Origin of the sequence: Pseudomonas kitaguniensis (genome assembly GCF_009296165.1) — a bacterium.
GTDB lineage: Bacteria > Pseudomonadota > Gammaproteobacteria > Pseudomonadales > Pseudomonadaceae > Aquipseudomonas > Aquipseudomonas kitaguniensis.
The window spans coordinates 1-47,937 of record NZ_VUAZ01000116.1 but is presented as its reverse complement, the minus strand read 5'-3'; the positions used below and the strand labels follow the sequence as shown (position 1 = coordinate 47,937).

General features: G+C 56.0%; 53 protein-coding genes, 4 tRNA genes, 1 rRNA gene and 1 pseudogene. 54 read left to right on the top strand and 5 right to left on the bottom strand.

The annotated features are described in order from the left end of the window. The first annotated feature begins 149 nt into the window (after positions 1 to 149). The 50 genes from rrf to bfr all read left to right on the top strand — a co-directional run bounded on the left by rrf (position 150) and on the right by bfr (position 35,858). Positions 150 to 265: ribosomal RNA gene (gene rrf / locus F0169_RS19220) — 5S ribosomal RNA — on the top strand. A gap of 167 nt (positions 266 to 432) precedes the next feature. Beyond that, a complete protein-coding gene (birA, locus tag F0169_RS19215) occupies positions 433 to 1,392 on the top strand; it encodes a bifunctional biotin--[acetyl-CoA-carboxylase] ligase/biotin operon repressor BirA (protein WP_152747348.1) in 960 nt (319 codons plus the stop codon). After that, complete coding sequence (locus F0169_RS19210; protein WP_152747347.1) at positions 1,382 to 2,131, top strand: pantothenate kinase; 750 nt, start codon at positions 1,382 to 1,384, stop codon at positions 2,129 to 2,131. Before birA ends, F0169_RS19210 begins: the two co-directional genes overlap by 11 nt. 7 nt (positions 2,132 to 2,138) lie before the next feature. Beyond that, positions 2,139 to 2,585 carry a hypothetical protein gene (locus F0169_RS19205; protein WP_058414066.1) on the top strand — a complete coding sequence of 149 codons (447 nt, stop codon included), beginning with the start codon at positions 2,139 to 2,141 and terminating at the stop codon, positions 2,583 to 2,585. A 143-nt stretch (positions 2,586 to 2,728) separates the two neighbouring features. Next, a tRNA-Tyr gene (locus tag F0169_RS19200) sits at positions 2,729 to 2,813 on the top strand. 24 nt (positions 2,814 to 2,837) lie between these two features. After that, positions 2,838 to 2,911, top strand: a tRNA-Gly gene (locus tag F0169_RS19195). A gap of 26 nt (positions 2,912 to 2,937) precedes the next feature. Continuing rightward, positions 2,938 to 3,013: transfer RNA gene (locus tag F0169_RS19190), tRNA-Thr, on the top strand. Positions 3,014 to 3,174: 161 nt separating this feature from the next. Beyond that, positions 3,175 to 3,250: transfer RNA gene (locus F0169_RS19185), tRNA-Trp, on the top strand. 45 nt (positions 3,251 to 3,295) lie between these two features. Beyond that, a complete protein-coding gene (gene secE, locus F0169_RS19180) occupies positions 3,296 to 3,664 on the top strand; it encodes a preprotein translocase subunit SecE (protein WP_058414067.1) in 369 nt (122 codons plus the stop codon). A 9-nt stretch (positions 3,665 to 3,673) separates the two neighbouring features. Continuing rightward, positions 3,674 to 4,207 carry a transcription termination/antitermination protein NusG gene (nusG, locus tag F0169_RS19175; protein ID WP_003176436.1) on the top strand — a complete coding sequence of 178 codons (534 nt, stop codon included), beginning with the start codon at positions 3,674 to 3,676 and terminating at the stop codon, positions 4,205 to 4,207. Positions 4,208 to 4,324: 117 nt separating this feature from the next. Then, positions 4,325 to 4,756, top strand: a complete 432-nt coding sequence (rplK, locus tag F0169_RS19170) for a 50S ribosomal protein L11 (protein ID WP_003176435.1) — start codon at positions 4,325 to 4,327, stop codon at positions 4,754 to 4,756. Further along, positions 4,756 to 5,451: a 50S ribosomal protein L1 gene (rplA, locus tag F0169_RS19165; protein WP_003232403.1), complete on the top strand. Its 696-nt coding sequence runs from the start codon at positions 4,756 to 4,758 to the stop codon at positions 5,449 to 5,451. Before rplK ends, rplA begins: the two co-directional genes overlap by 1 nt. 199 nt (positions 5,452 to 5,650) lie before the next feature. Continuing rightward, on the top strand, positions 5,651 to 6,151 hold the full coding sequence (rplJ, locus tag F0169_RS19160; protein WP_048724894.1) for a 50S ribosomal protein L10: 501 nt from the start codon (positions 5,651 to 5,653) through the stop codon (positions 6,149 to 6,151). Between the two features lie 78 nt (positions 6,152 to 6,229). Further along, complete coding sequence (rplL, locus tag F0169_RS19155) at positions 6,230 to 6,595, top strand: 50S ribosomal protein L7/L12 (protein WP_058414068.1); 366 nt, start codon at positions 6,230 to 6,232, stop codon at positions 6,593 to 6,595. A gap of 220 nt (positions 6,596 to 6,815) precedes the next feature. After that, positions 6,816 to 10,889 carry a DNA-directed RNA polymerase subunit beta gene (rpoB, locus tag F0169_RS19150; protein WP_058414069.1) on the top strand — a complete coding sequence of 1,358 codons (4,074 nt, stop codon included), beginning with the start codon at positions 6,816 to 6,818 and terminating at the stop codon, positions 10,887 to 10,889. 64 nt (positions 10,890 to 10,953) lie between these two features. Then, a complete protein-coding gene (rpoC, locus tag F0169_RS19145; protein WP_058414070.1) occupies positions 10,954 to 15,153 on the top strand; it encodes a DNA-directed RNA polymerase subunit beta' in 4,200 nt (1,399 codons plus the stop codon). A gap of 216 nt (positions 15,154 to 15,369) precedes the next feature. Beyond that, the gene (rpsL, locus tag F0169_RS19140) at positions 15,370 to 15,741 is read left to right on the top strand and encodes a 30S ribosomal protein S12 (RefSeq protein WP_002555494.1); all 372 of its coding nucleotides are present in this window, start codon (positions 15,370 to 15,372) and stop codon (positions 15,739 to 15,741) included. 118 nt (positions 15,742 to 15,859) lie between these two features. Continuing rightward, the gene (gene rpsG, locus F0169_RS19135) at positions 15,860 to 16,330 is read left to right on the top strand and encodes a 30S ribosomal protein S7 (RefSeq protein WP_002555493.1); all 471 of its coding nucleotides are present in this window, start codon (positions 15,860 to 15,862) and stop codon (positions 16,328 to 16,330) included. Positions 16,331 to 16,360: 30 nt separating this feature from the next. Then, entirely contained in the window at positions 16,361 to 18,466 is a 2,106-nt protein-coding gene (gene fusA, locus F0169_RS19130; protein ID WP_015886136.1) for an elongation factor G, read from the top strand. A gap of 30 nt (positions 18,467 to 18,496) precedes the next feature. Further along, positions 18,497 to 19,690 carry an elongation factor Tu gene (tuf, locus tag F0169_RS19125; RefSeq protein WP_003176426.1) on the top strand — a complete coding sequence of 398 codons (1,194 nt, stop codon included), beginning with the start codon at positions 18,497 to 18,499 and terminating at the stop codon, positions 19,688 to 19,690. A gap of 159 nt (positions 19,691 to 19,849) precedes the next feature. After that, positions 19,850 to 20,161, top strand: coding sequence for a 30S ribosomal protein S10 (gene rpsJ / locus F0169_RS19120; RefSeq protein ID WP_003186070.1), 312 nt, complete (start codon positions 19,850 to 19,852; stop codon positions 20,159 to 20,161). Positions 20,162 to 20,242: 81 nt separating this feature from the next. Continuing rightward, complete coding sequence (gene rplC, locus F0169_RS19115; RefSeq protein ID WP_003194649.1) at positions 20,243 to 20,878, top strand: 50S ribosomal protein L3; 636 nt, start codon at positions 20,243 to 20,245, stop codon at positions 20,876 to 20,878. A 12-nt stretch (positions 20,879 to 20,890) separates the two neighbouring features. After that, a complete protein-coding gene (gene rplD, locus F0169_RS19110) occupies positions 20,891 to 21,493 on the top strand; it encodes a 50S ribosomal protein L4 (protein WP_058414071.1) in 603 nt (200 codons plus the stop codon). Next, positions 21,490 to 21,789, top strand: coding sequence for a 50S ribosomal protein L23 (gene rplW / locus F0169_RS19105; RefSeq protein WP_002555488.1), 300 nt, complete (start codon positions 21,490 to 21,492; stop codon positions 21,787 to 21,789). The genes rplD and rplW overlap by 4 nt, the downstream gene beginning before the upstream one ends. Positions 21,790 to 21,803: 14 nt before the next feature. Continuing rightward, entirely contained in the window at positions 21,804 to 22,628 is an 825-nt protein-coding gene (gene rplB / locus F0169_RS19100) for a 50S ribosomal protein L2 (protein WP_003176423.1), read from the top strand. Between the two features lie 16 nt (positions 22,629 to 22,644). Beyond that, the gene (rpsS, locus tag F0169_RS19095; RefSeq protein WP_003232420.1) at positions 22,645 to 22,920 is read left to right on the top strand and encodes a 30S ribosomal protein S19; all 276 of its coding nucleotides are present in this window, start codon (positions 22,645 to 22,647) and stop codon (positions 22,918 to 22,920) included. An 11-nt stretch (positions 22,921 to 22,931) separates the two neighbouring features. Next, a complete protein-coding gene (gene rplV / locus F0169_RS19090; RefSeq protein WP_003210077.1) occupies positions 22,932 to 23,264 on the top strand; it encodes a 50S ribosomal protein L22 in 333 nt (110 codons plus the stop codon). Positions 23,265 to 23,277: 13 nt separating this feature from the next. Further along, entirely contained in the window at positions 23,278 to 23,964 is a 687-nt protein-coding gene (rpsC, locus tag F0169_RS19085; protein ID WP_003176422.1) for a 30S ribosomal protein S3, read from the top strand. Positions 23,965 to 23,976: 12 nt separating this feature from the next. Beyond that, complete coding sequence (gene rplP / locus F0169_RS19080) at positions 23,977 to 24,390, top strand: 50S ribosomal protein L16 (RefSeq protein WP_003232424.1); 414 nt, start codon at positions 23,977 to 23,979, stop codon at positions 24,388 to 24,390. Continuing rightward, a complete protein-coding gene (rpmC, locus tag F0169_RS19075) occupies positions 24,390 to 24,581 on the top strand; it encodes a 50S ribosomal protein L29 (RefSeq protein WP_002555481.1) in 192 nt (63 codons plus the stop codon). Before rplP ends, rpmC begins: the two co-directional genes overlap by 1 nt. A 2-nt stretch (positions 24,582 to 24,583) precedes the next feature. Beyond that, a complete protein-coding gene (gene rpsQ / locus F0169_RS19070; RefSeq protein WP_003176419.1) occupies positions 24,584 to 24,850 on the top strand; it encodes a 30S ribosomal protein S17 in 267 nt (88 codons plus the stop codon). 23 nt (positions 24,851 to 24,873) lie between these two features. Further along, complete coding sequence (gene rplN / locus F0169_RS19065; RefSeq protein ID WP_002555479.1) at positions 24,874 to 25,242, top strand: 50S ribosomal protein L14; 369 nt, start codon at positions 24,874 to 24,876, stop codon at positions 25,240 to 25,242. 11 nt (positions 25,243 to 25,253) lie between these two features. Next, entirely contained in the window at positions 25,254 to 25,568 is a 315-nt protein-coding gene (gene rplX, locus F0169_RS19060) for a 50S ribosomal protein L24 (protein ID WP_003176416.1), read from the top strand. A 20-nt stretch (positions 25,569 to 25,588) separates the two neighbouring features. Next, positions 25,589 to 26,128, top strand: a complete 540-nt coding sequence (gene rplE, locus F0169_RS19055) for a 50S ribosomal protein L5 (RefSeq protein ID WP_003176415.1) — start codon at positions 25,589 to 25,591, stop codon at positions 26,126 to 26,128. 13 nt (positions 26,129 to 26,141) lie between these two features. Continuing rightward, entirely contained in the window at positions 26,142 to 26,447 is a 306-nt protein-coding gene (gene rpsN / locus F0169_RS19050; protein WP_003176414.1) for a 30S ribosomal protein S14, read from the top strand. 208 nt (positions 26,448 to 26,655) lie between these two features. Then, positions 26,656 to 27,048 carry a 30S ribosomal protein S8 gene (rpsH, locus tag F0169_RS19045; protein WP_010566853.1) on the top strand — a complete coding sequence of 131 codons (393 nt, stop codon included), beginning with the start codon at positions 26,656 to 26,658 and terminating at the stop codon, positions 27,046 to 27,048. 12 nt (positions 27,049 to 27,060) lie between these two features. Continuing rightward, on the top strand, positions 27,061 to 27,594 hold the full coding sequence (gene rplF, locus F0169_RS19040; protein WP_003176412.1) for a 50S ribosomal protein L6: 534 nt from the start codon (positions 27,061 to 27,063) through the stop codon (positions 27,592 to 27,594). A 10-nt stretch (positions 27,595 to 27,604) separates the two neighbouring features. Continuing rightward, on the top strand, positions 27,605 to 27,955 hold the full coding sequence (gene rplR, locus F0169_RS19035) for a 50S ribosomal protein L18 (protein ID WP_015886135.1): 351 nt from the start codon (positions 27,605 to 27,607) through the stop codon (positions 27,953 to 27,955). Positions 27,956 to 27,958: 3 nt separating this feature from the next. Next, entirely contained in the window at positions 27,959 to 28,459 is a 501-nt protein-coding gene (gene rpsE / locus F0169_RS19030; protein ID WP_003176409.1) for a 30S ribosomal protein S5, read from the top strand. A 2-nt stretch (positions 28,460 to 28,461) separates the two neighbouring features. After that, entirely contained in the window at positions 28,462 to 28,638 is a 177-nt protein-coding gene (rpmD, locus tag F0169_RS19025; protein WP_003176408.1) for a 50S ribosomal protein L30, read from the top strand. 3 nt (positions 28,639 to 28,641) lie between these two features. After that, positions 28,642 to 29,079 (top strand): 50S ribosomal protein L15, encoded by a 438-nt coding sequence (gene rplO / locus F0169_RS19020; RefSeq protein WP_003176407.1) that lies wholly within the window; start codon positions 28,642 to 28,644, stop codon positions 29,077 to 29,079. Beyond that, positions 29,080 to 30,408, top strand: coding sequence for a preprotein translocase subunit SecY (gene secY / locus F0169_RS19015; protein ID WP_058414072.1), 1,329 nt, complete (start codon positions 29,080 to 29,082; stop codon positions 30,406 to 30,408). Between the two features lie 27 nt (positions 30,409 to 30,435). Beyond that, positions 30,436 to 30,552: a 50S ribosomal protein L36 gene (gene rpmJ / locus F0169_RS19010; protein ID WP_002555468.1), complete on the top strand. Its 117-nt coding sequence runs from the start codon at positions 30,436 to 30,438 to the stop codon at positions 30,550 to 30,552. 129 nt (positions 30,553 to 30,681) lie between these two features. Next, the gene (gene rpsM / locus F0169_RS19005) at positions 30,682 to 31,038 is read left to right on the top strand and encodes a 30S ribosomal protein S13 (protein ID WP_003210063.1); all 357 of its coding nucleotides are present in this window, start codon (positions 30,682 to 30,684) and stop codon (positions 31,036 to 31,038) included. A 30-nt stretch (positions 31,039 to 31,068) separates the two neighbouring features. After that, entirely contained in the window at positions 31,069 to 31,458 is a 390-nt protein-coding gene (gene rpsK / locus F0169_RS19000; protein ID WP_002555466.1) for a 30S ribosomal protein S11, read from the top strand. A gap of 18 nt (positions 31,459 to 31,476) precedes the next feature. Further along, the gene (rpsD, locus tag F0169_RS18995) at positions 31,477 to 32,097 is read left to right on the top strand and encodes a 30S ribosomal protein S4 (protein WP_003210056.1); all 621 of its coding nucleotides are present in this window, start codon (positions 31,477 to 31,479) and stop codon (positions 32,095 to 32,097) included. A 22-nt stretch (positions 32,098 to 32,119) separates the two neighbouring features. Beyond that, entirely contained in the window at positions 32,120 to 33,121 is a 1,002-nt protein-coding gene (locus F0169_RS18990) for a DNA-directed RNA polymerase subunit alpha (RefSeq protein WP_003176403.1), read from the top strand. A gap of 41 nt (positions 33,122 to 33,162) precedes the next feature. Further along, on the top strand, positions 33,163 to 33,549 hold the full coding sequence (rplQ, locus tag F0169_RS18985; RefSeq protein WP_007918448.1) for a 50S ribosomal protein L17: 387 nt from the start codon (positions 33,163 to 33,165) through the stop codon (positions 33,547 to 33,549). Positions 33,550 to 33,795: 246 nt separating this feature from the next. Beyond that, entirely contained in the window at positions 33,796 to 35,238 is a 1,443-nt protein-coding gene (locus F0169_RS18980; RefSeq protein ID WP_425274306.1) for a catalase, read from the top strand. Between the two features lie 155 nt (positions 35,239 to 35,393). Continuing rightward, positions 35,394 to 35,858, top strand: coding sequence for a bacterioferritin (bfr, locus tag F0169_RS18975; protein ID WP_053258271.1), 465 nt, complete (start codon positions 35,394 to 35,396; stop codon positions 35,856 to 35,858). 65 nt (positions 35,859 to 35,923) lie between these two features. Here bfr and uvrA read toward each other — a convergent pair whose 3' ends face one another. Next, positions 35,924 to 38,758, bottom strand: coding sequence for an excinuclease ABC subunit UvrA (gene uvrA, locus F0169_RS18970; RefSeq protein WP_152747345.1), 2,835 nt, complete (start codon positions 38,756 to 38,758; stop codon positions 35,924 to 35,926). Between the two features lie 178 nt (positions 38,759 to 38,936). Here uvrA and F0169_RS18965 point away from each other — a divergent pair, with 178 nt between their 5' ends. From F0169_RS18965 to tam, 3 genes are all read left to right on the top strand, one after another. Beyond that, positions 38,937 to 40,331, top strand: coding sequence for an MFS transporter (locus F0169_RS18965; RefSeq protein WP_058414075.1), 1,395 nt, complete (start codon positions 38,937 to 38,939; stop codon positions 40,329 to 40,331). Between the two features lie 9 nt (positions 40,332 to 40,340). Next, positions 40,341 to 40,868 (top strand): single-stranded DNA-binding protein, encoded by a 528-nt coding sequence (locus F0169_RS18960; protein WP_099235124.1) that lies wholly within the window; start codon positions 40,341 to 40,343, stop codon positions 40,866 to 40,868. Between the two features lie 180 nt (positions 40,869 to 41,048). Next, on the top strand, positions 41,049 to 41,810 hold the full coding sequence (gene tam, locus F0169_RS18955) for a trans-aconitate 2-methyltransferase (RefSeq protein WP_152747344.1): 762 nt from the start codon (positions 41,049 to 41,051) through the stop codon (positions 41,808 to 41,810). A gap of 20 nt (positions 41,811 to 41,830) precedes the next feature. Here tam and F0169_RS18950 read toward each other — a convergent pair whose 3' ends face one another. From F0169_RS18950 to F0169_RS18935, 4 genes are all read right to left on the bottom strand, one after another. Further along, complete coding sequence (locus tag F0169_RS18950; protein ID WP_122250394.1) at positions 41,831 to 42,394, bottom strand: cysteine hydrolase family protein; 564 nt, start codon at positions 42,392 to 42,394, stop codon at positions 41,831 to 41,833. Between the two features lie 73 nt (positions 42,395 to 42,467). Beyond that, entirely contained in the window at positions 42,468 to 43,424 is a 957-nt protein-coding gene (locus tag F0169_RS18945) for a lysylphosphatidylglycerol synthase domain-containing protein (RefSeq protein ID WP_152747343.1), read from the bottom strand. Further along, on the bottom strand, positions 43,414 to 44,676 hold the full coding sequence (gene clsB / locus F0169_RS18940) for a cardiolipin synthase ClsB (RefSeq protein ID WP_152747342.1): 1,263 nt from the start codon (positions 44,674 to 44,676) through the stop codon (positions 43,414 to 43,416). The genes F0169_RS18945 and clsB overlap by 11 nt, the downstream gene beginning before the upstream one ends. Next, complete coding sequence (locus F0169_RS18935) at positions 44,673 to 45,452, bottom strand: endonuclease/exonuclease/phosphatase family protein (RefSeq protein WP_058414081.1); 780 nt, start codon at positions 45,450 to 45,452, stop codon at positions 44,673 to 44,675. The genes clsB and F0169_RS18935 overlap by 4 nt, the downstream gene beginning before the upstream one ends. A 214-nt stretch (positions 45,453 to 45,666) precedes the next feature. Here F0169_RS18935 and F0169_RS18930 point away from each other — a divergent pair. Further along, positions 45,667 to 47,783, top strand: a pseudogene (locus tag F0169_RS18930) (mechanosensitive ion channel family protein). Positions 47,784 to 47,937 lie beyond the last annotated feature (154 nt).

Sequence of the window (47,937 nt, the reverse complement as noted above, 5' to 3'; positions counted from 1 at the left end):
CCCAAGCAATTTGCTTGCTCTTATGAGCACCAGATTGCGGTGTGTGAAGACGATAGAACCGAAAGTTCGATCTCACAAAACACCGAAAGCTGTCACATACCCAATTTGCTGAAGCGAGGCCATCAGGCCACGACTCAGTACCCGAATTTCTTGACGACCATAGAGCATTGGAACCACCTGATCCCATCCCGAACTCAGTAGTGAAACGATGCATCGCCGATGGTAGTGTGGGGTTTCCCCATGTGAGAGTAGGTCATCGTCAAGATTAAATTCCAGAACCCCTGTTTGCTAACGCAAACAGGGGTTTTGTTTTGGGCGGTCGGAAAGTGAGTGAGGCGCTTTGCGGCTTCCTTCAATGCTAAATCCCTGCCTTTCTATGCAATGGCCTTGTGCATGGCTATCATGCGGGCCTCATTGTGAGGCGATACTTGCATGCTGACGTTGTTAAAACTTCTAAAAGACGGCCGATTCCATTCCGGAGAAGCACTGGGTGCCGCATTGGGTGTTAGTCGCAGTGCTGTCTGGAAGCAGCTCCAGCACCTTGAGGCAGAGTTGAATTTACCCATCCATAAAGTCCGTGGCCGTGGTTACCAATTAGCGTCGCCTCTGACGCTGTTGAATGCTGAAGAAATTGCGCTGCACACGCCTGATTCGGGCTGGCCTGTTCATATCTCAGACTCCATTGATTCCACCAATGCCCAGGCGTTGCGCTTGGTTGAGACTGGCTGCGTTGCGCCCTTCCTGGTGCTGGCCGAGCAGCAAACAGCGGGCAGGGGGCGACGGGGCCGCAAGTGGGTGAGCCCCTTTGCGCAGAATGTGTATTACAGCCTTGTATTGCGTGTTGAGGGTGGTCTGCGCCAACTGGAGGGTCTTAGCCTGGTTGTAGGCTTGGCGGTCATGCAGGCTTTACGGGCGGTAGGTGTGAAGGACGTGGCCCTGAAGTGGCCAAATGACGTGTTGGTCGGGAAGAAAAAAATTGCCGGAATTTTGCTCGAATTGGTAGGGGATCCTGCTGATATTTGTCACGTAGTGCTCGGAATAGGCATCAATGTAAATATGCAGAAAGCTGCTGAGATTGATCAGCAATGGACGTCGGTCGGCATCGAGAAAGGTGCGTCGGTTGACCGAAACTATTTGGTGGCGCAGCTCGGGCTGCACCTGAAAGATTACCTGGGCAGGCATAAGGCGTTTGGGTTTTCGGCGCTCCAGGAGGAGTGGGAGCAAAACCATTTGTGGCAGGGCAAGGCTGTGTCCCTGATAGCCGGCGTTCACCAGATAGATGGGATTGTTCTGGGTGTCGACCACCAGGGCGCCTTGCGATTGAATGTTGCGGGTATCGAGAAGATATACAGTGGTGGTGAGTTAAGCCTGAGGCTGCGTGATGATTCTTGAGCTCGACTGTGGGAATAGCTTTATTAAGTGGCGCGTGCTTGATTTAGACAAGGCTGCTGCGTCTGCAGAAGGCGTTGTAGGTTCGGATCTCGCTTTGATTGAGAGTCTGGTAGCTGTTCCGGGCTTGGTGCTGACACGCTGCCGTTTGGTGAGCGTTCGCGCAGCGCAAGAGACCGCTCAATTGGTTGAGGCGTTGCAAGCAGCTTTTGGCGTCACCGTGGCCTGCGCTGCCTCGGCTCGAGAAATGGCTGGAGTGCGTAACGGCTATGAGGCATTCGAGCGTCTTGGTCTTGATCGTTGGCTGGCAATGCTCGGCGGGTTCAAGTTGGCCTCGGGTGCTTGCCTGGTGTTGGATTTCGGCACGGCCGCGACGGCGGATTTTATTGCTGCTGACGGTGAGCATCTTGGCGGCTTCATATGCCCGGGTATGCCCCTTATGCGCAGCCAATTGCGAACCCATACGCGCAAGATTCGATACGATGATGCGGCGGCTGAGCAAGCCCTGGAGCAGCTATCTCCGGGTCGAACCACCGTAGAAGCCGTAGAGCGTGGCTGTACGCTTATGCTTAGAGGGTTTGTATTGACCCAGCTTGAGCTGGCCCGGCGCTATTGGGGGGATGAATTCACGGTTTTCCTCACTGGGGGGGATGCTGACTTGGTCGCGGATGCTGTGCCGCAGGCGCGCTTGGTTCCAGACCTAGTGTTTGTGGGGTTGGCCATGGCGTGCCCTTTGTCCTGAGGTGTTTATGCGTTGGTTGTTTTTACTTCTGCTTGTTCTTAACGTCTTCTATTACATTTGGCATCACCAGGAGGCGCCGTTGCGCGCCAAAGACGTTACTCCTCTAAGCCTCTACCGTGGCTCACAGCAGGATATTCGATTGCTGAGTGAATCGTCAGACCCTGTGGTGCGGCGAGATCGAGCAAAAGCTGCCGATGCGCAAAATACCTGCTTATACATCGGCGGCTTTGCGGATCAGCGGCAAGCGCAGTCGCTGGAGCAGCGCCTTACGAGCCTGGATATAAAGGTCAAGGTGCAGATGCTCAATACACCTGATGCATCTGGCTATTGGCTGCGTGTGGCGCCTGATAGCAGGCGCTTGGCTGACGATCTGTCCTTTGAAAACCTTGCTAAGGAATTCAATGAGTTAAAACATAAAATAATGTTGTGCGAAGGCGTTGCAACTCTCCAATAGTTTGCATAGAATGGCGCCCGCTTCGCAGTGAAGACCTTTTCGGTCAGCACGGTGAGGCGAAGGTCAACGCAGCTAACCTCATATTTTTTAATGAGAAAATGCTTGACAGAAGGTCGGCGTGATGTAGAATGCCGGCTCGCTTAGGAGGGGTTCCCGAGCGGCCAAAGGGATCAGACTGTAAATCTGACGTCTACGACTTCGAAGGTTCGAATCCTTCCCCCTCCACCATTTTTAGCGTGAGCTGCAAGCTCCGCGGGTATAGTTTAGTGGTAGAACCTCAGCCTTCCAAGCTGATGATGCGGGTTCGATTCCCGCTACCCGCTCCAAGTTTGCAGGTTGTGCATGGTGTTTTGCTCTTGTAGCTCAGTTGGTAGAGCACACCCTTGGTAAGGGTGAGGTCAGCGGTTCAAATCCGCTCAAGAGCTCCATATAACAAGGCAGATATGAAAATATCTGCCTTTGTTTTAACGGCTGCCTCGGCTTGAATTTGTTTCTCCTGGTCGTGTTGCCGGGTGATTTCGGGTCTATTGGGGTTGGTTGTTGTAAAGTCTTTTTCAGGCCTGCATAATGGTCGGCCTGATTTTGTTTTAGGTCAGTAGCTCAATTGGCAGAGCGACGGTCTCCAAAACCGTAGGTTGGGGGTTCGATTCCCTCCTGACCTGCCAGATTCACGTGGTGTGTCTGGCTTTCTTTTCACAGGATCTTCATAGATGACTCCTAAGGCTGAAGCTCAAAGCTCTCGTTTCGATCTGGTCAAGTGGCTTGCTGTAGTCGCATTGGTGGTCGTAGGCGTTGTTGGCAATCAGTACTACTCTGCTTCGCCGATCCTGTACCGTGTACTTGCTTTGCTTGCTCTTGCTGCTGTGGCTGTTTTTGTAGGCCTGCAGACTGCAAAAGGCAAATCTTTCGCGGTTCTCGTAAAGGAAGCGCGCACCGAAATTCGTAAAGTCGTTTGGCCGACTCGCCAAGAAACCACGCAGACCACGTTGATTGTTGTGGCTGTTGTTCTGGTTATGGCGTTGCTGTTGTGGGGGCTTGATTCCCTGCTAGGCTGGCTTGTTTCCTTGATTGTTGGCTAAGGGTGTCCCGTGGCTAAGCGTTGGTACGTTGTGCATGCTTACTCCGGTTACGAGAAGCATGTTATGCGCTCTTTGCTGGAGCGCGTAAAGCTCGCAGGCATGGAAGATGGCTTCGGCGAAATTCTGGTTCCCACTGAAGAAGTGGTTGAAATGCGGAATGGCCAGAAGCGCAAGAGTGAACGTAAGTTCTTCCCTGGCTACGTGCTGGTTCAGATGGACATGAATGAAGGTACTTGGCACTTGGTCAAGGACACTCCTCGTGTTATGGGTTTCATTGGCGGTACTGCTGATAAGCCTGCTCCGATCACTGACAAGGAGGCAGAAGCAATTCTGCGTCGTGTTGCTGATGGCAGCGACAAGCCCAAGCCGAAGACGTTGTTCGAGCCGGGTGAGGTTGTTCGTGTCACAGATGGTCCGTTTGCTGATTTTAACGGTACTGTCGAAGAAGTTAACTACGAAAAGAGCCGGATCCAAGTGGCGGTGCTCATTTTCGGTCGCTCTACTCCGGTAGAGTTGGAGTTCAGCCAGGTCGAGAAGGTCTAGCTGAGAAAGCATCCCAACCCCGCAGCCTTAGGCTGTGGGGTTTTGTCGTCACTGGGATAAACGCGCAAGTAACCGGGGAGCCTTTCGAGGCGCTTGAACCCGTAATTGGAGTGCCTCATGGCCAAGAAGATTACCGCTTACATCAAGCTGCAAGTGAAGGCCGCTCAGGCCAACCCAAGTCCACCCGTCGGCCCAGCTTTGGGTCAGCACGGCGTGAACATCATGGAATTCTGCAAGGCCTTCAACGCCCGTACTCAGGGTCTTGAGCCAGGTCTGCCGACTCCAGTGATCATCACTGTATACAGCGACCGTAGCTTCACTTTCGAAACCAAGTCGACCCCGGCTTCGGTTTTGTTGAAGAAAGCTGCAGGTCTGACCAGCGGTTCCGCTCGTCCTAACACCGTTAAGGTTGGCACCGTAACTCGTGCTCAGCTGGAAGAAATCGCGAAAACCAAAAACGCGGATCTGACTGCAGCTGATATGGATGCAGCCGTGCGTACCATCGCCGGTTCTGCTCGTAGCATGGGCCTTAACGTGGAGGGTGTGTAATGGCTAAGCTGACCAAGCGCCAAAAGGCTATCGCCGGCAAAATCGAAGCAGGCAAGGCCTACAACTTTGTAGACGCCGCTGCTTTGCTGACCGAGCTGTCGACTGTCAAGTTCAGCGAGTCTGTTGACGTTGCTGTAAACCTGGGTGTTGACCCACGTAAATCCGACCAGGTCGTTCGTAGCGCTACTGTGCTGCCACACGGTACTGGCAAGACTGTACGTGTAGCTGTCTTCACCCAAGGCCCGGCAGCTGAAGCTGCTCTGGCCGCCGGCGCCGATCGCGTTGGTATGGACGACCTGGCTGCCGAAATGAAAGGCGGCGACCTGAACTATGACGTAGTGATCGCATCCCCGGATGCAATGCGCGTTGTAGGTCAGTTGGGTCAGATCCTCGGTCCACGTGGCCTGATGCCTAACCCTAAAGTCGGCACCGTAACGCCAGACGTAGCCACCGCGGTTAAAAACGCCAAGGCTGGTCAGGTTCGTTATCGCACCGACAAAAACGGCATCATTCACACCTCCGTTGGCAAAGTCGGCTTTGATGCCGTCAAGCTGAAGGAAAACGTTGAAGCCCTGATCGCTGATCTGAAGCGTATCAAGCCAGCTTCCTCGAAAGGTATCTACGTCAAGCGCGTTACCCTGAGCACCACTATGGGCCCAGGTCTGGTCATCGACCAAGGCTCGCTGGACGTATAAGACACACATTGGTGCGAGAAATCGCGCCAATTGAAAAAATTGGGGTCCCTGCCTGGCGGGGGCTATCCAAGACCGTAGGCGGCGCAAGTCTTAAACCTCAAGCCTACGCAGATGGTGCTCCCGGTTCCTTACCGAATCAGACACCAAAACGACATCCGGCTTCGGCCAGATGAAACGGTAACAAGCAGGAGTTAAACCCGTGGCAATTAATCTCGAAGACAAGAAGGCCATCGTCGCTGAAGTCAACGAGGCTGCCAAAGCTGCTCTGTCCGCTGTCGTGGCTGATGCCCGTGGTGTGACAGTAAGCGCTATGACCGGACTCCGTAAAGAGGCTCGTGAAGCTGGCGTATACGTACGTGTTGTACGTAACACCCTGCTCAAGCGCGCTGTTGCTGGCACTGATTACAGTGTTCTCAACGACGTGTTCACAGGCCCGACCCTGATTGCGTTCTCCACCGACCATCCTGGCGCTGCTGCCCGTTTGTTCAAGGAATTCGCCAAGGGTCAGGATAAGTTCGAGATCAAGGCAGCTGCGTTCGAGGGCAAGTTCCTCGCAGCTAACCAAATCGACGTACTGGCAACACTGCCGACCCGTAACGAAGCTATTTCTCAGCTGATGAGCGTGATTCAAGGCGCTACCAGCAAGTTGGCTCGTACTCTGGCCGCAGTTCGCGAGCAAAAAGAAGCTGCCGCAGCCTAAGGCTGAGCATCTCCTTTCGCGTATTTTTGTTTATTTCGATGGCCGCGTAGGCCGTCCCCCAATTCAGGAAATACAGTAATGTCTATCTCCCAAGAAGATATCCTCAACGCCGTAGCTGAAATGTCGGTTCTGCAGGTTGTTGAGCTGATCAAAGCTTTCGAAGAAAAATTCGGCGTTTCCGCTGCCGCTGCTTCTGCTGGCCCAGCCGCTGTTGCTGCTGTTGCTGAAGAGCAAACCGAATTCAACGTTATGCTGTTGGAATCCGGCGAGAAGAAAGTAAACGTGATCAAGGCAGTTCGTGAACTGACCGGTCTGGGCCTGAAAGAAGCCAAGGCTGTAGTTGACGCTGCTCCTAGCATGGTTCTGGAAGCTGTGTCGAAAGACGCTGGCGACAAAGCCAAGGCTGCTCTGGAAGAAGCAGGCGCTAAAGTCGAGCTGAAATAAGTATCGACTTTGCGTCTCCAGCCCAAGCGTTAAGCTGAAGGCTGATGGCTGGTGGCTCTTGCCACCGGCCTTTTTCCGTTCTTGGCTGTCGACTCGGTCGCCGCCACTAACGCGCTGTAGCCACCCGATGCGGTGGTGCAAACCATGGGGTTTGCGAGATTTTCTGGCTGTTCCCGTCGGGAGGGGCCAAACAAGCAGGTGACCAAGCTGGGGAACGCTGATGGCTTACTCATATACTGAGAAAAAACGTATCCGCAAGGACTTTAGCAAGTTGCCGGACGTCATGGATGTCCCGTACCTTCTGGCTATCCAGCTGGATTCGTATCGTGAATTCTTGCAAGCGGGAGCGACTAAAGATCAGTTCCGCGACGTGGGCCTGCATGCGGCCTTCAAATCCGTTTTCCCGATCATCAGCTACTCCGGCAATGCTGCGCTGGAGTACGTCGGTTATCGCCTGGGCGAACCGGCATTTGATGTCAAAGAATGCGTGTTGCGCGGTGTTACGTACGCCGTACCTTTGCGGGTAAAAGTCCGTCTGATCATTTTCGACAAAGAATCGTCGAACAAAGCGATCAAGGACATCAAAGAGCAAGAAGTCTACATGGGCGAAATCCCGTTGATGACTGAAAACGGTACCTTCGTTATCAACGGTACCGAGCGTGTTATCGTTTCCCAGCTGCACCGTTCCCCGGGCGTGTTCTTCGACCACGACCGCGGCAAGACGCACAGCTCCGGTAAGCTGCTGTACTCCGCGCGGATCATTCCGTACCGCGGTTCGTGGTTGGACTTCGAGTTCGACCCGAAAGACTGCGTGTTTGTGCGTATCGACCGTCGTCGCAAGCTGCCGGCCTCGGTACTGCTGCGCGCGCTCGGCTATACCACTGAGCAAGTGCTGGACGCTTTCTACACCACCAACGTATTCAGCCTGAAGGATGAAACCCTCAGCCTGGAGCTGATTGCTTCGCGTCTGCGTGGTGAAATTGCCGTCCTGGATATCCAGGATGAAAACGGCAAAGTGATTGTTGAGGCCGGTCGTCGTATTACCGCGCGCCACATCAATCAGATCGAGAAAGCCGGTATCAAGTCGCTGGACGTGCCTTTGGACTACGTCCTCGGCCGCACCACCGCCAAGGTCATCGTTCACCCGGCTACCGGCGAAATCCTGGCTGAGTGCAACACCGAGCTGAACACCGAGATCCTGGCAAAAATCGCCAAGGCTCAGGTTGTTCGCATCGAGACGCTGTACACCAACGACATCGACTGCGGCCCGTTCGTCTCCGACACTCTGAAGATCGACTCCACCAGCAACCAATTGGAAGCGCTGGTCGAAATCTATCGCATGATGCGTCCTGGCGAGCCACCCACCAAAGACGCTGCCGAGACCCTGTTCAACAACCTGTTCTTCAGCCCAGAGCGCTATGACCTGTCTGCGGTCGGCCGGATGAAGTTCAACCGTCGTATCGGTCGCACCGAGATCGAAGGTTCGGGCGTGTTGTGCAAGGAAGACATCGTCGCGGTACTGAAGACTCTGGTCGACATCCGTAACGGTAAAGGCATCGTCGATGACATCGACCACCTGGGTAACCGTCGTGTTCGCTGCGTAGGCGAAATGGCCGAGAACCAGTTCCGCGTTGGCCTGGTACGTGTAGAGCGTGCGGTCAAAGAGCGTCTGTCGATGGCTGAAAGCGAAGGCTTGATGCCGCAAGACCTGATCAACGCCAAGCCAGTGGCTGCCGCGGTGAAAGAGTTCTTCGGTTCCAGCCAGCTCTCGCAGTTTATGGACCAGAACAACCCGCTCTCCGAGATCACCCACAAGCGCCGTGTTTCTGCACTGGGCCCGGGCGGTCTGACGCGTGAGCGTGCAGGCTTCGAAGTTCGTGACGTACACCCTACGCACTACGGTCGTGTTTGCCCGATCGAAACGCCGGAAGGTCCGAACATCGGCCTGATCAACTCCCTGGCCGCTTATGCGCGCACCAACCAGTACGGCTTCCTTGAGAGCCCGTACCGCGTGGTGAAAGACGCTCTGGTCACCGACGAGATCGTGTTCCTGTCCGCCATCGAAGAAGCTGATCACGTGATCGCTCAGGCTTCGGCCACGATGAACGACAAGAAAGTCCTGATCGACGAGCTGGTAGCTGTTCGTCACTTGAACGAGTTCACCGTCAAGGCGCCGGAAGACGTCACCTTGATGGACGTATCGCCGAAGCAGGTAGTTTCGGTTGCTGCGTCGCTGATCCCGTTCCTGGAACACGATGACGCCAACCGTGCGTTGATGGGTTCCAACATGCAGCGTCAAGCTGTACCGACCCTGCGCGCTGACAAGCCGCTGGTAGGTACCGGCATGGAGCGTAACGTAGCCCGTGACTCCGGCGTTTGCGTCGTGGCTCGCCGTGGCGGCGTGATCGACTCGGTTGATGCCAGCCGTATCGTGGTGCGTGTTGCTGATGACGAAGTTGAAACTGGCGAAGCCGGTGTCGACATCTACAACCTGACCAAATACACCCGCTCCAACCAGAACACCTGCATCAACCAGCGTCCGCTGGTGAGCAAGGGTGATCGGGTTCAGCGCAGCGACATCATGGCTGACGGTCCTTCCACCGATATGGGTGAGCTGGCACTGGGTCAGAACATGCGCATCGCGTTCATGGCCTGGAACGGTTACAACTTCGAAGACTCCATCTGCCTGTCCGAGCGTGTGGTTCAGGAAGATCGCTTCACCACGATCCACATTCAGGAACTGACCTGTGTGGCGCGTGACACCAAGCTTGGGCCAGAGGAAATCACCGCAGACATCCCGAACGTGGGTGAAGCTGCGCTGAACAAGCTGGACGAAGCCGGTATCGTTTACGTAGGTGCTGAAGTTGGCGCAGGCGACATTCTGGTGGGTAAGGTCACTCCGAAAGGCGAGACCCAACTGACGCCGGAAGAAAAGCTGCTGCGTGCCATCTTCGGTGAAAAAGCCAGCGACGTTAAAGACACTTCCCTGCGTGTACCTACCGGTACCAAGGGCACTGTCATCGACGTACAGGTCTTCACCCGTGACGGCGTTGAGCGTGATGCTCGTGCACTGTCCATCGAGAAGACTCAACTCGACGAGATCCGCAAGGACCTGAACGAAGAGTTCCGTATCGTTGAAGGCGCGACCTTCGAACGTCTGCGTTCCGCCCTGGTAGGCCACAAGGCTGAAGGCGGCGCAGGTCTGAAGAAAGGTCAGGACATCACCGACGAAGTACTCGACGGTCTTGAGCACGGCCAGTGGTTCAAACTGCGCATGGCTGAAGATGCTCTGAACGAGCAGCTCGAGAAGGCTCAGGCCTACATCGTTGATCGTCGCCGTCTGCTGGACGACAAGTTCGAAGACAAGAAGCGCAAACTGCAGCAGGGCGATGACCTGGCTCCAGGCGTGCTGAAAATCGTCAAGGTTTACCTGGCAATCCGTCGCCGCATCCAGCCGGGCGACAAGATGGCCGGTCGTCACGGTAACAAAGGTGTGGTCTCTGTGATCATGCCGGTTGAAGACATGCCGCACGATGCCAATGGCACACCGGTCGACGTCGTCCTCAACCCGTTGGGCGTACCTTCGCGTATGAACGTTGGTCAGATCCTTGAAACTCACCTGGGCCTTGCGGCTAAAGGGCTGGGCGAGAAGATCAATCGTATGATCGAAGAGCAGCGCAAGGTTGCTGACCTGCGCAAGTTCCTGCACGAGATCTACAACGAGATCGGCGGTCGCAACGAAGAGCTGGACACCTTCACCGACCAGGAAATTCTGGATTTGGCGAAGAACCTGCGCGGCGGCGTTCCAATGGCTACCCCGGTGTTCGACGGTGCCAAGGAAAGCGAAATCAAGGCCATGCTGAAACTGGCAGACCTGCCAGAAAGCGGCCAGATGCAGTTGTTCGACGGCCGTACCGGCAACAAGTTTGAGCGTCCGGTTACAGTTGGCTACATGTACATGCTGAAGCTGAACCACTTGGTAGACGATAAGATGCACGCTCGTTCTACCGGTTCGTACAGCCTGGTTACCCAGCAGCCGCTGGGTGGTAAGGCTCAGTTCGGTGGTCAGCGTTTCGGGGAGATGGAGGTCTGGGCACTGGAAGCATACGGTGCTGCTTACACTCTGCAAGAAATGCTCACAGTGAAGTCGGACGATGTGAACGGTCGGACCAAGATGTACAAAAACATCGTGGACGGCGATCACCGTATGGAGCCGGGCATGCCCGAGTCTTTCAACGTGTTGATCAAAGAAATTCGTTCCCTCGGCATCGATATCGATCTGGAAACCGAATAACACGTGACGCGAATCGAGAGCGGGGCTGTTTAGCCCGCTCTCTGCTCCGCCAGGAGGAAAGGCCTTGAAAGACCTACTGAATTTGCTGAAAAACCAGGGTCAAGTCGAAGAGTTCGACGCCATCCGTATTGGGTTGGCATCGCCTGAGATGATCCGTTCGTGGTCGTTCGGTGAAGTTAAAAAGCCGGAAACCATCAACTACCGTACGTTCAAACCTGAGCGTGACGGCCTGTTCTGCGCCAAGATCTTTGGCCCGGTAAAGGATTACGAGTGCCTGTGCGGTAAGTACAAGCGCTTGAAGCACCGTGGTGTGATCTGCGAGAAGTGCGGCGTTGAAGTCGCGCTGGCTAAAGTTCGTCGTGAGCGCATGGCGCACATCGAGCTGGCTTCGCCGGTTGCTCACATCTGGTTCCTGAAATCGCTGCCGTCCCGTATCGGCTTGCTGATGGACATGACCCTGCGCGACATCGAACGTGTTCTCTACTTCGAGAGCTACGTCGTTATCGATCCAGGCATGACCACCCTTGAAAAAGGTCAGCTGCTCAACGACGAGCAGTACTTCGAAGCGCTGGAAGAGTTCGGCGACGACTTTGATGCCCGCATGGGTGCCGAAGCTGTCCGTGAACTGCTGCACGCTATCGACCTGGAACACGAGATTGGCCGTCTGCGTGAAGAAATTCCGCAAACCAACTCCGAAACCAAAATCAAGAAGCTGTCCAAGCGTCTGAAGTTGATGGAAGCCTTCCAGGGTTCCGGCAACTTGCCAGAGTGGATGGTGCTGACCGTTCTGCCGGTTCTGCCGCCAGACTTGCGTCCGCTGGTACCGTTGGATGGCGGTCGCTTCGCGACTTCCGACCTCAACGACCTGTACCGCCGCGTGATCAACCGTAACAACCGGTTGAAGCGTCTGCTTGATCTGTCCGCTCCGGACATCATCGTGCGCAACGAAAAGCGTATGTTGCAAGAAGCCGTCGATGCCTTGCTCGACAACGGCCGTCGTGGCCGCGCTATCACCGGTTCGAACAAGCGTCCTCTGAAATCCCTGGCTGACATGATCAAGGGTAAGCAAGGTCGTTTCCGTCAGAACTTGCTCGGTAAGCGTGTTGACTACTCCGGTCGTTCGGTAATTACCGTAGGCCCGACTCTGCGTCTGCACCAGTGCGGTCTGCCCAAGAAGATGGCACTTGAGCTGTTCAAGCCATTCATCTTCGGCAAGCTGGAAATGCGCGGTCTCGCGACCACCATCAAAGCGGCCAAGAAAATGGTCGAGCGCGAACTGCCAGAGGTTTGGGACGTTCTTGCTGAAGTGATTCGCGAACACCCGGTTCTCCTCAACCGTGCACCGACCCTTCACCGTCTGGGTATCCAGGCGTTTGAACCGGTACTGATCGAAGGCAAGGCTATTCAGCTGCACCCTCTGGTCTGTGCTGCGTACAACGCCGACTTCGACGGCGACCAAATGGCCGTGCACGTACCGCTGACACTGGAAGCCCAGTTGGAAGCGCGTGCGTTGATGATGTCGACCAACAACATTCTGTCGCCAGCCAACGGTGAGCCAATCATCGTGCCGTCGCAGGACGTTGTATTGGGTCTGTACTACATGACTCGCGAAGCGATCAACGCCAAAGGCGAAGGCCGCGTATTCGCTGACCTGCAAGAAGTTGACCGTGTGTTCCGTGCCGGCGAAGCCGCACTGCACGCCAAGGTTAAAGTGCGGATCAACGAAACGGTCAACGACCGTGACGGCGGCAGCGTGAGCGGCACCCGTATCGTCGACACTACCGTCGGCCGTGCGCTGCTGTATCAAGTTGTGCCAAAAGGTCTGTCGTACGACGTCGTCAACTTGCCGATGAAGAAAAAGGCGATCTCCAAGCTGATCAACCAGTGCTACCGCGTGGTTGGTTTGAAAGAGACCGTGATCTTCGCTGACCAGTTGATGTACACCGGCTTCGCTTATTCGACCATTTCCGGCGTTTCCATCGGTGTTAACGACTTCGTTATCCCGGATGAAAAAGCTCAGATCATCGGTGCTGCTACTGATGAAGTGAAAGAAATCGAAAGCCAGTACGCCTCCGGCCTGGTAACCCAGGGCGAGAAGTACAACAAAGTGATCGACCTTTGGTCCAAGGCCAACGACGAAGTGTCGAAGGCAATGATGGCTAACCTCTCGAAAGAGAAGGTTATCGACCGTCATGGCGTAGAAGTCGATCAAGAGTCGTTCAACTCGATGTACATGATGGCCGACTCGGGCGCACGGGGTTCTGCTGCGCAGATCCGTCAGCTCGCCGGTATGCGTGGCCTGATGGCCAAGCCGGACGGTTCCATCATCGAAACGCCGATTACTGCGAACTTCCGTGAAGGTTTGAGCGTACTTCAGTACTTCATCTCCACTCACGGTGCTCGTAAAGGTCTGGCGGATACCGCGTTGAAAACCGCTAACTCCGGTTACCTGACACGTCGTCTGGTAGACGTTGCGCAAGACTTGGTTGTGACTGAAGTTGACTGCGGTACCGAACACGGTCTGCTGATGACTCCGCACATCGAAGGCGGCGACGTTGTTGAGCCATTGGGTGAGCGCGTACTGGGTCGAGTAATCGCCCGTGACGTATTCAAGCCTGGCACCGAAGAAATCATTGTTCCTGCGGGCACTCTGGTAGACGAAAAGTGGGTCGAGTTCATCGAACTCAACAGCATCGACGAAGTGATTGTTCGCTCGCCGATCAGCTGCGAAACCCGCTATGGCATTTGCGCCAAGTGCTACGGCCGTGATTTGGCTCGTGGTCACCAGGTGAACATCGGTGAAGCGGTCGGCGTTATCGCTGCCCAGTCCATCGGTGAGCCGGGTACCCAGCTGACCATGCGTACGTTCCACATCGGTGGTGCGGCAAGCCGGACCTCCGCAGCCGACAGCGTTCAGGTGAAGAACGGCGGTACTGTCCGTCTGCACAACCTGAAACACGTTGAGCGAGTGGATGGTTGCCTGGTGGCTGTGTCCCGTTCCGGTGAGCTGGCAATCGCTGATGACTACGGTCGTGAGCGTGAGCGCTACAAGCTGCCGTACGGTGCTGTGATTTCGGTTAAAGAAGGTGACAAGGTCGACGCTGGCGCAATCGTGGCCAAGTGGGATCCGCACACTCACCCAATCGTTACCGAAATGAAAGGTACCGTGACCTACGTGGGCATGGAAGAAGGCATCACGATCAAGCGTCAGACTGACGAATTGACCGGTATGACCAACATTGAAGTACTCGACGCAAAAGATCGTCCAGCTGCCGGTAAAGACATCCGTCCTGCCGTGAAGATGGTTGATGACAACGGCAAGGATCTGTTGCTGCCAGGCACTGACGTAATCGCTCAGTACTTCCTGCCAGCCAACGCCCTGGTCGGTGTAGCGGACGGTGCGAAGATCGCGATCGGTGATGTTATCGCGCGTATCCCGCAAGAAACTTCGAAGACCCGTGACATCACCGGTGGTCTGCCGCGTGTTGCTGACTTGTTCGAAGCTCGTCGTCCGAAAGAAGCGTCGATTCTGGCTGAAGTCAGCGGCACCATCGCGTTCGGTAAAGAGACCAAGGGCAAGCGCCGTCTGGTCATTACCCCGAACGACGGTAGCGATCCGTATGAAGAGCTGATTCCGAAGTGGCGTCACCTGAACGTCTTCGAAGGCGAACAGGTAAACCGCGGCGAAGTTATCTCCGACGGCCCGAGCGATCCACATGACATCCTGCGTCTGCTGGGTGTGAGTGCGCTGGCCAAGTACATCGTTAACGAGATCCAGGACGTTTACCGTCTGCAAGGCGTGAAGATCAACGATAAGCACATCGAGACCATCCTGCGTCAGATGCTGCGTAAAGTTGAAATCGCTGAATCCGGCGATTCGAGTTTCATCAAGGGCGACCAGATGGAACTGACTCACGTATTGGTCGAGAACGAACGTCTGGGCGCGGATGACAAGTTTGTCTCCAAGTTCACTCGTGTTCTGCTGGGTATCACCAAGGCGTCGTTGTCCACTGAGTCGTTCATCTCGGCGGCCTCCTTCCAGGAGACCACTCGCGTACTGACCGAAGCAGCGGTAACCGGCAAGCGCGATTACCTGCGCGGCCTGAAAGAAAACGTAGTCGTGGGTCGTCTGATCCCGGCAGGTACCGGTTTGGCTTACCACAGCGAGCGCAAGCGCCGCCGTGATGCTGACAAGCCGTTGCGCGTAAGCGCCAGTGAAGTGGAAGCTGCACTGACCGAAGCGCTGAACTCAAGCGGTAACTGAGTTCTGCGATAAATAAGTCTGGGCCCTGGCAGCCCCATTCGTCGGATCGAGGCACTATTGCCCCGGTTCGACGCGTGGGGAGGTCGGGGCCTTGCCTTGACTGGGGGCAAGATCCTCTTTAGACTCTTGTACCCCTAAATTTGGCGGGAATTCGTTCCTGCCATTTTGCTTTTCTTGCAAGACAATAGCGTCGCAAGACAACAGTGGAGCTAGTAGATGGCAACTATCAACCAGCTGGTACGTCAGCCGCGTAAGCGTATCGTCGAGAAATCCGACGTGCCTGCGCTGCAGAACTGCCCGCAACGTCGTGGCGTATGCACTCGCGTGTATACCACTACGCCGAAAAAACCTAACTCGGCACTGCGTAAAGTATGCCGTGTGCGCCTGACCAACGGTTTCGAGGTTTCCTCGTACATCGGTGGTGAAGGTCACAACCTGCAAGAGCACAGCGTGGTACTGATCCGCGGCGGTCGTGTAAAAGACTTGCCAGGTGTTCGTTATCACACCGTACGCGGCTCCTTGGATACTTCCGGCGTTAAAGGTCGTAACCAGGGTCGTTCGAAGTACGGTACCAAGAAGCCTAAGTAGTAGCGGCTTTTTGTAAAACTGAATCATCTTATTTTCTGAGTCGATAAGAGTAAGGTCGGAGGCGTCCCGAAAGGGCACCGATTCCGAGCGAACCTGAAGACCGTTTGAGGGCTTATCCATGCCAAGAAGACGCGTAGCAGCCAAGCGCGAAGTGCTTGACGATCCAAAATACGGAAGCCAAATTCTGGCCAAGTTCATGAACCACGTGATGGAAAGCGGCAAGAAAGCCGTTGCCGAACGTATCGTTTATGGCGCGCTGGAAAAGGTTAAAGAACGCAAGAACAGCGACCCCCTGGAAATCTTCGAGAAAGCTCTCGACGCCATCGCTCCGCTGGTCGAAGTGAAGTCGCGCCGTGTAGGCGGTGCTACTTACCAGGTTCCGGTTGAAGTTCGCCCGTCCCGTCGTAACGCTCTGGCAATGCGCTGGTTGGTAGACTTCGCCCGTAAGCGCGGCGAGAAGTCTATGGCCCTGCGTTTGGCTGGCGAACTGTTGGACGCTGCTGAAGGTAAAGGTGCTGCTGTTAAGAAGCGTGAAGACGTGCACCGTATGGCTGAAGCTAACAAAGCTTTCTCGCACTACCGCTTCTAATTCCAGCTTCACTAATTTTGCGAGGGCTTTATGGCTCGTACTACTCCGATTAGTCGCTACCGTAACATCGGTATCGTCGCTCACGTGGATGCTGGTAAAACCACCACCACCGAGCGCGTCCTTTTTTACACCGGCAAAAGTCACAAGATGGGCGAGGTGCATGACGGCGCCGCGACCACAGACTGGATGGTTCAGGAGCAGGAGCGTGGTATTACCATTACTTCTGCTGCTATTACCGCCTTCTGGAAAGGTTCCGAGAAGCAGTACAAAGACGAGCACCGCTTCAACGTAATCGATACCCCGGGCCACGTAGACTTCACCATTGAAGTTGAACGCTCCCTGCGCGTACTCGACGGCGCTGTCGTTGTGTTCTGCGGTACCTCGGGCGTTGAGCCTCAGTCGGAAACCGTATGGCGTCAAGCCAACAAATACGGCGTTCCACGTCTTGTTTACGTCAACAAGATGGACCGTGCCGGTGCGAACTTCCTGCGCGTGATCGGTCAGATCAAGCAGCGCTTGGGTCACACCCCGGTGCCAATCCAGTTGGCTATCGGTTCCGAAGACAATTTCCAGGGCCAGATCGATCTGCTGACCATGGAAGCTGTTTACTGGAACGATGCTGACAAAGGTATGGTTCCTGTTCGCAAGCCTATCCCTGCTGAACTGCAGGAACTGGCTGACGAATGGCGCAACAACATGGTTGAAGCTGCGGCCGAAGCCAACGAAGAGCTGATGAACAAGTACCTCGAAGGTGAAGAACTCACCAACGTGGAAATCAAGGCTGCTCTGCGTCAGCGTACTATCGCTGGTGAGATCGTCTTGGCTGTTTGCGGTTCCTCGTTCAAGAACAAGGGCGTTCCCCTGGTTCTCGATGCTGTGATCGACTACCTGCCGGCACCGGTTGATATTCCTGCCATCAAGGGTACTGACCCGGATGACGAGACTATCGAGCTGGAGCGTCATGCAGACGACGCTGAACCGTTCTCCGCTCTGGCATTTAAAATTGCCACTGACCCATTCGTGGGTACCTTGACCTTCGTCCGCGTTTACTCGGGCGTGTTGAACTCCGGCGACGGCGTGATCAACTCGGTTAAAGGCAAGAAAGAGCGCGTGGGTCGTATGGTGCAAATGCACGCAAACGCCCGCGAAGAGATCAAGGAAGTACGCGCTGGTGACATCGCGGCCTTGATCGGCATGAAGGACGTCACCACCGGTGAAACCTTGTGCAACGCTGACAAGCCAATCATCCTGGTTCGTATGGACTTCCCGGAGCCGGTTATTTCGGTTGCCGTTGAGCCCAAGACCAAGGATGACCAGGAAAAAATGGGTATCGCTCTGGGCAAACTTGCTCAGGAAGATCCATCTTTCCGCGTCAAAACTGATGAAGAGACTGGTCAAACGATCATCTCCGGCATGGGCGAGCTGCACCTGGACATCCTGGTTGACCGGATGCGCCGTGAGTTCAACGTCGAAGCCAACATCGGTAAGCCTCAGGTTTCCTATCGTGAGCGCATCACGAAGAACTGTGAAATCGAAGGCAAGTTCGTTCGTCAGTCCGGCGGTCGTGGTCAGTTCGGTCACTGCTGGATCCGTTTTGCGCCTGCTGACGAAGGTCAGGAAGGTCTGCAATTCGTGAACGAAGTAGTCGGTGGTGTTGTTCCCAAGGAATACATCCCTGCTATCCAGAAGGGTATCGAAGAGCAGATGAAGAACGGTGTTGTTGCCGGCTATCCGCTGATCGGCCTGAAAGCAACCGTTTTTGACGGTTCTTACCACGACGTCGACTCCAACGAGATGGCGTTTAAGGTGGCTGCTTCCATGGCAACCAAGCAACTGGCCCAGAAGGGCGGTGGTGAGTTGCTTGAGCCAATCATGGCGGTAGAAGTTGTTACACCTGAAGACTATATGGGTGATGTCATGGGCGACCTTAACCGTCGTCGCGGCATGATCTTGGGTATGGAAGACACGGTTTCCGGCAAAGTGATTCGCGCCGAGGTTCCGTTGGGTGAGATGTTCGGTTATGCGACCGACGTTCGCTCCATGTCCCAGGGTCGCGCAAGCTACTCTATGGAATTCAAAAAATACAACACAGCTCCGGCGCATATCGCTGAAACTGTATCCAAAAAACAAGGCTGATTCAGTCCTTTAGGCAAGGAGTTAATTGTCGTGGCTAAAGAAAAATTTGATCGTTCCCTACCGCACGTCAACGTTGGCACCATCGGTCACGTTGACCACGGTAAAACCACTCTGACTGCTGCTCTGACTCGCGTTTGCTCCGAAGTATTCGGTTCCGCAATCGTTGATTTCGATAAAATCGACAGCGCACCAGAAGAAAAAGCTCGTGGTATCACCATCAACACCGCGCACGTTGAATACAACTCGCTGATCCGTCACTACGCTCACGTTGACTGCCCAGGTCACGCTGACTATGTGAAGAACATGATCACCGGTGCTGCTCAAATGGACGGCGCTATTCTGGTTTGCTCGGCCGCTGATGGTCCGATGCCACAAACCCGTGAGCACATCCTGCTGTCCCGTCAGGTTGGCGTTCCGTACATCGTGGTTTACCTGAACAAGGCTGACCTGGTAGACGACGCTGAGCTGCTGGAACTGGTTGAGATGGAAGTGCGCGATCTGCTGAGCACTTACGACTTCCCAGGTGACGACACTCCGATCATCATCGGTTCTGCTCGTATGGCTCTGGAAGGCAAAGACGATAACGAAATGGGCACCACGTCCGTTCGTAAACTGGTTGAGACTCTGGACAGCTACATCCCAGATCCAGTTCGTGTTATCGACAAGCCGTTCCTGATGCCAATCGAAGACGTATTCTCGATCTCCGGTCGCGGTACTGTTGTAACTGGTCGTATCGAGCGCGGTATCGTCAAGGTTCAAGATCCACTGGAAATCGTTGGTCTGCGTGACACTACCGTCACCACCTGCACCGGTGTTGAAATGTTCCGTAAGCTGCTCGACGAAGGTCGTGCTGGCGAGAACTGCGGCGTTCTGCTGCGTGGTACCAAGCGTGACGACGTTGAGCGTGGCCAGGTTCTGGTCAAGCCAGGTTCGGTTAAGCCGCACACCAAGTTCGAAGCTGAAGTGTACGTGCTGAGCAAAGAAGAAGGCGGTCGTCACACTCCGTTCTTCAAAGGCTACCGTCCACAGTTCTACTTCCGTACTACCGACGTAACCGGTAACTGCGAACTGCCGGAAGGCGTAGAAATGGTAATGCCAGGCGACAACATCAAAATGGTTGTCACCCTGATCAAAACCATCGCTATGGAAGACGGTCTGCGTTTCGCAATCCGTGAAGGCGGCCGTACCGTTGGTGCTGGCGTTGTAGCTAAAATCATCGAGTAATTATCTCTTCTGAGATAGCTCTGATGTTTTGAAAAGGCCCCCGCTCAGCGGGGGCCTTTTTTATTGGGTTGACACCTATCAGGGCCGTCTATAGAATTGCGCCTCCTTTTAACGGGCGTATTGCGCTCGCTGGGAATAGCAGCCGGAGTCTGAAATCCAATGCAAAATCAGCAAATCCGTATCAGGTTGAAGGCTTTTGACCATCGCCTGATCGACCAATCCACCCAGGAAATCGTGGAAACCGCGAAACGTACTGGTGCTCAAGTGCGTGGTCCAATTCCACTGCCTACCCGTAAAGAGCGGTTCACCGTTCTGGTCTCCCCGCACGTCAACAAAGACGCGCGTGACCAGTACGAGATCCGCACTCATAAGCGCGTACTGGACATCGTCCAGCCAACGGATAAAACCGTTGATGCACTTATGAAGCTTGATCTGGCGGCCGGTGTGGAAGTACAGATCAGCCTCGGCTAAGACTTGGGTCTTAGTCGTGTAACGCTCTGAAATGGGCGGCCATAGCGGGTGAAAGCCCCGTACACTCATGAGGTTTACAACATGACTATTGGTGTAGTCGGTCGTAAATGCGGTATGACCCGTATTTTCACCGAAGAAGGTGTCTCCATTCCGGTTACGGTCATTGAGATCGAGCCGAATCGCGTCACCCAGTTCAAAACTGAAGAAACCGATGGCTATCGTGCAGTGCAAGTCACTGTCGGCGAGCGTCGTGCTTCGCGCGTGACTGCTGCTCAAGCAGGTCACTTCGCTAAAGCAAACGTTGCAGCTGGTCGTACTGTTATGGAGTTCCGTCTTGAAGATGGCGACTACCAGGCTGGCGATCTGATCAACGCTGAAATCTTCGCCGCTGGTCAACTGGTTGATGTAACCGGTCAGTCCAAGGGTAAAGGCTTTCAGGGTACGATCAAGCGTTGGAATTTCCGTGGTCAAGACAACACTCACGGTAACTCCGTTTCCCACCGCGTCCCGGGCTCTATTGGCCAGTGCCAGACTCCTGGTCGTGTATTCAAGGGCAAAAAAATGTCCGGTCATATGGGCGCTGAGCGCGTGACCGTGCAGTCCCTCGAAGTAGTGCGCGTCGACGCTGAACGCAATCTGTTGTTGGTCAAGGGTGCTGTTCCTGGCGCTACTGGCGGCAACCTGGTTGTACGTCCAGCGGCCAAGGCTCGCGGTTAAGGGGAAGCTGACATGCAATTAAATGTAAATGACGCTCAAGCGATCGAAGTTTCCGAACTGACGTTTGGCGGCGAGTTCAACGAGACGCTGGTTCACCAAGCAGTCGTGGCCTACATGGCTGGCGGCCGTCAAGGTAGCAAGCAGCAAAAGACCCGTTCCGACGTTCGTGGTGGCGGTAAGCGCCCTTGGCGTCAGAAAGGTACTGGCCGTGCTCGTGCCGGTACTATCCGTAGCCCAATCTGGCGTGGCGGCGGTACCACTTTCGCAGCGCGTCCACAGGATCACACTCAGAAGCTCAACAAGAAGATGTACCGCGCAGCACTGCGCTCCATCCTTGCTGAACTCGTGCGTACTGATCGTCTGGTCGTGGTTCAGGACTTCGCTGTTGATGGTCCAAAAACCAAAGATCTGTTGGGCAAGCTGAACAACATGAATCTGACCGACGTTCTAATCGTGTCTGAAGCTGTTGATCAGAACCTGTACCTGGCTGCTCGCAACCTGCCACACGTCGATGTACGTGACGTGCAAGGTTCCGACCCAGTTAGTCTGATCGCATACGACAAGGTGTTGATCACCGTGTCGGCCGTGAAGAAATTCGAGGAGCTGCTGGGATGAACCAGGAACGCGTATTTAAAGTTCTGCTTGGCCCGCACGTTTCCGAAAAGGCTACGGTTCTGGCTGACAAGAAAGGCCAGTTCGTTTTCAAGGTTGCAACTGACGCAACCAAGCTGGAAATCAAGAAGGCCGTCGAAAGCCTGTTCAGCGTGAAAGTAGAGCGTGTTACTACCCTGAATGTTCTGGGTAAGAGCAAGCGCACTGCTCGCGGTCTGGGCAAGCGTAATGACTGGAAGAAGGCAGTTATCTCCCTTCAGCCAGGCCAAGATCTCGATTTCAGCAGCAGTGCTGAGTAAGGAAGGGGTGCATCATGGCAATTGTTAAATGCAAACCGACTTCCCCTGGCCGCCGTTTTGTGGTCAAGGTGGTCAACCAGGAGCTGCATAAAGGCGCTCCTCACGCACCGCTGCTCGAGAAAAAATCGAAGACTGGTGGTCGTAACAACAATGGTCGTATTACCACTCGTCACATCGGTGGTGGCCATAAGCAGCATTATCGTCTGGTCGATTTCCGTCGCAACGACAAAGATGGCATCTCTGCCACTGTCGAGCGTATTGAATACGATCCAAACCGTACTGCTCACATCGCTCTGCTGCTGTACGCAGATGGCGAGCGTCGCTACATCATCGCCCCTAAAGGCGTGAGTGCTGGTGACCAGCTGATCGCAGGTGCTTTGGCACCGATCAAGCCGGGCAACGCTCTGCAACTGCGCAACATTCCAGTTGGTAGCACCGTACACGGCATCGAATTGAAGCCAGGTAAAGGCGCGCAAATCGCTCGTTCCGCTGGTGCTTCGGCTCAGCTGATCGCTCGTGAAGGTGTCTACGTGACCCTGCGTCTGCGTTCTGGTGAGATGCGTAAAGTGCTGGCTGAATGCCGCGCGACCCTGGGTGAAGTCTCGAACTCCGAGCACAGCCTGCGTTCGCTGGGTAAAGCTGGTGCCAAACGCTGGCGTGGCGTTCGCCCAACCGTTCGTGGTGTTGCCATGAACCCGGTTGACCACCCACACGGTGGTGGTGAAGGTCGTACCTCTGGTGGTCGTCATCCGGTATCGCCATGGGGCTTCCCGACTAAGGGCGCGAAGACTCGTGGTAATAAGCGTACCGACAAAATGATCGTCCGTCGTCGCAAGTAAATAGAGGGATACGACAGTGCCACGTTCTCTGAAAAAAGGTCCTTTTATTGATCTTCACCTACTGAAGAAGATCGAAGTGGCGGCGGAAAAGAACGATCGCAAACCAGTGAAAACCTGGTCGCGTCGTTCGATGATCCTGCCACAAATGGTCGGTTTGACCATCGCAGTACACAACGGTCGCCTTCACGTCCCAGTTCTCGTGAACGAAGACATGGTCGGCCACAAACTAGGCGAGTTTGCCGGTACCCGCACTTATCGTGGGCACGTGGCAGACAAGAAAGCCAAGCGTTAAGGGGTTAGGAAATGGAAGTAGCCGCTAAGTTGTCGGGCGCTCGAATCTCCGCCCAGAAAGCCCGCTTGGTCGCCGACCAGATCCGCGGGAAGAAGGTGGGCGAAGCGCTCAACCTGTTGGCTTTCAGCAGTAAGAAAGCCGCCGAGATCATCAAGAAAGTGCTGGAGTCGGCCGTAGCCAACGCCGAGCATAACGAAGGCGCAGACGTTGATGACCTTAAGGTCAGCACCGTTTTCGTCAACGAAGGGCGTTCGCTGAAGCGTATCATGCCGCGTGCCAAAGGCCGTGCTGATCGCATCGTCAAGCGGTCTTGCCATATCACTGTCAAGGTTGCTGACAAGTAACGGAGTCGAAGAGATGGGTCAGAAAGTACATCCCATTGGCATTCGCCTGGGAATCGTCAAGGAGCACACCTCCGTCTGGTACGCAGACGGTCGGACTTATGCGGACTATTTGTTCGCTGATCTGAAGGTGCGTGAGTATCTCCAAGACAAACTAAAAAGCGCGTCCGTAAGCCGTATCGATATTCATCGTCCGGCACAAACTGCACGTATCACCATCCACACCGCTCGTCCAGGTATCGTTATCGGGAAGAAAGGTGAAGATGTTGAGAAACTGCGTCAGGACCTGACCAAGCAAATGGGTGTGCCTGTGCACATCAATATCGAAGAGATCCGTAAGCCGGAGCTCGACGGTATGCTGGTTGCGCAGAGCGTAGCTCAGCAGCTGGAGCGTCGTGTAATGTTCCGTCGCGCTATGAAGCGCGCCGTACAGAACGCCATGCGCATTGGTGCCAAAGGCATCAAAATCCAAGTGAGCGGTCGTCTCGGCGGTGCTGAAATCGCACGTACTGAATGGTATCGCGAAGGTCGTGTGCCACTGCACACCCTGCGTGCCGACATCGACTATGCCAACTACGAAGCTCACACCACTTACGGTGTGATCGGTGTAAAGGTTTGGATCTTCAAAGGCGAAGTAATTGGTGGTCGCCAAGAAGAACTGAAACCACAAGCACCAGCGCCTCGTAAAAAAGCTGCTAAGTAAGGGGTACGCCAAATGTTGCAACCAAAGCGTACGAAGTTCCGCAAGCAGATGACAGGTCACAACCGTGGCCTGGCTCAGCGCGGTAGCAAAGTCAGCTTCGGCGAGTTCGCGCTGAAGTCTGTAGCTCGTGGTCGTCTCACCGCTCGTCAGATCGAATCAGCGCGTCGTGCACTGACCCGTCACGTTAAACGTGGCGGTAAGATCTGGATCCGTGTATTCCCGGACAAGCCTATCTCCAAAAAGCCCCTCGAAGTTCGGATGGGTAAAGGTAAGGGTAACGTGGAATACTGGGTTGCCCAGATTCAGCCAGGCAAAGTCCTGTATGAAATCGAGGGTGTAACTGAAGAGCTGGCGCGTGAGGCTTTTGCCCTGGCTGCTGCAAAGCTGCCGCTCGCCACCGCCTTTGTTAAACGGACGGTGATGTGATGAAAGCGAATGAACTTCGTGAAAAATCCGCACAGCAGCTGAACGAGCAACTGCTCGGCCTGCTGCGCGACCAGTTCAATCTGCGTATGCAGAAAGCAACTGGCCAGTTGGGGCAGTCTCATCTGCTCTCGCAAGTTAAACGTGACATCGCTCGCGTGAAGACTGTGCTCAACCAGCAGGCAGGTAAGTGATCATGGCTGAAGCCGAAAAGACTGTCCGTACGCTGACTGGCCGTGTTGTCAGCGACAAGATGGACAAAACCATCACCGTTTTGATCGAGCGTCGCGTTAAGCACCCGATCTACGGTAAATATGTTAAGCGTTCGACTAAGCTGCACGCGCACGACGAAACCAACCAGTGCCACATCGGCGACAAAGTCACTATTCGTGAAACTCGTCCGCTGGCCAAGACCAAGTCTTGGGCACTGGTTGATGTTCTCGAACGCGCTGTGGAAGTCTAAGGACTAGGGGTCGGAGAAATTATATGATTCAGACTCAATCCATGCTCGATGTGGCCGATAACAGCGGCGCTCGCCGTGTTATGTGCATCAAGGTGCTGGGTGGCTCCCATCGTCGTTACGCTGGTATCGGTGACATCATCAAAGTTACCGTGAAGGAAGCAATTCCTCGCGGTAAGGTGAAAAAAGGCCAAGTGATGACTGCTGTTGTAGTCCGCACTCGTCACGGCGTACGCCGTGCAGATGGCTCCATTATCCGCTTTGATGGCAACGCTGCTGTTCTTCTGAACAACAAGCAAGAGCCGATCGGCACCCGTATCTTTGGGCCAGTGACCCGTGAACTTCGTACTGAGAAGTTCATGAAGATCGTCTCGCTCGCCCCAGAAGTGCTGTAAGGAGATCCGACATGCAAAAGATTCGTCGTGACGACGAGATCATCGTGATCGCCGGCAAAGACAAAGGTAAGCGCGGTAAGGTGCTTAAGGTTCTCGCTAATAACCGTCTGGTTATCGGTGGTCTGAACCTGGTTAAGCGTCATACCAAGCCTAACCCGATGTCGGGCGTGCAAGGCGGTATCGTCGAAAAAGAAGCTCCACTGGACGCTTCTAACGTCGCCATTTTCAACGGCGAAACCAACAAGGCTGACCGCGTTGGTTTCAAAGTAGAAGATGGCAAGAAAATTCGTGTCTTCAAGTCGACCCAAAAAGCGGTTGATGCTTGAACACTGCTAGGTAGAAGACCATGGCACGACTAAAAGAGATTTACTGGAAAGAAATCGCACCGAAGCTTAAGGAAGAACTTAAGCTTTCGAACGTGATGGAAGTTCCACGCGTTACCAAAATCACCCTGAACATGGGTTTGGGCGAAGCGGTCGGTGATAAAAAAGTCATCGAGCACGCTGTTGCTGACCTGGAAAAGATCACCGGCCAAAAAGTCGTTGTGACCTACGCTCGCAAATCCATCGCTGGCTTTAAAGTCCGCGAAGGCTGGCCGATCGGCGTCAAAGTGACTCTGCGCCGTGAGCGTATGTACGAATTCCTGGATCGTCTGCTGTCGATCTCCCTGCCTCGGGTCCGCGACTTCCGCGGCCTGAATGCCAAGTCCTTCGATGGTCGTGGTAACTACAGCATGGGCGTGAAAGAGCAGATCATTTTCCCGGAAATCGACTACGACAAGATCGATGCTCTCCGCGGTCTGGACATCACCCTGACCACCACTGCCAAGAACGATGATGAAGGTCGCGCCCTGTTGCGTGCTTTCAAATTCCCGTTCCGCAACTGATTGGAGTAGGACCATGGCCAAGATGAGCATGAAAAACCGCGAGCTGAAACGTCAGCTCACGGTTGCCAAGTACGCCAAGAAGCGTGCAGCACTGAAAGCAATCATCGTTGATCTGAACGCAAGTCCAGAAGCGCGTTGGGAAGCTACAGTTGCTCTGCAGAAGCAGCCACGTGACGCAAGCGCTTCGCGCATGCGTAACCGCTGCCGCCTGACCGGTCGTCCACACGGCGTTTACCGCAAGTTCGGCCTCGGCCGTAACAAACTGCGTGAAGCGGCAATGCGTGGTGACGTACCAGGTCTGGTTAAAGCCAGCTGGTAAGTACTTTCAACGTCCCGGTGGGCAGAATCGCAAGATACTGACCGCCGGTGGCCTTGAATCTGGATCAAGCCCCTTTTGGGGCTTGTTTCATTTCTGTAGTGTGTCTAAAATACGCGGCTCGCCTGAGCCCGTGTTTTTTATGCTCGGAGATTCTCGGCGACATATGTAGCCGCAAGGCTAATTTTTTTGTATTAGGAGCGTCTAGCCCATGAGTATGCAGGACCCGTTAGCGGACATGCTAACTCGTATCCGTAATGCCCAGATGGCTGAAAAGTCCGTCGTAAGCATGCCATCTTCCAAGTTGAAGGTAGCTGTTGCCAAAGTCCTGAAAGACGAAGGCTACATTGCGGGTTATCAGATCAGCAGCGAAACCAAGCCACTGCTGTCCATCGAGCTGAAGTACTTCGAAGGCCGTTCGGTCATCGAGGAAGTGAAGCGCGTTAGCCGTCCAGGCCTGCGTCAGTACAAGTCCGCTGAAGATCTGCCGAAAGTTCGTGGCGGTCTCGGCGTGTCTATCGTCTCCACCAATAAAGGTGTGATGACGGATCGTGCTGCGCGCGCTGCCGGTGTCGGCGGCGAAGTTCTTTGCACTGTGTTCTAAGGGGGGATAAGCATGTCTCGCGTCGCTAAGAACCCCGTTAAGCTGCCAGCCGGTGTCGAAGTAAAATTCGCAGGCCAACAGCTTTCGGTGAAGGGTGCCAAGGGCACTCTTGAACTGAACATCCATTCGTCCGTTGAGATCGTTGAAGAAGCTGGTGAGCTGCGTTTCGCTGCTCGCAATGGCGATCAACAAACTCGCGCAATGGCCGGTACCACGCGTGCGTTGGTAAACAACATGGTCCAAGGCGTAAGCCAAGGCTTCGAGCGTAAGCTCCAGCTGGTCGGTGTTGGTTACAAAGCGCAAGCAAAAGGCACGGTGTTGAACCTTGCCCTTGGCTTCTCGCACCCAGTGGATTACGAACTGCCGGAAGGCATCACCGCTGAGACCCCTAGCCAAACCGATATCCTGATCAAGGGCATCGATAAGCAGCTGGTAGGTCAGGTGGCCGCTGAGATCCGCGACTTCCGTCCACCAGAGCCTTACAAAGGCAAAGGTGTGCGCTACGCGGACGAAGTCGTCCGTCGTAAAGAAGCCAAGAAGAAGTAGGGCATAGCAAATGACCGACAAAAAAGTTACTCGACTGCGTCGCGCTCGCAAAGCACGCCTGAAAATGCACGAACTCGAAGTCGTGCGTCTCTGCGTGTATCGCTCGTCGCAGCACATCTACGCCCAGGTCATCTCGGCCGACGGCAACAAAGTCCTGGCAAGCGCCTCGACTTTGGATAAAGAACTGCGTGATGGTGCCACTGGCAACATCGACGCGGCCACTAAGGTTGGCCAGCTGGTCGCTACGCGTGCTAAGGCCGCCGGCGTCTCGCAAGTGGCTTTCGACCGCTCTGGCTTCAAGTACCACGGCCGCGTTAAAGCGCTGGCTGATGCTGCTCGTGAAGCTGGGCTGGAGTTCTAAGTTATGTCAAATAACGACCAAAAGCGCGACGAAGGCTACATTGAGAAGCTGGTTCAAGTTAACCGCGTAGCCAAAACCGTTAAAGGCGGCCGTATCTTCACTTTCACCGCGTTGACCGTGGTGGGTGATGGTAAAGGGCGTGTTGGCTTCGGCCGTGGCAAGTCACGTGAAGTGCCTGCTGCGATCCAGAAGGCAATGGAAGCTGCTCGTCGCAACATGATCCAAGTTGATCTGAACGGCACCACGCTGCAGTACGCAATGAAGTCCGCCCATGGCGCTTCGAAGGTGTACATGCAGCCTGCTTCTGAAGGTACCGGTATCATCGCTGGCGGCGCTATGCGTGCTGTCCTCGAAGTTGCTGGCGTTCAGAACGTTCTGGCCAAGTGCTACGGCTCGACTAACCCGGTAAACGTGGTTCACGCCACTTTCAAAGGTTTGAAAGCTATGCAATCTCCTGAGTCCATTGCTGCCAAGCGCGGCTTGACTGTCAAGGAGATCTTCTGATCATGGCTACCGTTAAAGTAACGCTGATCAAAAGCATGACCGGTCGCATCCCTAACCACAAATTGTGCGTTAAGGGTTTGGGTCTGCGTCGCATCGGTCACACTGTAGAAGTCCAGGATACTCCCGAGAATCGCGGGATGATCAACAAGGCTTACTACATGCTGCGTGTCGAGGGTTAATCGATGAAACTCAATGATCTGAGTCCAGCGCCGGGTTCCCGTCGCGAAAAGCATCGTCCGGGCCGTGGTATCGGTAGCGGTTTGGGTAAGACTGGTGGCCGTGGCCACAAAGGTCAAACCTCCCGCTCCGGTGGCACCATTGCTCCAGGCTTTGAAGGCGGTCAACAGCCGCTGCATCGTCGCCTGCCTAAGTTCGGTTTCGTATCCCTGAAAGCCATGGACCGCGCAGAAGTGCGTCTGTCCGAGCTGGCTAAAGTGGAAGGCGACATCGTTACTGTGCAGACCCTGAAAGATGCCAACGTGATCAACGTCAACGTACAGCGTGTGAAAATCATGCTGTCCGGTGAAGTGACTCGCGCTGTCACTATCGGCAAGGGAATCGGCGCCACCAAAGGTGCGCGTTCGGCTATCGAAGCAGCTGGCGGCAAGTTCGAGGAATAAATGGCTAAGCAAGGTGCTCTCTCAGCGCTCGGCAAAGGCGGTATGTCTGAACTTTGGGCTCGTCTGCGTTTTCTGTTCCTGGCGATTATCGTCTACCGAATAGGCGCACACATCCCGGTTCCAGGTATCAACCCGGACCGACTCGCAGACCTGTTTCGACAGAATGAGGGGACCATTCTTAGCTTGTTCAACATGTTTTCCGGCGGCGCGCTGGAACGGATGAGCATCTTTGCACTGGGGATCATGCCGTACATTTCGGCATCGATCATCATGCAACTGATGACCGCCGTCAGCCCGCAGCTGGAGCAGTTGAAGAAGGAAGGTGAAGCTGGTCGTCGCAAGATTAGCCAGTACACCCGCTACGGCACTGTCATCCTCGCTCTGGTTCAAGCTATCGGCATGTCCGTTGGCTTGGCAGGGCAGGGGATAGCGTTCACTGCTGACTTTGGCTTCTATTTCGTTGCGGTATCCACGTTTGTGGCTGGCGCGATGTTCATGATGTGGCTGGGTGAGCAGATTACTGAGCGTGGTGTTGGTAACGGTATCTCGATGTTGATTTTCGCAGGTATCGTCGCCGGTCTTCCGAGAGCAATCGGGCAGTCTTTCGAGTCTGCACGTCAGGGTGATATCAACATCTTCGCCTTGGTTGCTATCGGTTTGCTGGCAGTAGCGATTATCGGTTTTGTGGTGTTCATTGAGCGTGGCCAGCGTCGTATTGCTGTTCACTACGCCAAGCGTCAGCAGGGCCGTAAGGTCTTCGCTGCGCAGACCAGCCACTTGCCGCTGAAAGTGAATATGGCCGGTGTTATTCCGGCAATTTTCGCGAGCAGCATTTTGCTGTTTCCGGCTTCGTTGGGTACCTGGTTTGGTCAGTCTGAAAATATGGGCTGGCTGCAGGACCTCTCTCAGTCGATCGCTCCTGGTCAGCCGTTGAATATTCTGCTGTTTAGTGCAGGGATTATTTTCTTCTGCTTCTTCTATACGGCGTTGATGTTCAATCCGAAAGACGTAGCGGAAAACCTGAAGAAGTCCGGTGCCTTTATTCCGGGCATCCGTCCAGGTGAGCAGTCGGCACGCTACATTGATGGCGTTCTGACTCGTTTGACCCTGTTCGGTGCTCTATATATGACGGCCGTGTGCTTGCTTCCCCAGTTCCTGGTGGTTGCAGCAAACGTTCCGTTCTACCTTGGCGGGACCTCGTTGCTGATCGTGGTCGTGGTTGTGATGGACTTCATGTCCCAAGTACAATCGCACCTCGTTTCGCACCAGTACGAATCCCTGATGAAGAAAGCCAACCTGAAGGGTTACGGCAGCGGCATGTTGCGCTGAGTACCCATAAGGTTCGAGGAGTTGGTGATGAAAGTTCGTGCATCGGTGAAAAAGCTGTGCCGTAACTGCAAAATTATTCGCCGCGAAGGTGTTGTTCGAGTAATTTGCAGCGCGGAACCGCGTCACAAACAGCGCCAAGGCTGAGTGTGATCCGCTTGAAGCCCGGCAGCTAGTGCGCTGCCGGGTTGATTATTTGTTATTACAGCGATATTATCTCGCGCCCTATTTCTTGGCTTCCGGGGCGTAGGTAGCTGTCAATTGGAGTCCCACTGAATGGCCCGTATTGCAGGCGTTAACATTCCAGATAACAAGCACACTGTTATCTCGCTGACCTACATCTATGGTGTTGGTCGCACTACTGCGCAGAAAATTTGCGCAGATACTGGGGTAAACCCAGCCGCAAAGATTAAAGATCTGAGCGACGAGCAGATTGAGCTGTTGCGTGGCGAAGTGGCGAAGTTCACCACTGAAGGTGACCTGCGTCGCGAAATCAACATGAAAATCAAGCGTTTGATGGACCTCGGTTGCTACCGTGGTCTGCGTCATCGTCGTGGTCTTCCAGTGCGCGGTCAGCGTACCAAGACTAACGCGCGTACCCGTAAAGGTCCGCGTAAGCCGATCCGCAAGTAATCGCCCACGCGAATCGACAGGAAATTAATCATGGCAAAACCTGCTGCTCGTCCTCGTAAAAAAGTTAAAAAGACAGTGGTTGATGGCATCGCCCACATCCATGCTTCTTTTAACAACACAATCGTGACCATCACCGACCGTCAAGGTAACGCGCTGTCTTGGGCTACCTCTGGTGGTTCGGGTTTCCGCGGTTCCCGCAAGTCCACCCCGTTTGCTGCTCAAGTAGCTGCTGAACGTGCTGGTCAAGCTGCGCTGGAATACGGCCTGAAAAACCTCGACGTCAATGTCAAAGGTCCAGGTCCAGGTCGTGAGTCTGCTGTCCGTGCTTTGAACGGCTGTGGCTATAAGATCGCCAGCATCACCGACGTGACGCCAATCCCGCACAACGGGTGCCGTCCGCCGAAGAAGCGCCGCGTGTAATCCAGGAGATTGTAAAGAATGGCTCGTTACATTGGTCCAAAATGCAAACTCGCTCGTCGCGAAGGCACCGATCTCTTCCTGAAGAGCGGCGTGCGCGCGATCGAATCGAAGTGCAACATTGAAGCAGCACCTGGTATCCACGGCCAACGCCGCGGTCGCCAGTCCGATTACGGCACCCAACTGCGTGAAAAGCAGAAGGTCCGTCGTATTTACGGCGTTCTCGAGCGTCAGTTCAGCGGCTACTACAAAGAAGCTGCTGGCAAGAAAGGTGCAACCGGTGAAAACCTGCTGCAACTTCTCGAATGCCGTCTGGACAACGTTGTATACCGTATGGGCTTTGGTTCGACTCGTGCCGAATCCCGTCAGCTGGTATCGCACAAATCCGTCAGCGTAAACGGCCAAACCGTTAACGTACCGTCTTACCAGGTTCGTGCTGGTGACGTGGTCGCGATTCGCGAGAAAGCAAAAAACCAACTTCGCATTGTCCAAGCTCTCGATCTGTGTGCCCAACGTGGCCGCGTAGAATGGGTAGAAGTAGACACTGAGAAGAAGTCGGGCGTTTTCAAGAACGTTCCTGCTCGCAGTGATCTGTCCGCCGACATCAACGAAAGCCTGATTGTCGAGCTCTACTCCAAGTAAGGGCTAGAAAATAGGTGCATCCATGCAGATTTCGGTAAATGAGTTCCTGACACCCCGCCACATTGATGTGCAGGTTGTCAGTCCAACCCGCGCCAAGATTACTCTCGAGCCTCTCGAGCGTGGTTTTGGCCACACCCTGGGCAACGCGCTGCGCCGCATCCTGTTGTCCTCAATGCCCGGCTGTGCAGTAGTCGAGGCCGAGATTGACGGTGTGCTCCACGAGTACAGCGCCATCGAAGGTGTACAGGAAGACGTAATTGAAATCCTGTTGAACCTTAAAGGTCTGGCTATCAAGCTACACGGCCGTGACGAAGTTACGCTGACCTTGTCGAAGAAGGGTTCGGGGGTGGTTACCGCTGCCGATATTCAGCTGGATCATGATGTCGAGATCGTTAACCCCGATCACGTAATCGCTAACCTGGCGTCTAACGGCGCCCTGAACATGAAGCTCACCGTAGCTCGTGGTCGTGGTTATGAACCGGCCGACTCGCGTCAGAGCGATGAAGACGAAAGCCGCAGCATTGGTCGCTTGCAGCTTGACTCTTCGTTCAGCCCGGTTCGCCGTATCGCATACGTGGTGGAAAACGCCCGTGTCGAGCAGCGTACTAACCTGGACAAGCTGGTTATTGATCTGGAAACCAACGGTACTCTGGATCCTGAAGAGGCTATCCGCCGCGCTGCAACCATTCTGCAACAGCAGTTGGCTGCGTTCGTCGACCTCAAAGGTGACAGCGAACCAGTGGTAATCGAGCAGGAAGACGAGATCGATCCGATCCTGCTTCGCCCGGTTGACGATCTGGAACTGACTGTACGTTCGGCTAACTGCCTTAAGGCGGAAAACATTTACTACATCGGCGACCTGATTCAGCGTACCGAAGTAGAACTGTTGAAGACTCCGAACCTGGGCAAGAAATCCTTGACTGAAATCAAGGACGTTCTGGCCTCCCGCGGTCTGTCCCTCGGCATGCGCCTCGACAACTGGCCGCCTGCAAGTCTTAAGAAGGACGACAAGGCGACTGCCTGATCGTCGTAATCACCGAACGTGAGTTTGGTAAGGAATGAACCATGCGTCATCGTAAAAGTGGTCGTCACCTGAGCCGTACCAGCTCGCACCGCAAGGCCATGTTTCAAAACATGGCGGTGTCGCTGTTCGAGCACGAGCTGATCAAAACTACACTGCCGAAAGCTAAAGAACTGCGTCGCGTTGCTGAGCCGCTGATCACTTTGGCCAAGACAGACAGCCTGGCTAACCGCCGTCTGGCTTTCGACCGTACTCGCTCGAAAGCTATCGTTGGTAAGCTCTTCAACGACCTGGGCAAGCGTTATGCTACCCGTGAGGGTGGCTACCTGCGCATCCTCAAGTGCGGTTTCCGCACTGGCGACAACGCTCCTATGGCGTACGTCGAGTTGGTTGATCGTGCTACTGCCGGCGAAGCTGTAAGCGCCGAGTAAGACGACAGTCTGTAACGAAAAACCGGACCTAGTGTCCGGTTTTTTGTGGGCGTAAGAAAAGCCGTCTATATTCCTCACTCCACTTGCGCATTTTTATTAAACCAACAGCTAAGTGTGTGGGTGGCAAATTAGTTATTTTCTATCAAAGTCCATGAATCAATGCATTTGATGGTGTTATCTTGATGGTCAATACTCCCTCCAGCCGATTAGCCGGCAGTTTTATGATTTACCTGAGGAAGATTGAACATGAGCACAATCCTTACCACCGCCAGCGGCGCACCTGTTGCCGATAATCAGAATTCGCGTACCGCCGGCCCTCGCGGTCCAGTGCTGCTTGATGACTTTCATCTCCTCGAAAAACTTGCGCACTTCAATCGGGAAAACATTCCGGAGCGTCGCGTGCACGCCAAAGGTTCAGGTGCCCACGGCACATTCACTGTTACCCGCGACATTACCCAGTACTCCCGCGCCAAGCTGTTCGAGTCCATTGGCAAGAAAACCGCGACCTTCCTGCGTTTCTCCACTGTGGGTGGTGAGCGCGGCTCAGCGGACACTGCCCGTGACCCGCGTGGTTTTGCACTGAAGTTCTACACCGAAGAAGGCAACTGGGACATCGTTGGCAACAACACACCAGTGTTCTTCATTCGCGATCCGCTGAAGTTTCCGGACTTTATTCACACCCAGAAGCGCCTGCCACAAACGAACCTTAAAAGCGCGCAGGCGGTGTGGGACTTCTGGTCGCTGTCTCCGGAGTCATTGCACCAGATTACTATTTTGTTTTCGGACCGTGGCACGCCGGACGGCTTCCGCCATATGCACGGCTTCGGCAGCCATACCTACAGCCTGATCAACGCCCGAGGCGAGCGGCATTGGGTGAAATGGCACTACAAAACCAAGCAAGGTATCAAGAACCTGACGCCTGAAGAGGCAACCCGCCTTGCCGGCACCGACCCTGATTACGCTCAACGCGACCTGTTCAGCGCGATTGAACGCGGGGACTTTCCCAAGTGGAGCGTCAACATTCAGATCATGACCGAAGCTCAGGCTGCGGCTCACTACGAAAACCCGTTCGACGTGACCAAGACTTGGTCGCAGTCCGAGTTTCCGTTGATCGAGATTGGCGAGCTGGAATTGAACCGCAACCCGCTCAACTACTTTGCCGAGGTCGAGCAGGCTACTTTTGGCCCGAGCAACATCGTCCCTGGTGTCGGCCTGTCGCCTGACCGTATGCTTCAAGGTCGCCTATTCGCTTACCCGGACGCTCACCGCTATCGTGTGGGCACCAATCACCAGCAGTTGCCAATCAACGCGCCACTGCAACCGGCCAATCACTACCAGCGTGACGGCTCGATGGCGTTCGGTGCCAATGGTGGTGCGTCCCCCAACTATGAACCCAACAGTGTCGCGGGTACGCCGCAACAAGCGCCACAGTATGCTGAGCCGCCTTTGGCGCTCCGGGGTGCGGCAGATCGTTACGATCAGCGTGAAGACACTGACTACTATAGCCACGCTGGCGCGTTGTTCCGCCTGCAGACCGATGCTCAGAAGACGCTGCTGATCAACAACATCGCCGGTGCCATGGCGGGCGTTAGCAGCAACGTGGTGCAACTGCAGCTCCAGCATTTTTTCAAAGCGGACCCTGCTTACGCACAAGGTATTGCAGACGCACTGGGTGTAACGATGAACTGACTCTAAACGAGAAGCAGAACCGCCCTCATTTGGGCGGTTTTTGCGTTATTTCAGCTACTTTTCGCGGTAAATCTTCACTTTTCTGCCGTTTGTCTCGTGACCTGCAGGTCATCATGGTTCAAACTACAGGCTTTCAAGTAGGGAGATGTAGGGCGATGCAAGGTCACCCCGACGTAATCGATTACCTCAACACGTTGCTGACGGGCGAACTGGCAGCTCGTGACCAATATTTCATCCATTCGCGTATGTACGAAGACTGGGGCTTTACCGAGCTCTACGAGCGTATCAACCACGAAATGGAAGAAGAGGCACAGCACGCCGACGCACTCATGCGCCGTATCCTGATGCTCGAAGGCACGCCACGTATGCGTCCCGACGACCTGGATGTGGGCACCACGGTGCCTGACATGCTCGCAGCCGACCTTCGCCTTGAGTACAAGGTTCGCGCTGCGCTCTGCAAGGGCATCGAGCTCTGCGAGCAGCACAGCGACTATGTCACCCGCGAAATTCTCCGCGTGCAGTTGAATGACACCGAAGAAGATCACACGTACTGGCTGGAAAAGCAGTTGGGCCTGATCAAGCTGGTCGGCCTGGAGAATTACCTGCAATCGCAGTTCTGATTCCCGGCTACAAAAAAGCCCCTGTCACCGCAAAGTGACAGGGGCTTTTTCATGTACCCGATAAATCAGGCTTTGTCGCGTGCCAGTAACGGTTTCAAGTAATAACCCGTGTGCGATTGCGGCATTTCGGAGACCTGCTCCGGCGTACCTACCGCAATGATCTGGCCGCCCTTGGAACCGCCTTCCGGGCCCAGGTCGACCAGCCAGTCGGCAGTCTTGATCACATCAAGGTTGTGCTCGATCACTACCACGGTATTGCCATGGTCCCGCAGGCGGTGCAGCACATCCAGCAATTGCTGAATATCGGCGAAGTGCAGGCCGGTAGTCGGCTCATCAAGGATGTACAAGGTCTTGCCGGTATCTCGCTTGGACAGCTCGCGGGACAGCTTGACCCGCTGCGCTTCACCACCCGACAGCGTGGTCGCCGACTGGCCCAGCTTGATATACGACAGGCCCACATCCATCAGTGTTTGCAGCTTGCGCGCCAACGCTGGAACCGCGTCGAAGAACACCCGTGCTTCCTCGATGGTCATCTCCAGGGTTTCGTGGATGTTCTTGCCCTTGTATTTGATCTCAAGGGTTTCGCGGTTGTAGCGTTTGCTCTTGCACACGTCGCACGGCACGTAGATGTCCGGCAAGAAGTGCATCTCCACCTTGATCAAGCCATCGCCTTGGCACGCTTCGCAGCGCCCGCCCTTGACGTTGAACGAGAACCGGCCAGGCCCGTAGCCGCGTGAGCGGGATTCGGGAACCCCGGCGAACAGTTCGCGAATCGGCGTAAACAGCCCGGTGTAGGTGGCAGGGTTGGAGCGCGGCGTGCGGCCAATCGGGCTTTGGTCGATGTCGACCACTTTGTCCAAAAGGTCCAGGCCTTTAATGCTGTCGTGTGCAGCTGCTTCCAGGGTAGTCGCGCCATTAAGGGCGGTCGCACTCAACGGGAACAGCGTGTTGTTGATCAGCGTCGACTTGCCTGAACCGGACACGCCTGTCACACAGGTCAGCAGGCCCAGAGGAATTTCCAGGTCAACATTGCGCAAGTTGTTGCCGCGCGCGCCCTTGAGGTGCAACGCCGCCTTTTTGTTACGCGGCCGACGTTTGGCCGGGACTTCAATTTTCACGCGCCCCGACAAGTACTTGCCCGTCAGCGAGTCAGGATGAGCCATCACCTCGGCCGGCGTACCTTGCGCAACAATATGCCCGCCATGCACACCCGCACCGGGGCCAATATCGACCACGTAATCCGCCAGGCGAATCGCATCTTCGTCGTGTTCGACCACGATTACCGTGTTGCCGATGTCCCGCAGGTGCTTCAGCGTTCCCAGCAGGCGATCATTGTCGCGCTGGTGCAAACCAATCGACGGTTCGTCGAGGATGTACAGCACGCCCACGAGGCCTGCGCCAATCTGGCTTGCCAGACGAATCCGCTGGGCCTCACCGCCCGATAGCGTATCGGCGCTGCGATCAAGTGACAGGTAATCCAGGCCCACGTTAACCAGGAACTGCAGGCGCTCACGGATCTCCTTGAGGATCTTGTCGGCAATTTCCCCGCGACGCCCGGTCAGCTTGAGCACGCCGAAGTATTCACAGGCATCACCGATCGGCAGGCTGGTCACCGCCGGCAAGGTCTTCTCACCCACCCACACGTGCCGCGCTTCGCGGCGCAGGCGGGTACCCCGGCAATCCGGGCAAGGCTGAGTGCTGAGGAATTTTGCCAACTCTTCGCGCACGCTTGCGGACTCGGTTTCGCGGTAGCGACGCTCCAGGTTCGGCACGATGCCTTCGAACGGGTGCGAGCGTTTAACGATGTCACCGCGGTCGTTCAAGTACTTGAAGTCGACGTTCTGCGAGCCGCTGCCGTGCAGAATGACCTTTTGCTGGTCTGCCGGCAGTTGGTTAAACGGCACTTCCAGGCTGAACTTGTAGTGGGACGCTAATGACCCGAGCATCTGGAAGTAGTAGACGTTACGCCTGTCCCAGCCGCGTATCGCGCCCTCCGCGAGGGTCAGGTCGCCGTTAACCAGGCGCTTGATGTCGAAGAACTGCTTCACCCCCAGGCCATCACACGTCGGGCAGGCGCCCGCCGGGTTGTTGAAGGAAAACAGCTTGGGCTCCAACTCGCTGATCGCGTGGCCACAGATGGGGCACGCGAAGCGCGCCGAGAAGATGATCTCTTCGCCCGGCTCGTCGTCCATTGGCGCGACCAGGGCAATGCCGTCCGCCAGCTTCAATGCGGTTTCGAAGGACTCCGCCAAACGCTGCTGCAAGTCGGCGCGCACTTTGAAGCGGTCGACAACTACATCAATCGAGTGCTTCTTTTGCTTGTCGAGCTTCGGCGCTTCATCCAGCTCATACAGCTTGCCGTTGATGCGTGCACGCACAAAACCCTGCGCACGCAGCTCTTCGAAAACCGAAAGGTGTTCACCCTTGCGCTCACGAATCACCGGCGCCAGCAGCATCAGCTTGGCGCCTTCCGGCTGGGCCAGCACCAGGTCAACCATTTGGCTGACGGTCTGGGCTTCCAGCGGAATATCGTGATCCGGGCAGCGCGGAATACCCACCCGCGCGTACAGCAGACGCAGGTAGTCATAGATTTCGGTAATGGTGCCCACTGTGGAACGTGGGTTATGGGAGGTCGACTTCTGCTCGATGGAAATCGCAGGCGACAGGCCTTCAATGGTGTCAACGTCGGGCTTTTCCATCATCGAGAGGAATTGCCGGGCATAGGCCGACAGCGATTCCACGTAACGACGCTGGCCTTCGGCATACAGCGTGTCAAACGCCAGCGATGATTTGCCGGACCCGGACAAACCGGTGATGACGATCAGTTTGTCCCGAGGCAGGGTCAGGTCGATGTTCTTCAGGTTGTGGGTTCTAGCCCCACGAATCAGGATCTTGTCCAAGATGGCCTCGCACGGCGGGCGTAAATAATGCCGGAGTATACGGCTAAAGACTGGATGAATATACACTGTCAAAGTGCCGGGTGCAGCCTTACATGAAAGCTGCGCGGCAAAGCGCCGCATATACCCTCTCAATCGATGGGACTGGTAGAATCGCCGGCGGTTCACACGAGGTTTTTCCATGCACGATCCCCACAGCGAACGCATGAGTAGCGGCGAGACCCGAGCGGCAAGCGGTCTGGCCCTGGTGTTCGCCTTCCGTATGCTGGGCATGTTTATGGTGTTGCCGGTGCTGGCGACCTATGGGATGGATCTCGCAGGCGCAACCCCCGCCCTGATCGGCCTGGCGATTGGCGCCTATGGCCTGACCCAGGCGATTTTTCAGATTCCGTTCGGGATCATTTCCGACCGCATCGGCCGCCGCCCGGTGATTTACCTCGGGCTGATCGTGTTCGCACTCGGCAGTGTGCTCGCGGCCCAGTCCGACTCGATCTGGGGCGTGATTGCCGGGCGCATCCTGCAAGGTGCCGGGGCGATTTCCGCTGCGGTCATGGCGCTGCTCTCGGATTTGACCCGCGAACAACACCGCACCAAGGCCATGGCCATGATCGGCATGACCATCGGGCTGTCATTCGCCGTGGCGATGGTGGTCGGCCCCTTGCTGACGCGCGCCTTTGGTTTGCACGGGCTGTTCCTCGCCACCGGCGGGATGGCGTTGTTCGGTATCGTGATCGTGGCCTTTATGGTCCCGCATTCCACAGGCACCTTGCAGCACCGTGAATCGGGCGTTGCGCGCAAGGCGCTATTGCCGACGCTCAAGCATCCAGACCTGCTGCGCCTGGATTTAGGTATCTTCGTGTTGCACGCGATGCTGATGTGCAGCTTCGTCGCACTGCCCCTGGCACTGGTCGAAAAAGCCGGCCTGCCCAAGGAACAGCACTGGTGGGTGTACCTCACGGCACTGCTGATTTCGTTCTTCGCCATGATCCCGTTCATCATCTACGGCGAGAAGAAACGCAAAATGAAACGAGTTTTACTCGGCGCCGTCGCGACGCTGATGCTCACTGAGCTATTCTTCTGGAAGTTCGGCGACAGCCTGCGGGCGCTGGTAACGGGCACGGTGGTGTTTTTCACTGCGTTCAACCTGCTGGAGGCGTCGTTGCCTTCGCTGATCAGCAAAGTTTCACCGGCCGGTGGCAAGGGCACGGCGATGGGGGTTTATTCCACCAGCCAGTTCCTCGGCTCTGCACTGGGCGGCATCATGGGTGGCTGGATGTTCCAGCATGGCGGTTTGTCAGTTGTGTTCCTCGGATGCGCAGGTCTGGCTGCCCTCTGGCTAGCCTTTGCTGTTACCATGCGCGAACCTCCCTATGTGACGAGCCTGCGTTTGCCGTTATCGCCAGAAGCGATCCGCGAAGTCGGTCTGGTTGAGCGCCTTAAGGCTGTCGCAGGGGTTACGGATGCCGTGGTTATTGCTGAAGAAGCCGCCATCTACATCAAATTGGACACCGAATTATTGGATCGCGCGACGCTTGAGCAACTGGTCAACCCAGTGCCGACAGCGCGCCCAGCTTAGGAGAACGTTATGGCCCGTGGGGTTAACAAAGTCATATTGGTCGGTACATGCGGCCAGGATCCCGAAGTTCGCTACTTGCCTAACGGTAACGCCGTGACCAACCTGAGTCTGGCGACCAGCGAACAGTGGACCGACAAGCAAACCGGCCAGAAGGTCGAGAAAACCGAATGGCACCGCGTGTCGATGTTCGGCAAGGTGGCAGAGATCGCCGGTGAATACCTGCGCAAAGGTTCGCAGGTGTACATCGAAGGCAAACTGCAAACCCGCGAGTGGGAAAAAGACGGTATCAAGCGTTACACCACTGAAATCGTGGTCGACATGCAAGGCACCATGCAACTGCTGGGCGGCCGTCCACAGGGCGACCAACAGGGCCAGGGCGGCATGTCCAACTCGGCACCGCGCCCACAGCAGTCGCGTCCGCAACCAAGCCAACAGCCAAGCCAGCAGCCACAGCGTGAGTCGCGCCCAGCGCCACAGCAGGCCGCGCCGCAACCGGCTCCGGATTTCGACAGCTTTGATGACGATATTCCGTTCTAGGGTCTAAGCCCCAGGAACAAGCAAAACCCCCGCAGTCGAAAGCCTCGGGGGTTTTTTATTGCGTCCGATCAAGCGTCCACCTTGCCTGGCCAGCGCTGGTACCAGGTCTGTGCAGCATTTGTACTCATGCCTCACAAGATTTAGGCTGTCGCCAACCTCAAAAAACAAAGGAGAGCCGTGATGACCTGGTCAGCCAAGCAGTACACGATGTTTGAGCAGCAGCGCACACGCCCCGTGCGTGATCTGGTCGCGGCCATTGCGAATACCGACGTGCGTACTGCCGTTGACCTGGGTTGTGGCCCCGGTAATTCCACCGAAGTGTTGGCCGAGCGCTTCCCGCAGGCGCATATCACTGGCCTCGACAGTTCCGATGACATGCTGGTCGACGCGCGTAAACGCTTGCCGGCGCTGAACTTCGAACTGGCGGACATTGGTGCGTGGAAGCCTGCGCAAGCATTCGATGTGATCCTCGCCAACGCGTCCCTGCAATGGCTGCCCAACCACGCCACGCTCTATCCGCACCTGGTTAACCAGCTGATGCCCGGCGGCACGCTGGCGGTGCAAACCCCGGACAACCTTGACGAACCTGCCCACCGGCTGGCGCGTGACGTGGCTGCCGATGGCCCATGGGCTGCAAAGATTGGTGCGGTTAAACACAATGAGCGGCACAGCGCGAGTTACTACTACGAATTGCTGAGCCAGCAGTGCAGTACGGTTGATGTGTGGCGCACTACCTACCTGCACCCGTTGGTGGGGCACGCGGCGGTGGTGGAGTGGTTCAAGGCTTCGGCATTGCGGCCATTTCTTGCACCGCTGTCCGATAGCGAGAAGGCCGCATTCCTGGAGGATTACCAGGCGCGGATTACTCAGGCTTATCCAGCCTTGGCCGACGGAACCGTGCTGCTGCCTTTCCCACGGCTGTTTATCATCGCAACCCGCTGAACCGGGCAATCAAGTGGCGGTTATGCCGCCGCCGCTTGCGCCTTCAGGTAGTCATCCGCCGAGACCACACTCGCGTAGCCAAAGCCCAGCGATGCCATGTAAGCACCGTGCACCTGCGCGGCCGGGATGACCTCGCCATTAAATTGCTGATCGCAAGTTGCGCACGCGTCATGGATCACCGTGACCGTGTAGCCCAAATCTGCAGCCGCGCGAACCACCGCGTCGATGCACATGTGGCTCATGCTGCCGACCACCACCACGTCGGTGATGCTGCGTTTTTCCAGCAGCGCACGCAGCTCGGTGCCGCGAAACGCGTTCACGAAATGTTTAAGCACCACCGGTTCGTCGCCTTCGTTCAGCACCTTGGCATGCAAGTGCGCGCCCTCGGACGCTGGGGTGAAGAACGGCGCGTCCTCGGCAGTGAACTCATGGCGCACGTGAATCACAGCATCGCCGGCCTGACGGAAGGCGTTGAGTACCTGCGCCGCCTTGTCTGCCGCGGCTTCTACGCCATCAAGCGGCCACTTGCCTTGAGGAAAGTAGTCGTTCTGAATATCGATCAGGATGAGCGCTTGCTTGGCCATACGTGTTGCCTCGTGATGGGTGACAGGGTCAATCTTAGCGTGCGCCGAGTCCAGGCGCGCCAGCTTAACGCGCTCACGCGGGGGTTTTTTTGACCCGTAATGCTTTGGCCTTGGCCTCCACGGCGAGGTACATCACCAACGCGATCAGCAGCGGCAAAATAAAATAAATCGCCCGGTACGCAATCAAACCCGCCAACAAGCTGCCGCGCGACGCCTCATGCTGCAACAGTGCAATAAACACCGCCTCCAGCACGCCCAGGCCCGCCGGGATATGCGTGACCACGCCGGCGATCGCGCTGATCAGCAATACGCCCAGCACCAGCGGGTAATCCAGCTTGGCCGGCAACAGGGTGAAAATCACCGCTGCCATCAACGACCAGTTCAACGCGCCCATGGCTAACTGCAAACACGCCATGCGCAGCGACGGCAGGTTGATCTCGATGCCTTTGATCGACCACGCGCGTTTTTTCGAAAACTGGCAGGCCGCCAGATACCCAAGGCTGACCAGTACCAACAACGCGCCGATGCCTTGCAAGGCGCCGCTGCTGACCTTCCAGCCCGGCGGCATGGTCACCAACCCACTGCTGAACACCACGCCCGCCAAGGCCATATAGCCAAACCAGTTGGTGGCCAGGCTCAGGCCTAGGATCTTGGCGATATTGCTGGTGCTCACGCCAAGCCGCGAATACAGCCGATAGCGCATGGCGATGCCGCCGACCCACGCGCTCAGGTTGAGGTTGAACGCATAGCTGATGATGCCCACTGGCAAAATCTGCTTCCAGCGCAGCGGTTGGCGAATGTAGGTGCGGCCGATCAGGTCGAAGCTCGCGTACACCAGGAAGCTGCACAGCGTCAGCGCGCCGGCGATCAGCAAGGTGCGCAGCTTGAAGTCACCGAGCGTCTGCAGCACTTCGCTCCAGTCGATACGCCGCGTGAGCAGGGTGAACAGCACGATCAGCAACAGGAAGAAGGCGATGGTCAGCGGTTTCTTCCAACGCGTGAAACGTGATCCGCTGGCTTCAGAGGTCATTGGCCGAGTTCTCGAAGGGTTTCAAGCGCGGTTTGTGCGCGGGTAACCAGCCTGTCAGCGCGGGGAAGTGGCGCATGACGTGGAACACCAGAAAGCCGACCGTCAAGCGCCATAACCATAAGCGCGGCTTGCGGTTTTCCGGCATGGTCTTGCAATGGTTTTTGGCGAGCAGTTCCAGGCTTTCATAAAGTTGCTGATTGAATGCACGGTCACGAATCAGCACGTTCGCTTCAAGGTTCAGCGACAGGCTCAGCGGGTCGAGGTTGCTTGAGCCCACGGTGCTCCAGTCGTCATCCACCAGCGCGACTTTTCCGTGCAGTGGGCGCTGGCAGTACTCGTGAATCACCACGCCATCCTTAAGCAAATAGTCATACAGCATGCGCGCTGCCAGCTTGGCCAACAGCACGTCGGGCTGGCCCTGCATGATCAGTTGCACGTGCACGCCACGCCGCGCGGCATTGCGAATTTCGCGCAGCAGGCGGTAGCCGGGGAAGAAATAAGCATTGGCAATCACCGCGCGCCGTTGGGCTTTGCTCAAGGCGTGGATATACGCCTCCTCAATGTCATCGCGGTGTTGCACGTTGTCGCGGTAAATCAAGCGCACCAGGCCGCTGTCGCCCTCCGTCGACCACGGCGACGGGCGTTGCTGGCGCCGTCGCCAGCCACGCCGCGTGCGCACTTGGCGGCCGCTTTGTGCGAGGGCGAAGTGGTGCAGGTCCGCCACTGCCGGGCCGATCACTTGCACCGCGTAATCCTGCTTGGCCTCGGGGCCGAAATCGCCCAAGTGGTCGGCAGAAAAATTGATTCCGCCGATAAACGCCACCTCGGCGTCGACGACCACGATCTTGCGGTGCAGCCGGCGAAACCAGTTGGTGCGAAACCCGAGCGTCTTCGACGCCGGATCAAACATTTGCACCGTCACCCCGGCTTGCGCCAACTCGCCGAGAAACGACGGTGACAGCTCACCACAACCAAAACCGTCGAGGCTGGCCACAACTTTGACGCCGCGCTGCGCCGCCTCGATCAAAATGCTTTGCAGCTCATGACCAACCTTGTCTTCGAACAGGATAAAGGTCTCCAGCAGGATCTCCCGCCGCGCCTCGCGCATGGCGGCGAACACCGCCGGGAAGTACGCCTCGCCGTTTTCCAGCAGCTCAATGCGGTTGCCCGCCTGCCAGCCGTAATCCAGGTCGCGCGCCTTGGCGTCATCCGGTGGCTGGTCGGTGGCGATGTGCTCTACCGCAATGCTCATAGTTCGATCTCCACCGACAGCGGCACGTGGTCTGACAGATGGGACCAGGGCCGTGTCGTCAGCACTCTGGGGTTGTGCGCCTTCAAGTTGCGCACATAAATGCGGTCCAACGGCAGCAAGGGCAAGCGCGCGGGAAAAGTTCGTGCGGGTTTGCCGTGAGCTTGTACGAACACTTCCGTGAGCCCGCTTTGACTGAGGTCTGCCTTTTGGCGCCAGTCGTTGAAATCGCCGGCAACAATCAGCGGCGCATCCGCTGGAATCTCGCGGATGCGCTGCTCAAGCAAGCGCAATTGCTGCTGGCGATGCACCTCGCGCAGGCCCAGGTGCATGCAGATCGCATGCACCTCTTGCCCGCTGCCCGGCAGGCGCAGTACGCAATGCAGCAGGCCACGGTTTTCGTGGCCACTTTGCGAGATGTCGAGATTATCGTGGTGGGTGATCTGGAATTTCGACAGCAGCGCATTGCCGTGGTCGCCATGCGGGTAAACCGCGTTGCGCCCATAGGCGAATTGCGGCCAGATGCTGTCGGCCAAAAACTCGTACTGCGGCATGTTCGGCCAGTCGCTGTAGTGCTGCGGGTGGTGCTCATGGGTGCCGTGAATTTCTTGCAGGAACACCATGTCGGCGCCCACGCTGCGCACTGCTTCACGCAGCTCGGGCAGGATGAAACGTCGATTCAGGGCCGTGAAGCCCTTGTGGATATTAACCGTCAGCACCGTGAAGCGAGTGATGGCGACGCTGGGCGTAACGGGCACCCAGTCGGGAATCGCAGCCATGATTGCTCCTGTGAAAAAAGAGTGGGGGCCAGGCCCCCGTGTATGGCTGACTGCGATTTTTGCGTGAAAGTTTCCAACGTCCTACAGACGGCATACCACGCGGTATAACCGATCACGCAGCGCGTGCGGGGCGCAATTCCTTCATCGTGCTTGGGAACGATCAGCGGCAAACCCCGTCAGTTTCTTACAGACCCTGCTGAAGGAGCCCGGTGTTTTGCTGAATTCAAAGACTGCATTACTGCTTGGTGCGCTGCTGTTGTGTGGCAGTGGCGCGCTGCAAGCCGCTGCCGCTGCTCCGGCCGCCGCCCCCGCCGAACCTGCCGCAGCCGCTGCGCCGGCCAAGCCCGAGTTGCTGGTGGAAGGCGGTTTGCTTGGCGCCATCAGTTCAAGCATCGACGACGTGCAGGACAAGCTCGACCTCAATCAAAACCTTATCGACGCCTGGCGCCTGCGCGCAGACCGTGCGGCAGACGAAGTAGGGCGCCTGGTCGATCAGACCAGCCAGCGTTCGCCGTGGAGCATCGCCGGGGACTTTTTGCTGCTGTCCGGCGTGTGGGTCGGTGCCTTCGCCGTATTGACGTTGCTGGGGCACTTTATCGTGCAGCGCCTGAGTCGACGGCACTTCGTTGAACAGCGCGGGCGCCTGCAAGCTGTGCTTGGGTATGTGTTGCCGTACACACTTCCGGCGGTGGCGTGTTTGCCGCTGACCCTGTATGTCAGCCACTTTTTACCCTCCTCGGTGGGGCGCGCGCTGGCGTTGTGTTTCGCTTACGCGACCAGCAGTGGCATCTTTTCCACGTCGATGCTGCTGTGCGTCATCGTCATGTTCAACGTGGGGCACAAGCGGCCAGCCGTGCAGATTATTCGTAATTATTGCCCCAAGCCGCTGTTTCTGATCGGCTTCCTCGCAGCGCTGAGCGATGCCCTGACCAGCCCGCAAATTGCGCGCCAGTTGGGCGGCAATATCACCAGCAGCATCGCGGTGTTTACCGGCTTGTTCGCCGCTGTGATTTTTGGCGTGCTGGTGATCCGTTTGCGTCGCCCGGTGGCGCACTTGATCCGCAATCGGCCGTTGGCCCAGCGCATCAAACACCCGGCGCTGCAGCAATCGCTGCGCATATTTTCCGGCCTATGGTATTGGCCGATTCTGTTGATGGTGCTGGTCTCGGCGATCAACCTGATCGGCGCCGGCGACGACAACCAGAAGGCCCTGCGTTGCGCATTGTTCACCACGATTCTGTTGATCGGCACGGTGTTTCTGAGCACCGTTTTGCAGCACCTGTTCAAGTCTCGCAGCCAGGTGGCGATTCAACGTAGCAGCGCTTACAAGGAGCGTTTCCTCAGCCTGTTGCACGCGATTTTACGCATCGCCATGGCCATCGCCTTTATCGAAATGCTCGGGCGCATCTGGGGCATCTCGCTGTTTGAATTTGCTCAGCGCAACTCGGTGGGCCGCGCAATCAGCGACTCCCTCAGCAGCATCGGTTTGATCCTGCTGATGACGTGGCTGTTCTGGGTGGTACTCGACACGGCAATCCAGGAAGCGCTGAAACCACCGGTGAACAAACGCTCGAATCGCCAGCCGAGCACGCGGATCAAAACTATCCTGCCACTGCTGCGCAACGCGGTGAAAATCATCCTGGTGGTGATCTGTGCGATCACCACCATGGCCAACCTCGGCATCAACGTCGCGCCGCTGCTGGCCGGTGCCGGTGTGGTCGGCCTGGCCATCGGTTTCGGTTCCCAGCAACTGGTGCAGGACGTGATCACCGGTCTGTTCATTATCATTGAAGACACGCTGTCGATTGGCGACTGGGTGGTGCTCGACTCCGGCCACGCCGCACCGTCGAAGGCCTGACCATCCGCACGCTGCGCCTGCGCGACGGCAAGGGTTTTGTGCACTCGGTGCCGTTCGGGCAAATCAAGGCGGTTACCAACCAGTCGCGGCAATTTGCCTACGCGTTCTTTTCGGTGCAATTCACGTATGACACGGATGTGGACAAGGCCGTTGAGCTGATCAATGAGGCTGGCCAGTCGATACGCGACGATGTGTTCCTCAAGTACAACCTGCAAGGGCCGCTGGAGGTGTTCGGTGTGGACAAGATGGACCTCAACGGTGTGGTCCTCACCGCGCAGTTCCGCACGGTGTCGGGCGGGCAATATGCGGTCAGCCGCGCGTTTAACCAGCGCTTGAAAAAGCTTGTGGATAACTGTGATGAGGTGCACTTCGCGCAAACTTATCCACAGCAGGTTTTGCTGCCCAAGCGAACGCCGCAGGCGGATGAGCCGGAGGCTCCGGTGGTGCTGACAGAACAACCGCGCACCCAGTAGTTTTGTAGCGCCAAAGCCAGCCTCATCGGGAGCAAGCCCCCTCCCACAGTTGAGTGTGTGAACCCATTTGATTGGGTTCTCACACCAACTGGGCTCAGCCATTGATAGGGTTCTCACATTTGACTGGGCTCAGCCATTGATAGGGTCCTCACAT

Coding starts and splice junctions, on each gene's coding strand:
- bfr (WP_053258271.1), top strand. CDS start 35,394: ATGCAAGGTCACCCCGACGTAATCGATTACCTCAACACGTTGCTGACG.
- rplN (WP_002555479.1), top strand. CDS start 24,874: ATGATTCAGACTCAATCCATGCTCGATGTGGCCGATAACAGCGGCGCT.
- rpsD (WP_003210056.1), top strand. CDS start 31,477: ATGGCTCGTTACATTGGTCCAAAATGCAAACTCGCTCGTCGCGAAGGC.
- rplW (WP_002555488.1), top strand. CDS start 21,490: ATGAACCAGGAACGCGTATTTAAAGTTCTGCTTGGCCCGCACGTTTCC.
- rplO (WP_003176407.1), top strand. CDS start 28,642: ATGAAACTCAATGATCTGAGTCCAGCGCCGGGTTCCCGTCGCGAAAAG.
- rpoB (WP_058414069.1), top strand. CDS start 6,816: ATGGCTTACTCATATACTGAGAAAAAACGTATCCGCAAGGACTTTAGC.
- rplL (WP_058414068.1), top strand. CDS start 6,230: ATGTCTATCTCCCAAGAAGATATCCTCAACGCCGTAGCTGAAATGTCG.
- tam (WP_152747344.1), top strand. CDS start 41,049: ATGACCTGGTCAGCCAAGCAGTACACGATGTTTGAGCAGCAGCGCACA.
- rplR (WP_015886135.1), top strand. CDS start 27,605: ATGACCGACAAAAAAGTTACTCGACTGCGTCGCGCTCGCAAAGCACGC.
- birA (WP_152747348.1), top strand. CDS start 433: ATGCTGACGTTGTTAAAACTTCTAAAAGACGGCCGATTCCATTCCGGA.
- F0169_RS18960 (WP_099235124.1), top strand. CDS start 40,341: ATGGCCCGTGGGGTTAACAAAGTCATATTGGTCGGTACATGCGGCCAG.
- fusA (WP_015886136.1), top strand. CDS start 16,361: ATGGCTCGTACTACTCCGATTAGTCGCTACCGTAACATCGGTATCGTC.
- rplA (WP_003232403.1), top strand. CDS start 4,756: ATGGCTAAGCTGACCAAGCGCCAAAAGGCTATCGCCGGCAAAATCGAA.
- rpsC (WP_003176422.1), top strand. CDS start 23,278: ATGGGTCAGAAAGTACATCCCATTGGCATTCGCCTGGGAATCGTCAAG.
- rplQ (WP_007918448.1), top strand. CDS start 33,163: ATGCGTCATCGTAAAAGTGGTCGTCACCTGAGCCGTACCAGCTCGCAC.
- clsB (WP_152747342.1), bottom strand. CDS start 44,676: ATGAGCATTGCGGTAGAGCACATCGCCACCGACCAGCCACCGGATGAC.
- F0169_RS18980 (WP_425274306.1), top strand. CDS start 33,796: ATGAGCACAATCCTTACCACCGCCAGCGGCGCACCTGTTGCCGATAAT.
- rpmD (WP_003176408.1), top strand. CDS start 28,462: ATGGCTACCGTTAAAGTAACGCTGATCAAAAGCATGACCGGTCGCATC.
- rpmJ (WP_002555468.1), top strand. CDS start 30,436: ATGAAAGTTCGTGCATCGGTGAAAAAGCTGTGCCGTAACTGCAAAATT.
- rplB (WP_003176423.1), top strand. CDS start 21,804: ATGGCAATTGTTAAATGCAAACCGACTTCCCCTGGCCGCCGTTTTGTG.
- rpsG (WP_002555493.1), top strand. CDS start 15,860: ATGCCAAGAAGACGCGTAGCAGCCAAGCGCGAAGTGCTTGACGATCCA.
- rpsQ (WP_003176419.1), top strand. CDS start 24,584: ATGGCTGAAGCCGAAAAGACTGTCCGTACGCTGACTGGCCGTGTTGTC.
- rplP (WP_003232424.1), top strand. CDS start 23,977: ATGTTGCAACCAAAGCGTACGAAGTTCCGCAAGCAGATGACAGGTCAC.
- F0169_RS18965 (WP_058414075.1), top strand. CDS start 38,937: ATGCACGATCCCCACAGCGAACGCATGAGTAGCGGCGAGACCCGAGCG.
- rpsH (WP_010566853.1), top strand. CDS start 26,656: ATGAGTATGCAGGACCCGTTAGCGGACATGCTAACTCGTATCCGTAAT.
- F0169_RS19205 (WP_058414066.1), top strand. CDS start 2,139: ATGCGTTGGTTGTTTTTACTTCTGCTTGTTCTTAACGTCTTCTATTAC.
- rpsL (WP_002555494.1), top strand. CDS start 15,370: ATGGCAACTATCAACCAGCTGGTACGTCAGCCGCGTAAGCGTATCGTC.
- F0169_RS19210 (WP_152747347.1), top strand. CDS start 1,382: ATGATTCTTGAGCTCGACTGTGGGAATAGCTTTATTAAGTGGCGCGTG.
- F0169_RS18950 (WP_122250394.1), bottom strand. CDS start 42,394: ATGGCCAAGCAAGCGCTCATCCTGATCGATATTCAGAACGACTACTTT.
- secY (WP_058414072.1), top strand. CDS start 29,080: ATGGCTAAGCAAGGTGCTCTCTCAGCGCTCGGCAAAGGCGGTATGTCT.
- rpmC (WP_002555481.1), top strand. CDS start 24,390: ATGAAAGCGAATGAACTTCGTGAAAAATCCGCACAGCAGCTGAACGAG.
- rpsK (WP_002555466.1), top strand. CDS start 31,069: ATGGCAAAACCTGCTGCTCGTCCTCGTAAAAAAGTTAAAAAGACAGTG.
- F0169_RS18935 (WP_058414081.1), bottom strand. CDS start 45,452: ATGGCTGCGATTCCCGACTGGGTGCCCGTTACGCCCAGCGTCGCCATC.
- rplX (WP_003176416.1), top strand. CDS start 25,254: ATGCAAAAGATTCGTCGTGACGACGAGATCATCGTGATCGCCGGCAAA.
- rplE (WP_003176415.1), top strand. CDS start 25,589: ATGGCACGACTAAAAGAGATTTACTGGAAAGAAATCGCACCGAAGCTT.
- F0169_RS18990 (WP_003176403.1), top strand. CDS start 32,120: ATGCAGATTTCGGTAAATGAGTTCCTGACACCCCGCCACATTGATGTG.
- rpsJ (WP_003186070.1), top strand. CDS start 19,850: ATGCAAAATCAGCAAATCCGTATCAGGTTGAAGGCTTTTGACCATCGC.
- rplK (WP_003176435.1), top strand. CDS start 4,325: ATGGCCAAGAAGATTACCGCTTACATCAAGCTGCAAGTGAAGGCCGCT.
- rplF (WP_003176412.1), top strand. CDS start 27,061: ATGTCTCGCGTCGCTAAGAACCCCGTTAAGCTGCCAGCCGGTGTCGAA.
- rplC (WP_003194649.1), top strand. CDS start 20,243: ATGACTATTGGTGTAGTCGGTCGTAAATGCGGTATGACCCGTATTTTC.
- F0169_RS18945 (WP_152747343.1), bottom strand. CDS start 43,424: ATGACCTCTGAAGCCAGCGGATCACGTTTCACGCGTTGGAAGAAACCG.
- rpsN (WP_003176414.1), top strand. CDS start 26,142: ATGGCCAAGATGAGCATGAAAAACCGCGAGCTGAAACGTCAGCTCACG.
- rplD (WP_058414071.1), top strand. CDS start 20,891: ATGCAATTAAATGTAAATGACGCTCAAGCGATCGAAGTTTCCGAACTG.
- rpsE (WP_003176409.1), top strand. CDS start 27,959: ATGTCAAATAACGACCAAAAGCGCGACGAAGGCTACATTGAGAAGCTG.
- rpsM (WP_003210063.1), top strand. CDS start 30,682: ATGGCCCGTATTGCAGGCGTTAACATTCCAGATAACAAGCACACTGTT.
- secE (WP_058414067.1), top strand. CDS start 3,296: ATGACTCCTAAGGCTGAAGCTCAAAGCTCTCGTTTCGATCTGGTCAAG.
- rplV (WP_003210077.1), top strand. CDS start 22,932: ATGGAAGTAGCCGCTAAGTTGTCGGGCGCTCGAATCTCCGCCCAGAAA.